This window comes from Vibrio galatheae (assembly GCF_000967545.1).
Classification (GTDB): domain Bacteria; phylum Pseudomonadota; class Gammaproteobacteria; order Enterobacterales; family Vibrionaceae; genus Vibrio; species Vibrio galatheae.
Window position 1 is genome coordinate 114,991 of sequence record NZ_JXXV01000005.1, and the last position, 40,860, is coordinate 155,850.

General features: G+C 45.6%; 34 protein-coding genes (1 of these 34 only partly in view). 22 read left to right on the forward strand and 12 right to left on the reverse strand.

Features of this window, described 5'->3' with window-relative positions:
* Positions 1–896 carry the 5' portion of an amino-acid N-acetyltransferase gene (argA, locus tag TW81_RS01790; protein WP_045954049.1) on the reverse strand. 442 nt of this gene lie to the left of the window's left edge, so 896 of the gene's 1,338 nt are visible here — the first part of the coding sequence; it begins with the start codon at positions 894–896; its stop codon lies off the left edge, out of view.
* A gap of 224 nt (positions 897–1,120) precedes the next feature.
* On the opposite strand from argA, the gene TW81_RS01795 reads away from it, so the two are divergent.
* From TW81_RS01795 to TW81_RS01855, 13 genes are all read left to right on the forward strand, one after another.
* Positions 1,121–1,513, forward strand: coding sequence for a DUF2850 domain-containing protein (locus TW81_RS01795; protein ID WP_239424267.1), 393 nt, complete (start codon positions 1,121–1,123; stop codon positions 1,511–1,513).
* Between the two features lie 90 nt (positions 1,514–1,603).
* The gene (gene mltA, locus TW81_RS01800; protein WP_045954011.1) at positions 1,604–2,707 is read left to right on the forward strand and encodes a murein transglycosylase A; all 1,104 of its coding nucleotides are present in this window, start codon (positions 1,604–1,606) and stop codon (positions 2,705–2,707) included.
* Between the two features lie 82 nt (positions 2,708–2,789).
* Positions 2,790–3,602, forward strand: coding sequence for a tRNA cyclic N6-threonylcarbamoyladenosine(37) synthase TcdA (tcdA, locus tag TW81_RS01805; RefSeq protein ID WP_045954012.1), 813 nt, complete (start codon positions 2,790–2,792; stop codon positions 3,600–3,602).
* Between the two features lie 13 nt (positions 3,603–3,615).
* Positions 3,616–4,047, forward strand: coding sequence for a cysteine desulfurase sulfur acceptor subunit CsdE (gene csdE, locus TW81_RS01810; RefSeq protein ID WP_045954013.1), 432 nt, complete (start codon positions 3,616–3,618; stop codon positions 4,045–4,047).
* Between the two features lie 168 nt (positions 4,048–4,215).
* Entirely contained in the window at positions 4,216–5,343 is a 1,128-nt protein-coding gene (gene rlmN / locus TW81_RS01815; RefSeq protein WP_045954014.1) for a dual-specificity RNA methyltransferase RlmN, read from the forward strand.
* A gap of 326 nt (positions 5,344–5,669) precedes the next feature.
* Positions 5,670–6,641, forward strand: coding sequence for a cytoskeleton protein RodZ (gene rodZ / locus TW81_RS01820; RefSeq protein ID WP_045954015.1), 972 nt, complete (start codon positions 5,670–5,672; stop codon positions 6,639–6,641).
* A gap of 8 nt (positions 6,642–6,649) precedes the next feature.
* Positions 6,650–7,768: a flavodoxin-dependent (E)-4-hydroxy-3-methylbut-2-enyl-diphosphate synthase gene (gene ispG, locus TW81_RS01825; RefSeq protein ID WP_045954016.1), complete on the forward strand. Its 1,119-nt coding sequence runs from the start codon at positions 6,650–6,652 to the stop codon at positions 7,766–7,768.
* Positions 7,769–7,813: 45 nt separating this feature from the next.
* Positions 7,814–9,082 carry a histidine--tRNA ligase gene (hisS, locus tag TW81_RS01830; protein WP_045954017.1) on the forward strand — a complete coding sequence of 423 codons (1,269 nt, stop codon included), beginning with the start codon at positions 7,814–7,816 and terminating at the stop codon, positions 9,080–9,082.
* A gap of 57 nt (positions 9,083–9,139) precedes the next feature.
* Complete coding sequence (locus TW81_RS01835) at positions 9,140–9,754, forward strand: YfgM family protein (RefSeq protein WP_045954018.1); 615 nt, start codon at positions 9,140–9,142, stop codon at positions 9,752–9,754.
* 9 nt (positions 9,755–9,763) lie between these two features.
* Positions 9,764–10,924 carry an outer membrane protein assembly factor BamB gene (bamB, locus tag TW81_RS01840; RefSeq protein ID WP_045954019.1) on the forward strand — a complete coding sequence of 387 codons (1,161 nt, stop codon included), beginning with the start codon at positions 9,764–9,766 and terminating at the stop codon, positions 10,922–10,924.
* Positions 10,925–11,091: 167 nt separating this feature from the next.
* The gene (gene der / locus TW81_RS01845; protein WP_045954020.1) at positions 11,092–12,579 is read left to right on the forward strand and encodes a ribosome biogenesis GTPase Der; all 1,488 of its coding nucleotides are present in this window, start codon (positions 11,092–11,094) and stop codon (positions 12,577–12,579) included.
* Between the two features lie 82 nt (positions 12,580–12,661).
* Positions 12,662–13,531, forward strand: coding sequence for an alanyl-tRNA editing protein (locus tag TW81_RS01850; protein WP_045954021.1), 870 nt, complete (start codon positions 12,662–12,664; stop codon positions 13,529–13,531).
* Between the two features lie 363 nt (positions 13,532–13,894).
* On the forward strand, positions 13,895–14,116 hold the full coding sequence (locus tag TW81_RS01855) for a zinc ribbon domain-containing protein (protein WP_045954022.1): 222 nt from the start codon (positions 13,895–13,897) through the stop codon (positions 14,114–14,116).
* 7 nt (positions 14,117–14,123) lie between these two features.
* On the opposite strand, the gene xseA is transcribed toward TW81_RS01855, so the two are convergent.
* Positions 14,124–15,455 (reverse strand): exodeoxyribonuclease VII large subunit, encoded by a 1,332-nt coding sequence (gene xseA / locus TW81_RS01860; protein ID WP_045954023.1) that lies wholly within the window; start codon positions 15,453–15,455, stop codon positions 14,124–14,126.
* Positions 15,456–15,687: 232 nt separating this feature from the next.
* On the opposite strand from xseA, the gene guaB reads away from it, so the two are divergent.
* From guaB to TW81_RS01880, 4 genes are all read left to right on the forward strand, one after another.
* On the forward strand, positions 15,688–17,151 hold the full coding sequence (guaB, locus tag TW81_RS01865) for an IMP dehydrogenase (RefSeq protein WP_045954024.1): 1,464 nt from the start codon (positions 15,688–15,690) through the stop codon (positions 17,149–17,151).
* A gap of 114 nt (positions 17,152–17,265) precedes the next feature.
* Positions 17,266–18,819, forward strand: coding sequence for a glutamine-hydrolyzing GMP synthase (gene guaA / locus TW81_RS01870; protein WP_045954025.1), 1,554 nt, complete (start codon positions 17,266–17,268; stop codon positions 18,817–18,819).
* A gap of 276 nt (positions 18,820–19,095) precedes the next feature.
* On the forward strand, positions 19,096–20,763 hold the full coding sequence (locus tag TW81_RS01875) for a chitinase (protein WP_045954026.1): 1,668 nt from the start codon (positions 19,096–19,098) through the stop codon (positions 20,761–20,763).
* 242 nt (positions 20,764–21,005) lie between these two features.
* Entirely contained in the window at positions 21,006–21,599 is a 594-nt protein-coding gene (locus TW81_RS01880) for an acetate uptake transporter (RefSeq protein WP_045954027.1), read from the forward strand.
* Between the two features lie 128 nt (positions 21,600–21,727).
* Here the strand turns inward: TW81_RS01880 and TW81_RS01885 are convergent, their stop codons facing one another.
* The gene (locus TW81_RS01885; RefSeq protein ID WP_045954028.1) at positions 21,728–23,266 is read right to left on the reverse strand and encodes an alanine/glycine:cation symporter family protein; all 1,539 of its coding nucleotides are present in this window, start codon (positions 23,264–23,266) and stop codon (positions 21,728–21,730) included.
* A gap of 323 nt (positions 23,267–23,589) precedes the next feature.
* Positions 23,590–24,840 (reverse strand): D-amino acid dehydrogenase, encoded by a 1,251-nt coding sequence (locus TW81_RS01890; protein WP_045954029.1) that lies wholly within the window; start codon positions 24,838–24,840, stop codon positions 23,590–23,592.
* 104 nt (positions 24,841–24,944) lie between these two features.
* Between TW81_RS01890 and TW81_RS01895 the strand changes: the two genes are divergently transcribed.
* Both TW81_RS01895 and TW81_RS01900 read left to right on the forward strand, forming a co-directional pair.
* Positions 24,945–25,835, forward strand: a complete 891-nt coding sequence (locus tag TW81_RS01895; RefSeq protein WP_045954030.1) for a LysR substrate-binding domain-containing protein — start codon at positions 24,945–24,947, stop codon at positions 25,833–25,835.
* Positions 25,836–25,932: 97 nt separating this feature from the next.
* Positions 25,933–26,910 carry an ion channel gene (locus TW81_RS01900; RefSeq protein WP_045954031.1) on the forward strand — a complete coding sequence of 326 codons (978 nt, stop codon included), beginning with the start codon at positions 25,933–25,935 and terminating at the stop codon, positions 26,908–26,910.
* Between the two features lie 9 nt (positions 26,911–26,919).
* On the opposite strand, the gene TW81_RS01905 is transcribed toward TW81_RS01900, so the two are convergent.
* The 5 genes from TW81_RS01905 to TW81_RS01925 all read right to left on the reverse strand — a co-directional run bounded on the left by TW81_RS01905 (position 26,920) and on the right by TW81_RS01925 (position 32,331).
* Positions 26,920–27,453 (reverse strand): hypothetical protein, encoded by a 534-nt coding sequence (locus tag TW81_RS01905; RefSeq protein ID WP_045954032.1) that lies wholly within the window; start codon positions 27,451–27,453, stop codon positions 26,920–26,922.
* Positions 27,454–27,596: 143 nt separating this feature from the next.
* On the reverse strand, positions 27,597–28,322 hold the full coding sequence (locus TW81_RS01910) for a DUF3581 domain-containing protein (RefSeq protein WP_045954033.1): 726 nt from the start codon (positions 28,320–28,322) through the stop codon (positions 27,597–27,599).
* A 276-nt stretch (positions 28,323–28,598) separates the two neighbouring features.
* On the reverse strand, positions 28,599–30,131 hold the full coding sequence (locus TW81_RS01915; protein ID WP_045954034.1) for a bifunctional GNAT family N-acetyltransferase/carbon-nitrogen hydrolase family protein: 1,533 nt from the start codon (positions 30,129–30,131) through the stop codon (positions 28,599–28,601).
* 196 nt (positions 30,132–30,327) lie between these two features.
* On the reverse strand, positions 30,328–31,098 hold the full coding sequence (locus tag TW81_RS01920; RefSeq protein ID WP_045954035.1) for a 1-acylglycerol-3-phosphate O-acyltransferase: 771 nt from the start codon (positions 31,096–31,098) through the stop codon (positions 30,328–30,330).
* Positions 31,099–31,347: 249 nt separating this feature from the next.
* The gene (locus tag TW81_RS01925) at positions 31,348–32,331 is read right to left on the reverse strand and encodes an L-threonylcarbamoyladenylate synthase (RefSeq protein WP_045954036.1); all 984 of its coding nucleotides are present in this window, start codon (positions 32,329–32,331) and stop codon (positions 31,348–31,350) included.
* A gap of 171 nt (positions 32,332–32,502) precedes the next feature.
* On the opposite strand from TW81_RS01925, the gene lhgO reads away from it, so the two are divergent.
* Together lhgO and TW81_RS01935 are read left to right on the forward strand one after the other, a co-directional pair.
* Positions 32,503–33,726 (forward strand): L-2-hydroxyglutarate oxidase, encoded by a 1,224-nt coding sequence (gene lhgO, locus TW81_RS01930; protein WP_045954037.1) that lies wholly within the window; start codon positions 32,503–32,505, stop codon positions 33,724–33,726.
* 334 nt (positions 33,727–34,060) lie between these two features.
* The gene (locus tag TW81_RS01935; RefSeq protein ID WP_239424268.1) at positions 34,061–36,379 is read left to right on the forward strand and encodes a S8 family serine peptidase; all 2,319 of its coding nucleotides are present in this window, start codon (positions 34,061–34,063) and stop codon (positions 36,377–36,379) included.
* Between the two features lie 60 nt (positions 36,380–36,439).
* Here TW81_RS01935 and TW81_RS01940 read toward each other — a convergent pair whose 3' ends face one another.
* The 3 genes from TW81_RS01940 to TW81_RS01950 all read right to left on the reverse strand — a co-directional run bounded on the left by TW81_RS01940 (position 36,440) and on the right by TW81_RS01950 (position 40,433).
* Positions 36,440–36,862, reverse strand: coding sequence for a VOC family protein (locus TW81_RS01940; protein ID WP_045954039.1), 423 nt, complete (start codon positions 36,860–36,862; stop codon positions 36,440–36,442).
* 132 nt (positions 36,863–36,994) lie between these two features.
* On the reverse strand, positions 36,995–38,599 hold the full coding sequence (locus TW81_RS01945) for a BCCT family transporter (RefSeq protein ID WP_045954040.1): 1,605 nt from the start codon (positions 38,597–38,599) through the stop codon (positions 36,995–36,997).
* A gap of 601 nt (positions 38,600–39,200) precedes the next feature.
* Complete coding sequence (locus TW81_RS01950) at positions 39,201–40,433, reverse strand: EAL and HDOD domain-containing protein (RefSeq protein WP_045954041.1); 1,233 nt, start codon at positions 40,431–40,433, stop codon at positions 39,201–39,203.
* 228 nt (positions 40,434–40,661) lie between these two features.
* Here TW81_RS01950 and TW81_RS19165 point away from each other — a divergent pair, with 228 nt between their 5' ends.
* Positions 40,662–40,838 (forward strand): hypothetical protein, encoded by a 177-nt coding sequence (locus TW81_RS19165; RefSeq protein WP_156980884.1) that lies wholly within the window; start codon positions 40,662–40,664, stop codon positions 40,836–40,838.
* Positions 40,839–40,860: the final 22 nt, after the last annotated feature.

Genomic DNA, 40,860 nt, shown 5'->3' on the forward strand with positions numbered 1-40,860 from the left:
TCAGCACTCGCCTGTACGACTTGAGTACCAATACCATCTAAAGAGAACAATTCTTGAATCAAGGCACCATCGACTTTGTAGCTGACCAAGTGGCTGCGAGGAACGCCTGCTCGGCATGCGGCGGTGGCCGCGCGCAAGAAACGCAATGTCCCTGAAGAGTTATCGCAGCCTTCTACTCGATCATTCTCTAAGCGCGACAAGATTCGTTCTGCATCTTTAGGGAAGAGTTCGGCGACAACATCGCCATTTTCATTGATGATCCCTTGCTCTGAACAAAATCCAATCAGTTTATCGGCATTGAGTTTAATCGCGACTTGGGTTGCTACCTCTTCTGATAGAAGGTTAAACGACTCCCCAGTGACGGAACTGGCGATGGGGCCGAGTAAAACAATCGAACCTTGAGCGAGCATTCGGTTGATACCCTCGGCATCGATGCGGCGAATCTTGCCACTATGGCAATAGTCAATGCCATCATCGACGCCAAGTGGTTGGGAGGTAATAAAGTTGCCACTGACAACATTAAGCTGAGTGCCCGCCATTGGGGTATTGCTGAGACTCATTGAAAGTTGTGCTGTGATGGTTAACTGCAGTTGTCCTGCTGCTTGCATGACGTAATTAAGTGAGGTTTCATCTGTTACACGAACGCCTTTGTGGTAGGGCGTCTGATATTGGTTTTGTTCTAGCAATTGGTTTATTTGTGGCCTTGCACCATGGACAAGAACAATTTTGACGCCAAGACTATGCAGCAATGCTAGATCACTGATAATATTTGAAAAATTTCCGTCAGCCACCGCCTCTCCGCCGAGCATGATAACCATGGTTTTATCTCGGTGGGCATTAACGTAGGGCGCGGACTGTCTAAACCCTTTGACGAGAGCAGTGCTTCTAAGCTTCACAATATCTACCATTAAATGAATTTATATACATTAATATTGCAATTTTATTCTTGGTCAGCAAGCGTTTTTTTCATGCGCTTAGCCTGGGTGTTCTCGGGGAACAGATTGGGCCGAGAGCGGCTTTAGCAATCAAAATGAGAATTTTCGTCAGCTCTGCTAGTGATGGAATTCGCAGTAATGAAATTTTTGGTTAACACTTAAGCTAGAAGAACAGTGTGACATTGATGAGAACGAACATGAATGGTGCAGGCAGCAAGAAAAAGTTTGTAGAACGAGCCATCGTCGTCGGCGCACTCTGCGCTGCCGTTGCTGCGATTCTTATGGCGAGTAGCTTGTATCAGTTTTATCTGGATAAAGTCTATCCAAAATCAAAGATTTACGGCACATGGGTCGAGCAGAACGTCGCCTCGTACGCCGCCGAGGAATTTGTCCTTAGTGCACGGGGGGTGGCAATCAATGGTGGCATTGTTGATACTCAATACAGTTGGGATGGCGCCCATCTTGAGTATCAAATGGGGGATAAAGTGCGTAAGTTCAAAGTGCTCAATGAAGAACTGACAGAGTTACAACTCGTCTCTGAGCCTAATTATCAACCCGTCTACCATTTGTCAGAATAAATCAAAAATAACATCCATTAACAACGACTCGATTGCGAATTCCGGGCAAGTTTGTCATGCTCTCTGCAACGCTTGAAAGGGATAAAATCAGTGCTCAAAAAATATCTTCCACTCGCCGCCGTCAGTTTGCTGTTTGGTTGTGCTCAACCCACCGATCGTGCCCAGCAATATGTTGATGATGAATTTACTTCCATTTTGAATAAATCTGCAGTCGTTGAATCCAGTAAGCCGCGCGACTTTACTGAGTTTCATCGTCAAGCAGAGCAAGTGGTGATTAACTCCCCGTCAATGGCAAAAATCTACCAGCCGCTCTATGACTCGTTGAATGAATGGGTTCTACAAAGTGGCGAACCTACCGAGCTAGCTAGCTTTGGCATTCAGGCCGCTCAACTGGGAGGTGGAGATAAACAAGGTAACGTTCTGTTTACGGGCTATTTCTCTCCGGTAATGGAACTGCGTCATCAAGCGAATGAAATCTTCAAATATCCTGTCTACGCCAAACCCGAATGTGAAAGTGACTGTCCGACTCGTGCTCAAATCTACGACGGTGCGCTAGAGGGTTTAGGTTTAGAGTTGGGTTATGCAGCTAACATGATCGATCCATTTTTAATGGAGGTACAGGGCAGCGGTTTTGTTCATTTCGAAGATGATGACACTTTAGAATACTTCGCCTATGGCGGAAAAAATAACAAAGCTTACGTGAGCATTGGTCGTGTATTGATTGAGCGCGATCTCGTGCCCCGCGAAAAGATGTCGATGAAGGCAATTAAAGAGTGGGTGCTCAATAATGATGAAGCGACGGTTCGTGAGTTGTTAGAACAGAATCCATCATTTGTGTTCTTTGAACCTCGCGCCGATGCACCAGTAACCGGATCAGCCGGTATTCCATTATTGGCAATGGCTTCAGTGGCTGGCGATCGCTCCATCTTCCCCATGGGAACGCCTATTTTAGCGGAAGTGCCGCTGCTTAATCCGGATGGTTCATGGAGCGGGGCGCACCAACTACGCTTATTAATCGTGCTAGATACGGGGGGAGCGGTGAAACAAAATCACCTCGACCTATATCACGGCATGGGGCCGCGTGCAGGTACGGAAGCGGGTCACTACAAGCATTTTGGCCGAGTGTGGAAGTTAGGCCTAGAAGGCAGCGCCACACAAGCCCCTTGGGCACTGCCGCCAGAAAAGCTACAATAGTCGCTTCAGCTGCATCTAGACTTTTTACTTAAGAGTGCGTATAAATCGCACTCTTTATTTTTGCACCAAGCGGACAATCAATATGCGTGAACTCGACACTCCAGCTTCTGACAACTACAACCAACGTTTTGGTGGCACACGCCGTCTTTACGGGAATAGTGAAGTTGAGATTCTACGTGCAGCGCATGTGTGCGTGATTGGCATTGGTGGTGTAGGCTCGTGGGCTGTTGAAGCATTAGCTCGCACCGGAATCGGTGAGCTCACTCTTATCGATATGGACGATGTTTGCGTGACCAATATTAATCGCCAGATTCACGCTATGTCGGGTTCGGTTGGTCAAAGTAAAATCGAAGTGATGGCCGAGCGAGTGAAGCTGATCAATCCTGAGTGTAAAGTGAACTTGATTGATGATTTTATTACCCCAGACAATCAACACGAGTATTTGTCCAAAGAGTATGACTATGTGCTTGATGCGATAGATAGTGTTAAAGCGAAGGCGGCTCTACTGGCTTATTGCCGCAGTAACAAAATCAAAGTGATTACCACTGGTGGGGCTGGTGGACAAGTTGACCCGACTCAAATCAAAGTGGCGGATTTAACTAAGACTATCCAAGATCCTTTGGCGAAGAAAATTAAAGACACTTTACGTCGCCACCACAATTTTCCAACCAATCCAGCGCGTAAGTTTGGTATTGATTGTGTGTTTTCTACCGAACAACTTAAATATCCTCAACCAGATGGCAGTGTTTGTGGTGTTAAATCAACGGCTGAAGGTCCGAAACGAATGGATTGTGCCAGTGGTTTTGGCGCAGCGACAGTGGTGACGGCAAGCTTTGGCTTTGTCGCCGTGTCACGTATCGTTGAAAAGCTTATTCAAAAGCACCGTCAGCAATAAAGTGGAGCACAAAATGTCACCTTTTCCTCACTCTCCATTCGGTCACGAAATTAGTGCTCAAGACATAGCTCAAACCATGCAAGCGTTTAATGGTTGGGAAGACCGCTATCGCCAGGTGATTCAATGGGGTAAAAAGCTTCCCCAGATGCCAGATGATCTTAAGTCTGAGCAAGTGACCGTTGCTGGCTGTGAAAGTACGGTGTGGTTGGTTAGTGATTGTGTGGATGGAATATGGTACTTCTGTGCAGATTCAGATGCTCGCATTGTCCGTGGCCTTATCGCATTGGTAATGGCGGCGTACGATGGTAAATCGGCCGAGCAAATCCAGTCTTTTGATATTGATAGCTACTTTGCATCGCTAGGCTTAATTGCTCATCTAAGTCCTTCGAGAGGCAATGGTTTGAAAGCCATTGTTGAGCAAATAAAGCAGGTTACCGCTGCATAATTTGCCATATTTATTGGCTGCAACATGACTAGTTATTGTACTGGTTAATAAATAATCACATCGATATTAACGCCTTAAAAAATACAGGGCTTTACAGGTCTTGTTGTCACTGCATAAAGCCTGTACAATTCGCGCCCTTAATTAATGTTCCGTCTTATGAGAGGCCACATGACCACTGAAAAAATCAATCTACTCGACTTTGATCGTCAAGGTATGCGCCAATTTTTTGCTGATGAACTCGGCGAAAAAGCATTCCGTGCAGATCAGGTAATGAAGTGGATCTACCATTTCGGTGTCGATAACTTCGACAATATGACCAACATTAATAAAAAGTTACGTGAAAAACTGCAACATCGCTGTGAAATTAAGGCGCCAACCGTGGCTGAGGCTCAGCACTCTGCTGATGGCACCATTAAATGGGCGATGAAAGTTGGCGATCAAGATGTTGAAACGGTATACATCCCAGAAGATGACCGTGCGACTTTATGTGTCTCTTCTCAGGTTGGCTGTGCGCTAGAGTGTAAATTCTGTTCAACGGCGCAACAGGGTTTTAACCGTAACCTGAAAGTGTCTGAAATTATTGGTCAGGTGTGGCGCGCTGCGCGTGAGGTTGGCCTAGAAAAAGAGACGGGTCGCCGCCCAATTACTAACGTCGTCATGATGGGGATGGGCGAACCACTGCTTAACATGAAAAACCTCATTCCTGCGCTTGAGATCATGTTGGATGATTTAGGTTTTGGCCTGTCTAAGCGTCGTGTCACTGTTTCTACTTCGGGCGTGGTCTCTGGTTTGGATCAGATGACGGGCAAGATTGACGTTGCTTTGGCAATCTCACTCCATGCTCCGAATGACAAACTGCGCAGCGAAATCATGCCTATTAATGATCGTTGGGATATCCAAGATTTCCTCGCGTCTGTACGTCGTTATATTGCTTCATCAAATGCCAACCGCGGCAAGGTCACTGTTGAGTATGTATTACTTGACCATGTCAATGATGATATGGATCACGCGCGTGAGTTAGCTGAGTTGATGAAAGATACGCCATGTAAAATCAACTTGATACCGTTTAACCCGTATCCAGGTTCGCCATATAAAAAGCCGAGTAACTCGCGCATTGACCGCTTCCAAAAAACTTTGATGCAATATGAACATACAGTGACAATTCGTAAAACGCGTGGTGATGATATTGATGCGGCTTGTGGTCAGTTAGTTGGCGATGTTATCGACCGTACCAAACGTACCGCAATGCTCAAAGCGGCTAAAGGTGACACGATTCAAGTCAAATCGGTTTCATAACAAAATAGCAAAATGTGTTACAGCCAGAGCCAAGCTCTGGCTTTTTTGTCACACTTGGTAGCGATCTCTCTGTCAAAATAACGAAAAACCTTGAGCTGCTTGTAAATTCTGCGTGTTGTTGGTGTTGTTTCATCTATGATATCTATTAGAATTGAATGTTAACGCTTTCGGGGAACTTTCCTCTGATTTTTGAGTGAAGCGTTAAATTTATACATTCGAGGGCAACCCTCAACCTAATTCAAAGTTTGGTTACTTTACGCATAACGAAGAACGAATAATTAGCGGTGATGTAGCGAAACTTAAACAAGAAGAGAATTTTTTTTATCATGACATCTGAACAACCACTTCAAGCGAGCGACGACAAGACAGAAGTAGAGAAGGTAGCAGCAGGGACTCTGCTTAAAAATAAACGAGAATCGCTTGGGCTTAGCCAGAAGCAAATTGCCGATCGTTTGCGTTTACGCCTTTCCATCATCGAAAACATCGAAAACAACAACTTTTCCTCTGATCAAGTGGCCACCTTCACCCGTGGTTATTTGCGTTCTTATGCCAGAGCCGTCGGTATTAAAGAGTCCGTCGTACTTTGCGCTCTTGATGGGTGTGAAGAAACGCAACCAGAAGAACAGGAGATGAAAAGCTTTTCGCGTAAAACGAAGCGTGAAGCACATGATAGCCGTATCATGACCCTCACTTGGGGGATTATCATTGTGGTTTTAGGCATTTCATCTGTCTGGTGGTGGCAAAATCAAGAAAAAGGCATGGAGTCGTTGACCAGCGAATCTGAGCAAGCGCAAATGTTGGAGTCGCAAGCTGAAAACCCAGCGCTGGACTTTACTACTCTCTCTGACGAGGCACCTGAAGTGAGTGTCAATGAAGATATCGCGCCCGAACCTGCAGCAGAGCCATTGGAGCCTCAGTTAGAAGAGGATCTCATTACACCTGAAACAGCAGAGACACTGGTTGTTGAAGAAATGCAAAACACGCAGCCAGAGTCTGTTGAAATGGTCGTAGAGGCAACACCCGAAGCGGAGGTTGCACAATCAGAACAACCGCTTGGCGCTGCAAACCTGCTAGCGATGTCATTTAGTGACGATTGTTGGATTCAGGTCAAAGATGCGTCAGGCAAAACTCTTTCTACCGGCGTGAAAAAAGCTGGTCAAACTCTGAATCTAAGTGGCGATTTGCCTTACAGTGTCATTTTAGGTGCGCCTGAAAACGTTTCAATGACATTAGCGAGTGAACCTGTCGACCTTTCTGGGTATACTTCAGGAAAAGTAGCAAGATTCAACTTACCTTAGAAAATACTATGCAATACGAATCTCCTATCAAACGTCGCCCATCGACTCGTATCTATGTGGGCGACGTACCTATTGGTGACGGTGCACCGATTGCCGTGCAGTCGATGACCAACACCCGCACAACAGACGTTGACGCGACCGTTGCGCAAATTAGAGCATTAGAAAATGTCGGTGCGGATATCGTTCGTGTATCAGTACCAACCATGGATGCGGCAGAAGCCTTTAAGCAGATCAAACAACAAGTGAAGATCCCACTGGTTGCGGATATTCACTTTGACTACCGTATCGCCCTCAAAGTGGCAGAGTACGGCGTCGATTGTTTACGTATCAACCCAGGCAATATCGGCAATGAAGATCGTATTCGTTCCGTTGTTGACTGCGCGCGAGATAAAAACATCCCGATCCGTATCGGGGTGAATGGTGGATCGCTAGAAAAAGACATCCAGATGAAATATGGCGAGCCAACACCAGAAGCTCTGGTTGAGTCGGCAATGCGCCACGTCGATATCCTTGATCGCCTTAACTTCGATCAGTTTAAGGTCAGTGTGAAGGCTTCGGATGTTTTCCTTGCCGTAGACTCCTATCGTTTATTGGCGCAGAAAATTGACCAGCCGTTGCACTTGGGTATTACCGAAGCAGGTGGTGCTCGCGCGGGTGCGGTTAAGTCGTCAGTCGGCTTGGGAATGCTTCTCGCTGAAGGTATTGGTGACACGCTGCGTATATCGCTGGCGGCTGATCCGGTAGAAGAGATCAAAGTTGGTTTCGATATCTTGAAGTCACTGCGTATTCGCTCTCGCGGTATTAACTTTATCGCTTGTCCAAGCTGCTCTCGCCAAGAGTTCGATGTTATCGGCACGGTCAACGCATTAGAACAGCGTTTGGAAGATGTGCTAACGCCTATGGATGTCTCCATTATCGGCTGTGTGGTTAACGGTCCGGGCGAAGCGGAAGTCTCACATTTGGGTTTAGCGGGCAGTAACAAGAAGAGCGCTTTTTACGAAGATGGTAAACGTCAGAAAGAGCGTTTTGACAACAATGACTTAGTTGACCAACTTGAAGCACGAATTCGTGCTAAAGCGTCCACGCTAGATCAAGCAAATCGAATCGACGTTAAACTACAAGATTAATCTCAACGTAACCCAATTACGGTAACTATTTTACGGTAGATAACTGTGGCAAAGAAAATCCAAGCAATTCGAGGCATGAACGACTGCCTTCCAACTCAATCACCACTGTGGCAGAAACTTGAAAACACAGTGAAGAACGTAATCAGTGCTTACGGTTATAACGAAGTGCGCATGCCAATCGTTGAGATGACTCATCTATTTAGCCGCGCTATCGGTGAAGTCACCGATGTAGTCGAGAAAGAGATGTACACCTTTGAAGACCGTAACGGTGATAGCTTAACCCTTCGTCCTGAAGGTACGGCAGGCTGTGTACGTTCTTGTATCGAGAACAGCCTTATCGATCGCTCGGAGCAACGCCTATGGTACATGGGCCCAATGTTCCGTCACGAACGCCCGCAAAAAGGTCGTTACCGCCAGTTCCACCAATGTGGTGTTGAAGTCTTTGGCCTCGACGGCCCTGACGTGGATGCTGAGCTTATCATGATGACTGCACGTTTATGGCGTGAGCTAGGCATTGATAACCACGTGCGTTTAGAGCTTAACTCTATTGGTTCATTAGATGACCGCGCCAACTATCGTACGGCATTGATCGCATTCCTAGAGCAGCACATTGATGTTCTAGATGACGATTGTAAGCGTCGCATGCACACTAACCCATTACGTGTTTTGGATTCTAAGAATCCTGATGTTCAAGCTATTTTAGCTGATGCGCCACGCTTGTCGGATTACCTAGGTGAAGAATCACAGCAACATTTTTCAGGTCTGTGTGAACTTCTTGATGCTGCGGGTATCGAATACACAGTTAATGAACGCCTAGTTCGTGGTTTGGATTACTACAACCGCACGGTATTTGAGTGGATTACCGAGAGCTTAGGAGCACAAGGTACGGTATGTGGCGGTGGTCGCTACGATGGTCTTGTTGAGCAACTAGGTGGCAAGTCTACACCAGCGGTAGGTTTTGCAATGGGCCTTGAGCGCTTAGTGCTTATGCTAGAAACGCTTGAACTGACAGACGTTCGTCGTAGTGTGGATGTCTACATGGTCACTGCTGGTGAAGGCACTATGTTAGCAGGAATGAAACTGGCCGAATCCCTACGTGAACAGGTTGCTGGTCTGCGCGTAATGAGCCACTTCGGTGGTGGCAACTTTAAGAAGCAGTTCAAGCGCGCCGACAAAGTAGGGGCGGCTGTGGCTCTGGTACTGGGTGAAAATGAAGTTGCTGACAACACAGTTGTGCTTAAAGACTTGATTGGTGGTACGCAAGAGACAATGAGCCAAGCAGACGTGATCACTAAACTGGCTGAGCTGGTTTAATTTGAATAATTTTTGAGTGGCAGTTTCGGCTGCCATTTTGATGTAAGAGGACAGGAAGTGGAACTCTACGATACTGAAGAACAACAAGTAGAAGCGATCAAAGATTGGTGGAAAGAGAACGGCAAAGCAGTCATTTTAGGCGCTGTTGTTGGTCTTGGCGGCTTATTTGGTTGGCGTTACTACCAAGACTCTGTGACTGCGGCTCAAGAAGCGGCGTCTGAAAGTTACACTAAAGCTGTGCAAGCACTGGCTGAAAACGGTGCGTCTGCTGAAGCGGATGTACAAGCGTTTATTGATGCAAATAAAGAGATTGAATACTCGGTTCTTGCGGCATTGCAACTGGCAAAAGCTCAAGTTGAAGCGGGTAATCTTGATGAAGCTTTAGCTCAGTTGGAGTGGGCGAAATCAGCGACAAAAGATGTTGCCGTGTCTGCGGTGCTCGACTACCGCCTCGCTCGCGTAAAAGCAGAACAGGGTGAGTTTGATGCAGCTGTAACTCAACTGGCAAACATTAGCGACGAAAGCTGGGGTGGTCGTGTCGCAGAACTAAAAGGTGACATCCTGCTGCGCAAAGGTGATACACAAGCGGCTTATGCGGCGTACACTGAAGCACAACAGTCTGGAGACGCAAGCCAGACATTACAGATGAAACTGGATGATCTAGCCAAGTAAGGGCGTCGCATGAAGAATATGCTGAAAAAAGCACTCACCACAGCGATGTTTGTTGGCGTTCTTGCTGGTTGTGCTAGCGAAGAAGATACCATCATCATGTCTCCTGTACCTCAGGTTGACAGCAAATTTACGCCAGCAAGCCAATGGAGTGCCTCTGTTGGTAATGGTGTTGGTGAATATTACTCAAAGCTGACACCTGAGTACGCTTACGGCAAAGTATTTGTTGCTAGCCGCGACGGTGTAGTCAAAGCATTCGATCCTGAAAACGGCAAAACCTTGTGGGAAGCTGAAGTTGAAGCGGATGTGACGGCTCGTTTGGCGGGTGGAATCACCGCTGGCTACAGCCAACTCTTTATTGGTAGCGAAAACGGTACGGTACTGGCTCTCGATGAAGAAACGGGTGAGCTAAACTGGCAAACGCAAATCGATGGTGAAGTACTGACAGCACCAGCGACAGATAACAACCTAGTTATTGTCCACACCAACGACGGTATGTTGATCGCGCTTGAGCAAGAAACGGGCAACATCAAGTGGACCATCAGCACTGAAGTGCCAAACTTAACTTTGCGTGGAAACAGTAAACCAGTTACCGCTTCCGGTGGTGTGTTTTGGGGTACGGCTAACGGCCGCTTGGCTGCGGCCATTGTTGAACGTGGTCAATTGATTTGGCAGCAGCCTATCGGTATGCCACAAGGGGCAACGGAAATTGACCGCCTAGTGGATGTCGATGCTGCACCGCTGATACTAGGTGGCTCACTATATATAGCAGGCTATAACGGACAGCTGACCGCGATTGACTTACGTTCTGGTAAGCCATCTTGGAAGCGTAGCTACTCATCATCGGCTGATCTGGCGAGTGATGGCAGCCGTTTGTTCTTAGTAACAGAGAAGGATCACTTAGTGGCGGTTGACGCACGCAGTGGTACAGAATTGTGGTCGAACGATCAGCTAGAGCACCGCTTGTTGACTGCGCCAGCCATGATTGATGATTATGTCGTCGTGGGTGATTCAGAAGGCTATTTGTACTGGCTTGACCGTGTTAGTGGTGAGTTTGTCTCTATGCAGCAAATTGACAGTTCAGGTCTCGCTGTTGCACCAATTACTGTGCCTGGTGGTTACGTGCTTGTGACTCGCGATGGCGATGTAAAGAAACTGACGATCAACGAGTAATCGTGTGATACAATTCACATTCGGCTCCTAGCTGGTAACAGTTGGGAGCCGTTTGTTTGTTTTAGAACCCATAGTTAGATGTGGTTATAGGTAAAGTGCTCTTAAAGTGAACTCTGCTGAGTTGTTACCTATAACTACATAAAGAAAAGTATATTGTAGAGGTTATTATGGTACCTGTTGTTGCTCTGGTAGGGCGTCCTAACGTAGGTAAATCAACGTTATTTAACCGATTGACTCGTACACGCGACGCATTGGTTGCGGATTTCCCTGGCTTAACTCGTGACCGTAAATATGGCCAAGCTAAGCTTGGTGAGCACGAATTTATCGTGATTGATACTGGTGGTATTGATGGCACCGAAGAAGGTGTCGAAACCAAAATGGCAGAGCAGTCTCTCGCGGCAATTGATGAAGCGGATGTTGTACTATTTATGGTTGATGGCCGTGCTGGTTTAACGCCTGCGGATATCGCTATTTCTAATCACCTACGTAAAATTGAAAAGCCATCAATGCTGGTGGTTAATAAAGTCGATGGCATCGATGCGGATGCGGCTTCGGCTGATTTCTGGCAGCTTGGTGTGGAGAATATGTACCAAATCGCTGCGGCACATGGCCGCGGTGTTGGGGCACTTATTGACCGTGCGCTAAATCCATTTGCAGAAAAAATGGAAGAGGAAGCCAGAGCTGAAATCGAAGACTTAACTGATTTCATCGATGAAGAAGAAGAGAAACTCGATTACAGCGAAGAAGAAGCGGAAGCAGAATTTAAACGCCTGCAAGATCAACCGATCAAACTGGCGATTATCGGTCGTCCAAACGTTGGTAAATCGACGCTGACCAACCGCATCCTTGGCGAAGAGCGCGTGGTTGTTTATGACATGCCAGGAACAACGCGTGATTCTATCTACATTCCGATGGAGCGTGATGGGCGCGAATATGTATTGATCGATACCGCAGGTGTAAGACGTCGCAAGCGTATTAATGAAACGGTAGAGAAATTCTCGGTAGTTAAAACGCTAAAAGCAGTCGAAGATGCAAACGTGGTATTACTTGTTATCGATGCGCGTGAAAACATTTCGGATCAAGATTTGAGTCTGTTGGGCTTCGCCCTCAATGCGGGTCGTTCGATCGTGATTGCGGTCAACAAGTGGGACGGTCTCGATATGGACGTAAAAGAGCACGTGAAGAAAGAGCTAGATCGCCGCTTAGGTTTCGTTGATTTTGCTCGTATCCACTTTATTTCTGCGCTGCATGGCACTGGTGTCGGCCACTTGTTTGAATCTGTGCAAGAAGCTTATAAGTCGGCAACAACACGTGTAGGTACTTCGGTACTGACTCGTATTATGAAGATGGCGACTGACGATCACCAACCACCTTTGGTACGTGGCCGTCGTGTTAAACTCAAATACGCGCACGCAGGCGGGTACAACCCACCGATCGTTGTTATTCATGGTAACCAAGTTAATGAATTGCCGGATTCGTACAAACGTTACCTGATGAACTACTACCGCAGGTCTTTGGAAATCATGGGTACCCCGATTCGTATTCAGTTCCAAAACAGCGAAAACCCATTTGAGGGTAAATCAAACAAGATGACATTATCTCAAGATCGCAAACGTAAGCGCTTAATGAGCATGATGAAAAATCGTAAGAAGTAACTCTTTCTCCAGACGGAAAGAGAAAACGAGTTTGTAAAAAGCGCCGAGTATGACTTAGGCGCTTTTTTTATAGGAAATGATGATGCAAGTTAGCCCAACTATTACCCGTTTTTGCCACAACACTTGGCAACTCGAAGCCAATATTCAGCTAATACAATTAGGTGAATTACATCTTTACGTTGTTACCGATTCGACTCCTTTTCACCCAGTGAGCCATATTTGGCCTGACCATCCCGCAGACAAAGGTACACTTAACCAGCATCAGGTCGTTGACTGCCAAGTAGGCGCAGTGGATCTCGCCAGCGGCGAGCTTTATGTAGGTAAAGATATTCCTGTAAAACGCGATCAACAAGGCTGGGCGTTTGTCGTGGTGCACTGTTTAGATATCAGTTGCCATGACTTGATGGTTGGCCAGAGTGTCACATTGGCTGTTGATGAGCAATATCAACGCTCGCTCAGTCGTGGACATAGTGCCGGGCATTTGTCTTACCTTGCTTTAAATAAAGTGCTGACTGAACAGGGGTACTGGCGTAAAGATGCGGACAGAAAAGATCCGCACGGTAACTATGACTTCAATAGCTACGCTCAGGTGACCAGCTTCGTCACCCCCGATAAATGCCTAGATACCTATCGATTGGGAAAAACGCTGCGCAAGAGAGGCCTCAATAGCGCAGATATGCTCACTGACTTAGCTGCGATTGAACATGCAGTTAATCGACAATTGATCCAATGGTTAACACTCCATTCTGACGTCACAATGGAGTGTCATGGCGAGACATTAACTGACTCACGCTATTGGCAATGTGATTTAAAAGAAGCCGCAAACGCAGTGATTCCGTGTGGTGGCACTCATATCAATTCGCTAACTGAGTATCATGCTATTGAGGTCATTTTATGCGCCATTGATGAACAAATAATTGAAATGCACACCCATGTTAAATCGTCAAACTAGATTCTGATCTTTTTATTAAATTCTGAATTATTGGTTATTTCAATTTAAGTTAGATTATTAATCTGTCTTAAATTGAAATGCAGTATATGTAACTTATGCTTTCGGTGTGTGGTTATATAAATGTTCTTTTAACGGCAGATCGCTGATCACATCGGCTTTTGCCGACGATCAGGATAGGATCTTTATTATCTTAACTTTGTTTGTCATGAAAAACAGTGACCCTCTATCCACATTGAGCTCAGATTAAGATAATAGCCACGCAATAAATGGAAGCAGGATCACTTCGCTTGTTATGATGGAGATCATGGTAAGTTATTTCTAGAATATTAGAGTTAACTCATGTAGAAAATGTTGAGTGTGTCTATGAACGAAAATATCTGCCCGGTTTGCGAAGAAGAACTGGAATGGACAGGAAAATACCATTGTTCGGCGTGTGATGAGAATTACATTAAAGTGGGTTTTTGTCCTGACTGTGATGCTGAGTTGGAAAAACTGCAAGCTTGCGGAGCGGCCAACTATTTCTGTAATAGTTGCAATGAACTAAAATCTAAGTCGCGTATTCGCTTCGAATTTCAGCCAGAGTAAAGCTAGGCTAAATCACCGTAGAGCGAACTTCGCCGTCAGATAAACGGGTGACTAAAGTGTCGCCTGTTTTTATTTGTTCGGTTTGAGTGACAACATGACCTTGCGCTGTCTGCGTGATGGAGTAACCCCTCTTCAGCGTTGCCAGCGGGCTCACGGTATCAAGTTTTTCCGCACCAATAGCTAACTGGTGGCGTGCGTTAAGAAGTTTCCTATCCATTGCATCAAGTAACTTCTGCTCTAGCCTTTGCATACGGGTCCGTTGCTCAGCAAACTGTTTAACTGGCGACTGGAGTTGGATCTTGTACTGCTGGCGTTCAATCTTTTGCCCGCGGAGGGCAATAAATTGACTCATGGCTCGATTCAGTCTTGATTCTAAATCATCAAGTTGCTGACTCTGGCGCTGAAGCTGATAGCTAGGGTGGTGACGTTCAATACGATGCAGTAAAGATACGCTGTGACTTTTCTGCTCGGCTAGGTAGTAACGCATAGCACTAGCCAGTTTATGTTGTCGAGCGATGAGAGCTTGCTCTTTATGACTATTGTCACGACTGACAAGTTCAGCTGCCGCTGATGGCGTGGGCGCGCGCATATCTGCGACAAAGTCAGCAATAGTGACATCCACTTCATGACCCACAGCGCTAATAATTGGGATCTGACTTGCCGCTATAGTACGGGCCAATATTTCGTTATTGAAACACCACAGATCTTCTAGTGAGCCACCGCCTCGACCGACAATTAACACATCACACTCATTACGACTATTCGCGCAGCCGATCGCTTGGGCAATCTGTATTGCGGCGCCTTCACCTTGAACCATAGTCGGGTAGATAACCACAGGAAGAGAAGGATCACGACGCTTCAGAACATCAAGAATATCGAACAGTGCCGCGCCAGTTTTAGAGGTGATAATACCGACGCATTTAGGATGCTCAGGCAGCGGTTTTTTATCGCTTTGGGAAAACAGTCCTTCACCAGCCAGCTTCATTTTCAGCTCGTCGAATTGTTGCTGCAACCGGCCATCTCCCTCTGGCTGCATGCTCTCAATGATCAGTTGATAATCACCACGAGGTTCATAGAGCGACAAACGGGCTTTGACTAACACTTGGTTGCCGTTTTGTGGCTTGAAAGTCACTCGGCGATTATTGCCACGGAACATGGCACATTTTACTTGCGCACGGGAATCTTTAAGAGTGAGGTACCAGTGTCCAGAAACCGGAGCGGAGAAATTGGAGATCTCGCCAATTAACCAAACAATGCCCATTTCATTTTCGAGTAACAGACGTACTTCAGCATTAAGACGAGAAACGGTGAAGATGTTTTGATTGGTCAGAGAAGACACTGCTAATTCCGGAGACGTGAGTATGGAAATTAGCGGCAATATAATACATATCAAGGGGGTAAATGCAACAAAAAAGTTAAAAAATTTGTGGTCAAGCGATTGCGTTGACCGTATAATCCCTCCGCAATATCTAATCCAAATGTAATTGGTTAGCTAAAACCATTTACCCTCATTATGCGAAACGATGAGATTGGATTGTTCTTTTTACTCCTCTAATTGTGAGATATTGCAAATGCTAAGAATTGCCAAAGAAGCGCTGACATTCGACGACGTACTGCTTGTGCCAGCACACTCCACCGTTCTCCCAAACACAGCTGATCTTCGCACTCAGCTTACCAAGAACATCACCCTAAACATCCCAATGATTTCGGCGTCTATGGACACCGTCACTGAAGCTCGTCTAGCGATTGCGCTAGCGCAAGAGGGTGGCATTGGCTTTATCCACAAAAACATGTCGATTGAGCAGCAAGCAGAAATGGTTCATCAGGTTAAAATTTACGAAGCTGGCGTGGTTTCACACCCAGTGACTGTGAATCCTGATGCCACGATCGCCGATGTCGTCGCATTGACGAAAAAGCACGGCTTTGCTGGTTTCCCTGTTGTTACCAAAAACAACGAGTTGGTTGGTATTATCACTGGGCGTGATGTCCGCTTTGTTACTGATCTTTCAAAGAAAGTTGATGCAGTCATGACTCCAAAAGAGCGTCTGGCCGCGGTCAAAGAAGGGGCAACACGCGAAGAAGTTCAAGAGAAAATGCACAGCGCTCGCGTTGAAAAAGTACTGGTTGTGAATGACGAGTTCCAACTTACCGGTATGATCACCGCCAAAGACTTCCACAAAGCAGAACGTAAACCAAATGCGTGTAAAGATGCTCAAGGTCGTTTACGTGTTGGTGCTGCAGTTGGTGCTGGTGCTGGCAACGAAGAGCGTGTTAAAGCGCTAGTTGAAGCAGGTGTTGACGTGCTACTTATCGACTCTTCACACGGCCACTCTGAAGGTGTGCTTAACCGCATTCGTGAAACGCGCGCTGCTTATCCAGATCTAGACATCATTGGTGGTAACGTCGCAACAGGTGCTGGTGCTAAAGCACTTATTGAAGCAGGCGTTAGCGCTGTAAAAGTTGGTATCGGCCCAGGTTCAATCTGTACCACTCGTATCGTAACGGGTGTTGGTGTTCCTCAAGTAACCGCTATTGCAGATGCCGCTGAAGTGGCGAATTCATACGGCATTCCGGTTATCGCTGACGGTGGTATCCGTTTTTCTGGTGATATCTGTAAAGCTATCGTGGCTGGTGCATCTTGTGTCATGGTTGGCTCTATGTTCGCGGGTACTGAAGAAGCACCTGGCGAAGTCATTCTATACAATGGCCGCTCTTACAAAGCTTACCGCGGAATGGGCTCTCTAGGCGCTATGTCTCAGGGTTCATCAGACCGCTATTTCCAATCTGACAACGCAGCAGACAAGCTAGTACCTGAAGGTATCGAAGGTCGTATCGCTTACAAAGGTCGTCTAAAAGAAATCGTTCATCAACAGATGGGTGGCTTGCGTTCAAGCATGGGTCTTACTGGCAGTGCAACAATTGAAGATATGCGTACTAAAGCTGAATTTGTGCGTATTTCTGGCGCTGGCATGAAAGAGTCTCATGTACATGACGTTCAAATTACCAAGGAAGCACCAAACTATCGTTTAGGTTAATCGAAACTGATTGATACAACCCTGACGAAAACGTTTGCTTTTCTCTTGAAGCATTAATAAGAGGCGAGTAAACTCGCCTCTGTTTTAATAACTTAGCTTATAAGACTGCTCAAAATGACTAAAAATATCCATGACCAACGAATTCTGATCTTAGACTTCGGTTCTCAGTACACTCAACTTGTTGCTCGCCGCGTCCGTGAAATCGGCGTTTACTGTGAACTTTGGAGCTGGGATGTAGAAGAATCGGATATTCGTGAATTCAATCCCGACGGCATCATTCTATCCGGTGGCCCTGAAAGTGTCACCGAAGTGAACTCTCCGCGTGCACCACAATATGTATTTGACTCAGGTGTTCCTGTACTGGGCGTATGTTACGGCATGCAGACCATGGCAGAACAGCTAGGTGGTAAAGTTGCAGGTTCTACTGAACGTGAGTTTGGCTATGCGCAAGTAAAAGTGTCTGGCGAATCTTCAATCTTTAAAGATCTTGAGGCGACTCAGGATGTTTGGATGAGTCACGGTGACAAAGTTGTTGAGATTCCACAAGGCTTTGAAAAAGTTGGTGAAACTGACACTTGTCCTTATGCGGCAATGGCGAATGAAGAGAAAAAATATTTCGGTGTTCAGTTCCACCCAGAAGTGACGCATACAAAGCAAGGCCTGCAAATGCTAGAGAATTTTGTTCTTGGCGTATGTGGTTGTGAGCGTTTGTGGACATCAGAATCGATCATCGAAGATGCAGTGGCGCGTATTAAAGAACAAGTGGGCGATGATGAAGTTATTCTTGGCCTATCTGGTGGTGTAGATTCATCTGTCGTTGCTATGTTGGTTCACCGTGCTATCGGTGACAAGCTAACGTGTGTATTTGTTGATAACGGTCTTCTTCGTCTTAACGAAGGTCAGCAAGTCATGGATATGTTTGGCGACAAGTTCGGCCTAAACATCATTAAGGTAGATGCTGAAGAGCGTTTCCTGAAAGCACTTGAAGGCAAATCTGATCCTGAAGAGAAGCGTAAGACGATCGGTCACGTATTCGTCGACGTCTTTGATGAAGAATCGAAGAAGCTGAAAAACGCGAAATGGCTCGCTCAAGGTACCATCTACCCTGATGTTATTGAATCTGCGGCTTCTAAGACGGGTAAAGCGCACGTGATCAAATCGCACCATAACGTTGGCGGCTTGCCAGATGATATGGAGATGGGACTCGTTGAGCCGCTACGTGAGCTGTTTAAAGACGAAGTACGTAAGATTGGTCTAGAGCTAGGCCTACCTTACAACATGCTTTACCGCCACCCGTTCCCAGGGCCTGGTCTAGGTGTTCGTGTTCTTGGTGAAATCAAGAAAGAGTACTGCGATCTATTACGTCGAGCAGATGCTATCTTCATTGAAGAACTGCACGCAGCCGATCTTTACAACAAGGTTTCTCAAGCGTTTACGGTGTTCTTGCCGGTTCGCTCTGTTGGTGTAATGGGCGATGGCCGCAAGTACGATTGGGTAGTTTCGCTACGCGCAGTTGAAACCATCGACTTTATGACCGCACATTGGGCGCACCTACCATATGACTTCCTAGGTAAGGTTTCTAACCGCATCATTAACGAAGTAGATGGTATTTCTCGCGTGGTTTACGATATTTCTGGTAAGCCACCTGCGACGATTGAGTGGGAATAATTTCCGTTTAGAATCGAACAGTAAGCCAGTCTTCGGACTGGCTTTTTCTTTATCCATCATATGCTTTACACATCGCAGCCTTTGTCGTTATCACGTAATTAATGAGTTTAGTGTTTTCTTGAATCTACTCGACACTTTTGACTAACTCCTTGATGAAGAATTACGTTGTAAGTTGAGAGTGGCTCGCAAACTAACCTTCTTACCTCATACGAGTCGTGAAGTTCGGTTAGGAGTTAACTAGTCTTGTCGTCAGCAATTCACACAAGGACTTGTTTGATGAAGAAAACACGCTATCTCGCCGCACTTGCACTCGTGTCTGCGGCATCGACATCTTGGGCTACGATGAACATTCAGCCCGACCCTCAAAACGCTAATGGTTACATCGTTTCACGCGCGGATATTGAAGCTGCTGAAAGTGAAAAGACGGCCGATCCTATGTACCAAATCTGGGCACAAGCACTGAGTACGGCCCCCAATACAGTCGTTGAAGCGATTGATTCTGGCTTAGTAACCAATCCAGATAACGTCAAACGTGCAGAGCGAGTCTTTCCGCAAGCCGAATGGGGCTTTCTCACCCACATGGCTGCGCCAGAATACACGTATACCCGCTTTCTACGTGCGATAGGTAAGTTTCCAGCATTCTGTGCTGAGTACACCGATGGTCGAGATTCAGATGCGATTTGTAAGCGTTCAATCGTAACCGCGTTTGCTCATTTCTCTCAGGAGACTGGTGGACATATTGCCAAGGATAATATTTCCGATAACCCATTGGCATTGGAAGAGTGGCAGCAAGCGCTTGTGCATGTTCGTGAAATGGGCTGGTCTGAAGGGCAGGAGGGTTACACCACGGGTTGTGGTCAAAATGACTGGCAAAATAAAAAATGGCCATGCGCGACAGGGCAAGGTTATTTTGGCCGTGGTGCCAAACAACTTTCTTACCACTTTAACTACGGCGCGTTCTCCGAAGCTATGTTTGATGGCGATGCCTCGGTGTTGCTCAATAACCCGGGCTTAGTGGCGGACTCTTGGCTTAACCTTGCGTCGGCAATCTGGTTCTTTCTCACCCCCCAAGCGCCAAAACCTGCGATGTTACATGTCATCGATAAAACATGGACACCATCACAGCGTGAAATCGATGCCGGTATTGGTTACGGTTTCGGTACCACAATTAACATCATCAACGGTGGTATTGAGTGCGGTGAACAAAATAAAGAAAAAGGTCAGCCGGTTAACCGCATTCGTTATTGGGAAGGATTGTCTGACCATTACCAGATCCCGCTTGACCCTGATGAAAAGAACACGTGTTGGCAACAAACGCCTTATGGCAGTTTAAATCTGAATGGGGCAACTGATGTGTTGTACACCAACTGGGATGGAAACTGGAAATACTATGCTGATAGACCCGGTGGTTATTCGTTTGAGTGTGAATTGGTGGGTTTCCAAACAGCCTATTCGGCACTGGTTCCTGGTGATTACGAAAAGTGTGTGACCAATTTTTATGGCTCACATGCGGGTTGGCCGCAAGTGCGTATTGTTGACACCTTAGAGCCAAGCGAACCAGATCAAGGTGAGGGAAGTGGATGGAGTGTAAGCAAGGTTTATAACACCGGCGATGAAGTAACGCATCAAGGCGCGACATACAGAGCGAAGTGGTGGACACAAGGTGACGATCCAAGTTTAGGTGGGCCGTGGGAACTGCTGTCAGAAACGCCGAACGAGCCCGTTCCTGAACCAACGCCTGATCCTGAACCTGCTCCGGAACCAGAACCGGCACCAACACCAGATCCTGATACGTTTATCGAGTGGCAACCTGGTTCAAGCCAAGTCGCTGATGGTGACAAAGTGACTTATTTGGGTAAGTGCTTTATCGCTAAAAATGGCCCCGGCGTGTGGGAATCTCCTACTCAGTCAAATTGGTTCTGGGATGAAATCTCCTGTCAGTAACATTCGTTTAAACACTAAATAATGTGAAACAGCCCTAAGTTATTTGCTAGGGCTGTTTTTTTTCTATTTAGCTATTGTGCGATGTTCATGTCATTTAGGCTGATAATTGAATCAAATGCGCTCAAAGTTTTCATTTGATGTTTTTTGCAACCTTAGATTTCGATTCCGCACGCTATCTTTTTAACTAAACATATCTAAAATCTGCGCGTAATTTTTATTAACTTTTTTTAAAGGTGCGCAAAATGTCAACAAAACTGGCAAACCCTGCTCCGTTAGGTCTAATGGGTTTCGGTATGACAACCATCCTGCTCAATATCCACAACGCAGGTTTTTTTCCTATTGACTCTATGATTTTGGCAATGGGTATTTTTTACGGTGGTCTAAGCCAAGTTCTAGTGGGCATGATGTGCTTTAAACGCGGTGATACATTCGGCACTACGGCATTTACGTCATACGGTCTATTTTGGCTGACACTGGTGGGTTTACTGGTTATGCCTTACATGGGATTACCTGCAAGTCCGGCAAACTTTATGGGCTGGTACTTAGCATTGTGGGGCGTGTTCACTGGCTTTATGTTTATTGGCTCGTTATGTTACCCAGTGGCAAAGCAAGTGGTGTTTGGTTCTTTAACTATCTTATTCTTCCTCCTAGCGGCACGTGATTTTACAGGTAGTGAGTTGATCGGCACGATTGCTGGTTTCGAAGGTATCTTCTGTGGTGCGAGCGCGATTTACTTTGCTATGGCTCAAGTGCTTAACAACGAATACGGCCGTACAATCTTACCAATCGGTGACAAGAAGTCAGCTCAAGTTAAGCTAGAGCAAGTGGCTGCTTAATCAAATTGAAAATTCAGCTGTCGAATCGTTTGAACTAGGGCAACTGAAAATGGGAACATAATGAAAGGGGTTAGCCATTGGCTAACCCCTTTTTCTTACCACTGCTTTTTATTTATAGCTTGTCGCTATTAGGTTGAAGGCTGCTCAACCTGTTTAGAATCTAGTTCTGATTCTGGCTCTTTACCTGTCTTACGACGGTATTTATCTTCCCAGTAGTCAGCGCCTTTGATACCCAGTTTTACCGGGTTAAACGTGTATTCTTCAACACCTTGTTTTTGCTGTTCTTCGTAGTCATTTAGTGCTTTCAATGCAGGCTTAGACATGAAGAATATGATCAAAATACCAACGATATTCAGCCACGCCATTAGGCCAACACCTACGTCACCCATTGCCCATGCAAGGTTAGCGGTCTTAACTGTACCGTAGAACACAACCGCGATGAGTGCCACTTTTAGTAAGAACATCAAGCCATTAACTTTGATGTGACGACGAATGTACGCGACGTTTGTTTCTGCGATGTAGTAGTAAGCAAGAATCGTAGTAAAGGCAAAGAAGAATAGCGCAATAGCGATGAATGGTTTGCCAATCCCAGGCAAGGCGCTTTCAATTGCCATCTGAGTGAATACAGGGCCGTTCGCCGCGATATCAGCCGCGACATTTTGCACTAGGAAACCTTCTGCGCCATGCACGTTGTATGCACCTGTAATGATGATCATAAACGCTGTTGCTGAACAGACTAACAAGGTATCGATGTAGATAGAGAATGATTGCACTAAACCTTGCTGAGCTGGGTGATCAACACTAGCCGCTGCGGCTGCGTGAGGTCCTGTACCTTGACCCGCTTCGTTAGAGTAAACACCACGTTTTACACCCCAACCGATAGCAGCACCAAGTCCAGCCATAGGAGTAAATGCATCACCGATGATCATTGAGAATACACGCGGTACTTCACCAATGTTAAGCAGAATGATAATGAAGGCGGTAACGATGTAAGCCAGTGCCATGAAAGGAACAACGATTTGAGTAAAGCTAGCAATACGTTTCACGCCACCGAAGATAATGAACGCCAGGATAACTGAGATCACCGTGCCAGTAAAAATCTTAGCAAAGCTGAAAGTACCGATGGCCGTTTCAATCATGTCACCAGAACCGAATGCCGCTTCAACCGCATTACCGATACTGTTTGATTGAACGCCTGGCAGTAGGAAACCACAAGCAAAAATGGTTGCAATAGCAAAGACCCAAGCATACCAAGTTTGACCCATTGCTTTTTCAATGTAGTAAGCCGGACCACCGCGGAATTCGCCGTTATCTTCTTCTTTATAGATCTGCGCCAAAGTTGATTCGGCATATGCCGTGGCCGCGCCGAAGAAGGCAACAACCCACATCCAGAATACAGCACCTGGACCACCAAAACCGATCGCTGCTGCGACACCTGCAATGTTACCTGTACCGACACGACCAGACAGTGAAACTGCTAGTGCTTGGAAGGATGAGATACCTTTAGTGGAGCTTTTCCCTGAAAGAAGTAAACGCCACATTTCAGTAAAGTGACGAACTTGAACAAATCGAGTCATGACTGAGTAGAACAGACCTGCGCCAAGGCAAAGATAAATCAATACCGGGCTCCAGATAATTCCATTCAGAAAATCAACAAATGACTGCATAAGTATTTTCCCTGTTTGTTTTAATGGTTGTTTTCTGAACAGGATATTACCCTTTTTGTAATGCATTTGTTAATTAATTTATTTGTCGGTGTTAATTAGCGTGAGATGAAACACAAAATGCTGAAAATTAATTAAAATTTAGCGTTTGATAATTTACTTATTTCTAATTCTTTAGGTGTATATTTTATTTGAGAGTCAATTTGGTGATTTGTATAGATGGAATGCACCCTATTTTCCTTAGTGTATATTTTGTTAGTAAGGAATAAATAAGGTGATTATTCTAGTGGAGTGGTCGGTGGGTGGCTGATCAGAGAAAAAACAATCTAAAGGTAGCGTTCAATACTTAGCTCAGGGAGTATGCGTTGACCACTGGCAGTCATAACTTCAGTTAATATATCTGCGGATCCGCACGCCATAGTCCAGCCTAGCGTTCCGTGCCCGGTATTGGTATACAGGTTATCTAGTTTGGTTCTACCTATGATTGGTGTCCCGTCGGGTGTCATAGGACGAAAGCCGGTCCAGTATTCTGCTTTTGTAAAATCAATGCCTTGTGGAAACAGGTTACTGACGACGTGATTGAGTGTCGCTAAGCGCTTGTCGGGTAGGGCAGGGTCAAATCCTGCTAGTTCAGCGGTTCCAGCCACTCGAATTCTTTGCGCAAAACGGGTGACGGCCACCTTATACGTTTCATCCATAACGGTTGAGGTTGGTGCGTGCTGTTCATCTATGACGGGCAAAGTTAGTGAGTAGCCTTTGACTGGATAGACCGGCATATTGATACCCAGTGGCTTAAGCAAAGCTTTAGAATAACTGCCTAATGCGACAACGTAGTGGTCTGCTTCGATCTCTCCTTGAGAGGTGTTTACCGCGACAACCTTACGGTCTTCTTCAACCAAATTCACTACATCCGTATTAAACAAGAACTTCACTCCTGCTTGCTCTGCCATATGCTGAAGTTGCTGACAGAATAGATAGCAATCGCCAGTCTCATCGTCAGGTAGGTAAAGTCCGCCAACCAGTTCTCCTTGCATGTTAGCCAGCCCAGGCTCTTGCACTAAACACTGACTTGGATCGAGTAATCTACACGAAGTACCGCTCTCTTCTAGTAGTGCAATATCCTTTTCCACCGCTTTCAATTGAGCGTGGTTACGAAATATTTGTAGCGTCCCTTGGCGTCGACCTTGATAGTTGAGTTCAAACTCTTGGTTTAGTTTGGCTAAACAATCACGGCTACGGTTGGCAATGGTCAACATACGTGATTTGTTGACGCGGTATTTATCGATCTGGCAGTTGCCTAGCATTTGTCCAGCCCAACGGATGAGCTCAGGATTGAGAGAGGGTTTCACTTTGAGCGGAGCATGTTGCTCAAACAGCCACTTTATTGCTTTGGTTGGGATACCAGGTGCGGCCCACGGCGACGAGTAACCGTAAGAGATCTGTCCTGCATTAGCAAAACTGGTTTCTTCAGCTGCTCTTGCTTGTCTATCAACGACGGTCACCTCGAATCCTGCTTGGGACAAATACCATGCGCTGGTTAGGCCGATAACGCCACTTCCTAAAACGACAACCTTCACGATCTCTACTCACAGTTTGAAATTTTGCTAAGAATGATGAGTTTACATCTGGTTAACAATCGATAAGAATTAATATCAGGCTTTAGATTTTCTAAAGGGTTGATATGAAATCGACACTACTTCATGGGATTAACTTAATTTGTATTATTGCTCGCCACCAAAGTTTAACCAGTGCTGCAAAGGAATTGAATTTAACTTTAGGTGCGGTGAGTCAGCAGCTTCAGCAGATAGAACAGCGTTTAGGTTTTAGTGTATTTGAACGTCACGCACGTGGCATTCGCCTGACTGAACAGGGGAAAAAACTGGTCGATGCAACCAGTCATCATCTGGCTGCGATCGAAGACAATGTGTTTCAACTGACTCAGGTGTCTGAGCGCAAACAGATCCGACTTAAACTAACCCCTTCGTTTGCCTTTAAGTGGCTGGTACCAAAGCTTGAAAACTTTCATAAGCACTATCCGGATATTCAAATTCACACCTTTGCCGAAGGCGCGCTGGTGGATAGTGACAACCGGAATTTTGATATTGCGATTGATTACGGCTCGATTCCTTACAAACATCCCGATGCCGAGTTATTGATGGAAGAGTCTTTGTTGCCTGTAATGAGCCGAGATTATTTTGCCCAGCACTTTGATAAAAGTAAGGGGGAGCTTGGTTGGCATAACGTCACTTTACTCCATGATGTAATGCCTTGGCAGGGGGCGGTAAAAGACTACGAATGGTTATTTTGGGCGTCTCATCAACAACTCGATTTTGATACCAATCGTGGCCACTTTTTTAATCGTGCCGATATGGCGATGTCAGCAGCCGAAGCTGGAGTGGGAATTGCTTTGGCCCGTGTCGCGCTGCTTGGTGATGAAGTTCAGCAGGGAAAATTGGTTGCACCGTATGCAGCAATTGCAGCGAATGCGGGTTATTTCGTGATCACGCATATCGATGATCCGAACACACGTCGGTTTAAAAATTGGCTGCGCGAACAAGTGGTTACCAATTAATCTATAAATAACAATGGCATGACCATATGCACCCACTACACTTATTATTGGACTGGCTTCTGCTTCTCAGAAGTCAGTGGTATTTGGGGCAGCGCATATGGAATCTCATCAAGGCCAATGCAGCTATCAAAACCCTGATGGCTGGAGCTGCGATCAACCGTGCGGAGACTCTGGTTTATGCTACTGGCATGATCCACAAGTCGATAAAAGCAATCACGACGTAAAAGATCAGGTTGAGCAATGGGCCGCAGCAGGTAAACCTTTAGACGGATTTCAGTTGGCAAAAACAGACCTTGAAGACATTGATTTGGTCAATCGAGGCAGTAAACAAGGATATCAATGTCGAGGCGTTGATTTCTATCGAGCGAACTTAACCGATGCTCATTTTTTCGGCTTAGATCTACGTGGCTCATCTTTGATGAAAGCCAGATTGATTGGTGCAAACTTACACTGTGCCAAACTGGACAATTGCAATTTACTGGGGGCAGAGCTTTCACGGGCCAAACTGGAAAATATTGAATGGGGTGGTTGCCTCAAGCAAGAATTTGACGCGAATAATGCACTGAAAAAACGCGATCGTAAAAAATCGATCATGTTGTGCCAAGAAGCAGAAGAAGTTTGTCGCAATATTCGTAAACAGTGTGAGAAGCAGGGGCTATTTGAAATGGCGGGCGATTTTTTTAAGCGCGAGATGCGCTACCGCCGTTATCAAATGCCTGTGCTTAGTTTGAAAAGAGTGATTTCAAAAGCGGTCGATCTGTTTTGTGGTTATGGCGAAGACCCGATAAGGGTGGTGGGCTTTTCGATCTTTTTGATCTTAGTTTGCGCGCTTGCTTACTTCTTCTTAGACACTACAGGTGCTCATCCGCTTTATGAAGATCTGACGGGATGGCAGTTTTATCTATTTGAGTTTCTCAATTCGCTCTATTTTAGTGTCGTGACCTTTACCACACTCGGCTATGGCGATATATCCCCGGTTGGCTTTGCTCGCTTTATCGCCGCCTGTGAAGCGTTTTTAGGCAGCTTTACTATGGCGCTGTTTGTGGTGGTGTTTGTAAAGAAAATGACCCGCTGATTGGGCTCCTTAGCGAGGCATTAACGCGCTTGAGATCCAATCACTAGCTATGATTTGATCATCTTTGTGCTGATTAGAGAAATGCTCGACCAAGGCGGATAAGTGCTCGCCATTGTCGCACATCGTATTGGCAATAAGATCCTCAGAGACGATGATCTCGCTGCTTTGAGGATACGCCTGAGTTGTCACTTGCACAGGAACGATAAATTTAGCCGCGCTGGCACTATGCTGCTGTTTGAGTCGCCTAGCTTGCTGGTGAATATACGCCTGTGATTCTGCTGTGTAATGATCATGGTTGAAATCAAACATCAATGGGAAAATCAAGCCACGATAAAGAACTACAGCATCAATATCGAGTTGTGACTGACGATGTGACAATGCCAAAACGATATCACCCGCCAAGTGGGGGAGTTGCTTGAATTGCTGCTTGAGCAGTTCAACTCTGCGTGGCCAATCCGACCCCGTGAGTTGTGAGCAAAGAATAGCGGAGTCTGTGGTGACAAAATCAAAAATTGAACTTGAGTATTGGGCGTGCAGTGTCATCGGCAGTGCGTCGTGTCAGTAAAACTGTGAGGCTAGCGAACAAATCAGGATGATGCTAGCACATTGCGTAGAGAGTTTGACGTGAGTATTGCCGGCAACAAAAAAAGGATTACCTAATGGCAATCCTTTTTTCTCTGTCATGCTTAAGCTGCGTTGGCAAACTCGGCGAGAAAGCACTCTTTGCGCGCATGAAAACGCTCAACTAAGTCATCCACAGCCTCTTGGTCGTATGGTTTCAAGCCACTTGCCACCATGCGCTTGATGCCTCTCCCGACCACTTCGCCATCTTCTTTAAAGGTAAAGTTTAATGTCACGAGGCCACGTTTACCTTCCACATCGAATGTCGCACCTGAGAACTCTACTTCTGGGTGAGTTAGGTCTAAGCGCGAGAATTCAACTTCCATGCTTTCGTAAATAACCAATGGGCGTTGACAGTTGATCATCATCTGCGCTTCTTCCATCAGCGGTACCATAATATGCGGGAAGTTCATGCCAGAGAACTGAACATAGCTGGTTACGACATGCTCGATAAATGCTGCATCTTGGCTAACTTCACCTTCGCGCGACATGTGTAAGTACTCTTTCGCGTTTTGGTCGACAACCGCACTCTCTTTATCACATTTGTTCTCAATCGAAAGCGAAATACCATCGTTGACCATTCCAGAGAAATCGAAACGCATTTTTTGGCTGATGCCTTCTTTAGTGAGTAGTACTGCGAAAAGCAGGTCACCAGGCACACAGAAGCGTTTGTTGTCTTCATCATGAATAGGGTTAAAGTCACCGGCCACTTTTTTAGCAAAATGACTTGCTTGCTGGCGAGTGAATTGGAATCGATTGTTATCTTGTGAAAAATACGGTGTTAGAAACATACTTTTATTCATGTGGCTATAACTGCCGCGCAGTATACATGAAGCGCAGTGATTAAATGGTCTATCCAGATCGTTTGTTTTTAATGTATTGATTTTAAATTAGTTGTGGCAAGTTTTAGTCTTAAATAGTTAACAGCTTAGCGTCGATTTTTGGATCGGATTTATGGACTAATAACTCAAGAGGTTGCGCGATGAAGTACTTTTCACCGCCAATGTAGCCGCAATGGGCTGAAAGGAAAATGAGATGAAAGGCGCTGAAACTCAGCGCCTTCACGATTAGTTCTGCGGTTTGATAAATGAGCCATAGATATCATGGCGACGGTGCTTAAGATTGGTCACAGAGCCTTCGGTATTCAATTGTTTTAACTTGGTTAAATCAACATCAGCAAAGATGATCATTTCTGTATTGGCATTGGCCTCAGTTAAGGTCGCATCATGGGGGAAGTAGATATCGGATGGAGAGAACACCGCAGATTGCGCGTATTGAATATCGACGTTGTCGACGCGCGGTAGGTTGCCAACGCTACCGCCTATCGCGACATAACATTCATTTTCAATGGCACGTGCTTGTGAGCAGATTCGCACACGTTGGTAACCGTTCTTGGTATCAGTCCAGAATGGAACAAAAATGATCTGCACTCCTTGTTCGGCCATCATGCGGCCCAGTTCTGGGAACTCACTGTCGTAACAGATTAAAATACCTATACGTCCCGCGTCGGTTTCAAACACTTTGACATTATCGCCGCCATCAATCACCCAATCTTTTTCTTCATGTGGTGTGATGTGAATTTTGTACTGAGCTTCGATGTGACCGTCACGTTGTAGTAAATATGAAACGTTGTAAAGTTTGTCGTCCTCAAGTACTGGCACACTACCTGCGATAATGTTGATGTTGTAAGTGACGGCCATTTGCGAGAAGCGATTTTTAATTTCTTCACTAAAGCTGGCTAAAAAGCGAATCGCTTCTACAGAGTTTTGCCCCTCTTGCAGTCCCATCAAGGGGGCGTTGAAAAACTCGGGAAACAACGCAAAGTCAGCTTTGTAGTTCGATAGTGAGGTAACGAAAAACTCCGCTTGATCCATTAAATCGTCCAAGTCACGCATGGCTCGCATTTGCCATTGGATAACACCAATTCGCACTAAGGTCTTTTCAATGTCGTGCACTGATTGAATATCTTCTTCGTAAAAGAAGTTATCCCACTCAAGTAGCGTCGCGTACCCTTGGGAAGCATCGTCTTCGGGTAGGTAGTTACGCATTAAACGTTTGACATCAAAGTCATTTGCTAACTGAAACGACAAGATGGGATCATGTAACTCGCGACGTTTAATTTTGTTGATGTATTCAGGGACAGACAGCTCATCGGCATGTTCCTGATAATTGGGAATGCGCCCACCAGTAAGAATGGCTTTGAAATTTTTGCTGCGGCATAATTCTTTACGTGCATCATACAGACGACGACCGAGTCGCAAGCCGCGATAGTCTGGGTGGACAAAGACATCCAAGCCATACATGGCATCCCCTTTGGGGTTGTTTTGAATGACGTTGTTTGCATCGATGATGTCGGTGTAGACATGAGGCAAAGAGAATCGGTTGTAATCCACTTTGATGGTCAGTGCCGCGCCAACGATTTTGCCGTTATCCTCGATACATACTTGCCCATCGGGGAATTGGCGGATTAAATCCATAATCGTGCTTCGCGGCCAAGCGCCTCCAACATCGGGAAAAACGAGATCCATCAACTCGGCAATTTCTGGATAGTCAGCTTGTTCGATTGTTCGCAGTGAGAGCTTCGGCGTCGTGTTGTCCATAACAGTGTTCCATTTTTACAGCGTTAACATCAGCTTAACACAATACGTCCTGAACCTTAATTGCTGTGCCAATACAATCGAATAACTCTCATACTCCTGAAACTATTTCTGTATACGCAACTTAAGCGATAAAGCTTACTAAGTAGAAACCGTTATGGAGATAATTAATTGCGCCATTGAGAATTGTGCGTATCAGTTACTGATTCGCGCTGTTGTTTTCTACCAAGCTATTGCGTTTTTGCTGCTCTTCTAATTGGATGACTTCTTCATCCAACTCAGCAATTTTAGCTTTCATTAATTGATGACAATGCTCAGCAAGGGCGCGTGCGTCTTTTAGGTTGTAATGGGAAGTGTCGATTGGTGCGAGCATCTCGGTGATCACTATGCCGTTGTTGCGACGGTTAAGATGGATTTTGTTGTGTGTGGTGCTGACCACCATAGGTGTGATTGGCACGCCAGCTTCGATGGCCATACGAAAAGCGCCACTCTTAAATGGCAACAAGCCTCGTCCTTTACTGCGAGTGCCTTCTGGATACGCCCAAACGGAAAGGTTGCGCTGGTGAATCGCTTCGGCAACTTGTTTTATGGTGTCGCGTGCTTTGGACTTGTCTTCGCGGTTAATCAGAATATTACCGGTAATCCAGTAAAGTTGACCAAAGAAGGGCACCCACAATAGTTCTTTCTTACCCAATGACACAGTACGCGGCCTGAGCATTCCTGGAGCAGTGACAAAATCGAAGACACTCTGATGATTGGAAATATAGACGCTGTTGTTTGGTGTCGGTGCATGTTCTAGTCCACGTTGAATGATCTTCAGGCCGATCAGTTTGTGTAGTTGGCTAAACCAACGACAAAAGAAGTAGACGTGTTTGGGATTTCTTGGACTGAATAGACAGTAGATCAGCGCAAATAGCGTCATAAAAATAATATAAACGGCGGCGGCTACAAGGCGGGCAATAGCTAACACAACAGGCTCCTTTCTTTTCAAATCCACACACATGGCGAGTTGATAAAGTTAGAGTTTTCATTCTATTTAACCAAATTGCAACAATTTGTTTTTCATTCTCGAAGCGAGCGTTGTTTTTCTGTTTTTATCTAAACGTGTTGCCACTACTGAATCACATTGCGATGAGGTGAATTGGAGAAGGTGTCTATTGGCAATGATAGCCGCAAGCAAAAACGCCAGCGCATGAGCGACTGGCGTTTTTATCACAGTCTACAGTTTAGACTGTGCTCGGTTTAAGCGATCATGGACGGCAAGCCAGTCGTCGCTGATTGGTGGACGCTCGACCCAAATCTCATTGCAGCCCCATTGATCAGCTTCGTCGAGCGCGCGATAGAGATCATGTGAATAGCGGGACACATCATTTGGCATCCGCTTTGATTTAAAGTTTCGCGTATCAATCTCTGACATGTGTAAGCAGGCGATATTTGTTTCTTGTACCCGTTCAATATCAGACAAATCAACCAAGCGGACTTTAGTGTTGGGTTGATAGTGACTGGTGACATTGCCAGGGACGGCAACCGTATGTGCTTTCGGGGACAGTACTTCTTCGCCTAAGGTTGCAGCAAGTTGCGCAGCGGTAACTGGGCCACTACGCAAAATGCGAAACGGTTTTTGAGTCAGATCGATAATGGTGGACTCTAAGCCGTGAGCGCAGTCACCACCGTCAAGTACTGCCGCAATTTTACCACCTAGTGATTTAATCACATGCTGCGCAGACGTTGGGCTGAGCTTTTTGTATGGGTTGGCTGATGGCGCTGCGACAGCCATTCCTGATGATTTTATCAGCGTGGCGAAAACATCATGTGCCGGCATACGAATACCTATGGTGTCCAATCCGCCCGTGACTACTGGCGTAGCTTGATCTGCTTTATCGAGTAATAAAGTGACCGGACCTGGCCAGAATGCGTCGGCAATTGTGTAGGCTTGCTGAGGGATGTTTTTTGCCCAGTCAGACAGTTGTTCTACATCACCAATATGAACGATCAATGGATGATCGGCAGGGCGTCCTTTCGCGGCAAAGATTTTTTTTACCGCTTCTGGGTTTGACGCATCCGCAGCAAGTCCGTAAACCGTTTCGGTCGGGATAGCAACAAGTTCGCCAGACGCGAGAATCGTTTTCGCTTGTTCGATATCGTTGTTGTCACTTGCCAAAAGGTGTTGCGTTTTCAATGTCTCTTCCTCAATCAACCACATAGGTTAAAAAACTAGCCGGCTATTTTAACCATGTTTCACAAAGTTTCGACGTTTATTTGAGAATGAAATGTATCTATCGATAATATTTTTCTTTATAAGTCGATCTTTCAATCGCTTATTGGCAATAATAACCAGAGTACTAGTAGAGAGCAGAGAGACAGGAGGCGTAGCGTGAGATTGGAATACGATTACATCGTTGTCGGAGGTGGAATCGTCGGTGTATCGACCGCGTGGCAATTGCAAATGCGCCATCCTCATCGTTCTATTCTACTGCTCGAAAAAGAGTCTCAATTGGCGTGTCACCAGACCGGGCATAACAGTGGGGTAATTCATGCGGGCGTTTATTATGCGCCTGGCAGTCTCAAAGCGCAGTTGTGTAAAGCTGGGGTCGAGGCAACGGTTAATTTTTGTCATCAACATGGCATTAAAGTCGATAATTGTGGAAAGCTGTTAGTGGCAACAACGCCACTTGAAGTCGAGCGCATGCAAGCGCTCTATACTCGTTGTGAACAAAATGGCCTAGCTGTTGAACTGATCGATCAGCAAGAGCTGAAAAAACGCGAGCCAAATATCGTGGGTTTAGGGGCCATCGCTGTCGCTGAAACCAGTATTGTCGACTACCGCCAAGTAACGAAGGCAATGGCCGATGAATTTCGCTTATTGGGCGGCCAAGTTCTGCTCGAATCTGAGGTGGAGGCGTTAAAAGAAACGCTTGATGGCGTTGAAGTGTCCGTGGCTAACGGACAGGTTAAGCGCCTATTTCATGCTCAGTTACTGCTGGTATGTTCTGGTTTAATGGCAGACCGTTTGACTCGTATGATGGGAATAGAGACCGATTTTCAGATCATTCCCTACCGAGGTGAGTATTACCGACTCCCGGCAGAGCACAACGATATCGTCAATCATTTGATTTATCCGATTCCAGATCCCGAACTGCCATTTCTTGGTGTTCACCTTACTCGAATGATTGACGGCAGTGTGACGGTAGGGCCAAATGCGGTTCAGGGCTGGAAGCGTGAAGGTTATGGGCGTGTTAATTTCAGTTTCGGTGATGTGGCCGAGATGCTTGCTTTCAGCGGTTTTTGGAAAGTCACCGCCAAACACTTTAAAACGGGATTGCTTGAAGCGAAAAACTCTTGGTTTAAGTCCGGCTATCTCAAGTTGGTCAATAAATACTGCCCTAAAGTGCAGCTTGAAGATCTTACGCCTTATCCGGCTGGAATTCGTGCTCAGGCGGTGCTGAAAGATGGTACGCTGGTTCACGACTTTTTATTTGCTGAGAGTCCACGCAGTTTGCATGTTTGCAATGCGCCATCGCCCGCCGCAACTTCTGCAATTCCAATCGGCAACTACATTTGCGATAAGATTGAAACAAAATTAGCCAAAAAAGTATGAGTTAGTTTCAGTTGTCATAAAAACTTCACATTTCTATTTTGAATGGAGAGTTGAGATGACTCGACGACCTAAGGTTATGATATTCCCCCATTCATACTTTCGTACTAACCCTAGACCTAAACTTTTGAACTAAACCTCAATGATCCGCGCCAGCCTCTTTCAAACGCAGTTCAAGCATCTGAGCTTGTGATTTTTTAATCCTAATCAACAGCCTAGCTCAGCTCGAACTCGGCCTGCTCCCAAAGCCCCCATGTTTTGTTACTCCTTAGCTGAAATTTACATACCACCCACTATTGACCAAACTGTTAGTAGTGGGGTTTCAGGACTGGAGGCCATGATGCTAGACAGAAAAAACATTAGCGTGCAATTGAAATGGGCTGTTTGGGGTTGCGTACTTTCGTTGCCATGGCAAGCTTTAGCACAAGATTTGACCACTGACACGGTCAGGCCGGGAACTGTAATTTATAAGATCAGTGCCAATGCTACGCAGAGTGATTTAAAAGGACTCAATGCCCTGCTCAAAAGCCACGGCTTGGTTTCGGAGCGAACACTCGACGGCAGCCAGATTGTTATTGCAACGTTCGAGCATCATGGGCGCGAAAAAGCAATCGCGAAGATTTTGGACAAGAGTGGTTATGTTGAATTTGCAGAGCCCGATTTTGCTCTTGAGCCCACTCTCGCGCCCGACGATCCTCTCTTGAGCTATCAGTGGCACCATAATAGTGTCAACAGTCGTCAGGCTTGGGATCTTACTACCGGAAACAGCTCGGTATTGGTAGCAGTGTGTGATACTGGATTTGATGTGAATCATCCTGATTTAGAGCCAAACTTGCGCATAGATCTCGCGTTTAACGCTCAGGATGGAACAGATTATATCTTTGACGCGAATGGTCACGGTACTGGTAGTGCTGGTACTTTAGGGGCTGTTGGTAATAATAGTATCGGTGTGGTTGGTGCAAACTGGGATGTGGATATAATCCCAGTACGAATTGCGATTAGCGACCAAAATAGTTCCGCTTATATTTCGACAATGGCAACTTGTATTGAATATGCCGCTAACAACGGTGCTCGGGTGGTTAACCTCAGCTACGGAGGCATTCAATATTCAACGATAGATGCTGCTGCTCAGTACTTAAGAGCAAGAAATGGCTTGTTGTTCATGTCTGCGGGGAATAGTGGTGAAGAGCACGCGGGTTATCCTGACTACGTTAGCTTGGTAGGGGTTGGAGCGACGGATCGTAATGATGCCAAAGCCAGTTTTTCAAGTTGGGGGGCCTATGTTGATGTGACTGCTCCTGGGGTTGATATCGCAACGACTTACCCAGATAACCAATACGTTTACTATAGCGGTACGTCATTTTCTTCCCCGTTAACAGCGGGTATTGCGGCACTCATGGTGGCGGCAAACCCTACAATAACCCCAGATGAAATTGAAAATGGATTGTTTTCCACTGCGGTTGATATTGGCGCAGTAGGTGATGACAACGTATTTGGACATGGGTTAGTTGATGCGTTTGCAGCGGTTAGCTACGCTCAGAACTTAGGTAACTTTTCCCCTCCTGTTGCAAATCTGGTTGTTAGTAGTAATTCGGTATCATTTGGCACCGTGATAAGTTTTGACGCAACTGGCTCAAGTGACTCTGATGGCAGTATCACTTCGTACCATTGGAATTTTGGCGATGGCAGTTCGTCAAACAACTCAATGGAGAGCCACACCTACTCCGCTGCGGGCAGTTATCAGGTGAGTTTAACGGTTACGGATAACGACGGATTATCAGACTCAGAAACAACGACAATTCAAGTGACTAATGCGCTGCCGACACCGGTAATCAGCATCACTGGTTCGCAAAGCAGCTACGCCGTGAACGAACTTGTCTCTTTTGTTGGAGCAGGTTCTTCAGACTCTGATGGGTATATTACTAGCTATGAGTGGGACTTTGGCAATGGTGATGGTAGTGATTTAATCGATGTGGACTACTCCTATCCTTCTGCTGGGAACTATATTGTCACGCTCACCGTGACCGACAATGCTGGAGCATCAAACAGTAGCAATGTTACAGTTTCAGTTATTGACCCTTATGTACTTGTTGCACCCAGCAATTTAGCTGCGACGGTGGATGGTTTGCAAGTGACACTCACATGGCAAGATAATAGCTTGAGCGAAACAAACTATATTGTCGAGCGTGGTGGGAAACGGAGAGGTAAGGTCACGTTTGAGCCAATTGCGACACTTGATATGAATACGACGAGTTACGCTGAAACGGTTGAGCCAGGGGACTACACTTACCGAGTTACGGTTATCAATGTCTCACAACAGCTAAGTTCTGACACATTGAAAGTTACGGTGGACTCTGCGGCAAATCCAGACCCAGGTTCGGTAGCGGCACCGAGCAATTTGCAACTATCCAGTTCTGGAAACCAAGTCACTCTCACTTGGACAGATAACGCCAACGCAGAGCGTTTTGAGGTTGAGCGTGGCGTAAAAGCTAAAGGGCAGTTTGATTTTGCAAAGATTGCTGATGCGGCTAGCTCTACTTATATAGACTCCAGTTTTGGCGATTTGCAGAGTGGCAACTATGGCTACCGAGTAAAAGCCTTCAAGGGAACTGGAGAATCGAACTACAGTAATATCGTTGAAATTCGTAAGAAATAGACAGGGAAAGTAATGAAAGAGCTGACCGTAGGGCTGGCTCTTTTGTTTCTAGTGCGGCATTCATTTAATCGGTTCTACAAAAGGCTTCAATTCCACTACATTCCCTTCAGGGTCTTCAATATAGAGGGACCGACCGTATCCCTGTGCTCCGTATCGCTCTGCAAACTCGGATGTTTTTATCTGGTATTTCTCCAAATAGGCAATGAGTTGAGGTTCATCAAAAGCGCTTACTTGCAGACAGAAGTGATCAAGGTTGCGGCCATTTTGTTGCGGGGCTTTTCCGCCGAGTTTTCCTAACTCACTCTCAACGGTCACGATATCAATCAAAGCGTTACCCGCTCTAAGTTGAGTTAAGCCAAGCTCTTGTTTTTCACGTTCAATGGAGCAGCCCAATATATCGCGATAAAATTGCAGCATCTTATCGAGTTGACTGGTGCGCAGTACCACATGATCAAGCGCAACGATCTTAATTGGGTTTTCCATAAAATAACTCTCCCTTACTCTTTCTAGTTAGTATACGCAGTTGTGCTTTTTACGATCCTATTTCCCCCTAATTTAATAAACAAAATGGGCGCTTAAATAAGCGCCCATTGGGTGTGATTTCTGTTGTTAAACCTAAACCGAGGCTTGTTTTGCCGATGTTTGGTAAACGGGAAGCTCAGTCCGTAATCCTTTGATTAAGCTGACACACATGACGAGCAGAACCAAAGTGAAGGGTAGACCTGTTGCGACTACTCCTGACTGCAATGCTTGCAGCGCTTCTTTACCACCGATCCAAAGCATGACTGCCGCAATGGAACCTTCAATGCATGCCCAGAAAATTCGCTGCGGGATTGGAGCGTCGATCTTACCGCCGGATGTGATGCTGTCTATGACTAATGAGCCAGAGTCAGATGAGGTAATAAAGAAGATCAAGACCAATCCAATCGACAACACCGAGACAATCGAGCTATACGGTAACGCGTCGTAAACATGGAAAAGGGTCAATGAGATGTCTGTTAGACCATTTGCTCCTAGCTCTCCAACTTTATTGACCACTTGATCGATAGCGATACCACCAAATACTGACATCCAGATTAATGTCACAAGCGTTGGAATAGCAATAACGGCAATGATGAACTCGCGAACTGTGCGACCTTTAGATACGCGCGCTATAAACATACCGACGAATGGTGACCAAGACACCCACCATGCCCAGTAAAAGACTGTCCAGCCGTGCATCCAAGCGGAGTCTTCACGTCCATGTGGGTTGCTGAGTGGAATGATGTGCTGTGCATAAGCGATCATGCTATCCACAATAGAAGGCAATGCAATGTCGTAGCTGATGAAAACAATAAATGTGAGCAGAACAAAAGCCGCTGCCATATTGACGTTACTGAGTAGCTTAACGCCACCGTCGATACCACGAATAACTGACAGGATGGCAATAAAGGTCACAAACGCGATCACACCCATTTGCATACCTGCGCCGCCGTCTAAACCAAATACATGGTTGATACCGCTGGTGGCTTGCTGGGCACCGAGGCCCAGTGAGGTCGCCAAACCGAATAGCGTCGAGAGTACAGCTAGAATATCAATAATGTGTCCCGTCCAGCCCCAAGCGCGATCACCGATGATAGGGTAAAAAGCAGAACGCAGAGAAAGTGGTAAGCCTTTGTTGAAAGCGAAAAAGGCCAAAGAGAGAGCGACGATGGCGTAAATCGCCCAGCCATGAATGCCCCAGTGGAACATGGTGGCTCCCATCGCTAGCGATTTTGCTTGTTCAGTATACGGCTCTACATTCAGCGGGGTTCCCCACCAATCGGTATAGTAAGCGGTCGGCTCGGCAACACTCCAGAACAACAAACCAATTCCCATACCAGCAGCGAACAGCATTGAAAGCCAAGACAGGGTTGAATGCTCGGCTCGCGCATCTTTGCCACCAATGCGAATTTTACCTAAAGGTGATAGCAGCAGGCCGAGTGCAAAAACAATAAAAAAGTTGGCTGACCACATAAAGAAGAGGTCAAAATCAGCCATGATACTGTTTCGTAAACCGTTTAGCGCATCGCGAGCGGTGGCTGGATCAACGAGAAGGAGTGAAAGAAGGCAAAGTATTATAAGTCCAGCACTAATCCCAAATACGGGATTGTGGATATCGAAGCCCCACTTTTGTACGTTGTCTTGCCCAACTTGATAATCTGTGGTGTCGATACTGTATTTTTTTAACGCATTATCCATAAATACAAAGTTTACGCTTTTATAATGTGCTTATCTTTTTCAAGAAAAACACTAAAACCGCCCTCCATTTTGTTTGAGTTCAAATTAATATTTCCGGGCAATTTAAAGTATTTTGTGACTTAAATCAAATTTATTGGGGTTTTGTTACTTTTGTGATTGGATTTATTGTTTGTTCATTAATGTTTTGAGTTCGAAATTATATGTGGCAGAGAAGAAAAATAAACCTCCCTTTAAGTATGATTTTTAGCTTGGGAACGACTTTCATAAAGCGCACATCGCGCTAACGTTTTACTGACATTGTTGACAACGTGTCGGCTTTATTCCATCCGGTGGTTAAGCGATTGCCTATACTTGCAGCGCTGAAACGATGACCCTATTCAATACGCTCAGATACAAATTGCTAACCCGATGGAACAAGTGGCAGAAATTACACTTGAGCCAACAAGTGAGTATCAGCACAACGTTATCTAATTAGAAATGTTGAAAACAACAGTGGCCTAGTCGCAAGGTAGTAAACTCGCACTAAGCCACGCGTCTGTTTGTTACTTGTTGCTGCTAGAAATAGTGATGGATTTGGGCAGCATCAGGTATTTAGCGTCAACTAGGCCGCTAATTCGCTCACCCAAGCGTTCGACTTGGTTAAGCACTCCATTATGGTTTCTTCTGATAACGACACTTTTGCTTTCATCTTATCTAATAAAACCCAATTGGACGCTTCAATGGCTTCGGCTATAGAAAGCAAGTTGCCTAATGTTCCTTCTCTATCAACTAGCGCATGGGTGATGATATCAGACAGTGGTAGTGATGAAAGTACGTCTGTCAGTGCCATATCTAATAGACCATCCACTAGCGATAGCATGCCACATAAGTAAGCAGAGTCAGATAATGTCGGTTCATCGAGATGTGAAGCCAAGCACTCGATGAATTTGGCTCGATTGAGCAAGTTTCTCAGAATAATGTTGGGTTTATTTGGAGACAGTGCAGCAAGCGTGGTGTAAGTGACATATTTTCTTATCCTATCATCGCCTAGGTAAGCGAGCGCTTGACGAGTGCTCTCGATGGTTTTGCTGACTCGGGAATCACTGTTGACAAAGTTCAGAAGCTGCACCGAAAGTACAGGGTTTCTTTCAATGATTTGATTGACTTTATTCAAATCGACATCTCTTTTCGCCACTAATGTCGATAACTTGAATATGTCTAAAGCAGACGCAGATAGCTTGTGTGTCTTAATGATTTCCGGTTTCTGAAAGAAGTAGCCTTGAAACAAAGAAAAACCACACGCTTGCGCCTTTAGAAACTCTTCATGGTTTTCGACTTTTTCTGCGACGAACTGAATATCTGTGCTGTCTAAGCTGTGAATGATTCTCTTACACTCAACAAAGGAGAGCTCTCTGACATCTAATTTTATAAAGTCCACCAATGGGCAAAATCGATCCCACTCAGAAGAGGGTTGGAAATCGTCCAATGCAACCAGATAATTTTTCTCTTTCAACTCGACAATTGAGTTAAACAATTCATCTGTGGGTGAGCAGGTTTCCAGTATTTCAACAACGATATCGTTTGGTGAAAAATCAAAAGGAACACCGTTGACAATGTCACTATGTTCAAAGTTAACGAACCCCGGCTTACCATCTAGATTTCTTTTCTGAAAGGTTAAAAATTGCTCTGAAAGCAAGCGAAGGGTCGATCTGCTGGATGATGTTGGGAAAGCGTTTGCTTCCCCTTCTCGATACAACAGTTCGAAAGCAAATAGATCCTTGTTTTTATCTAGAATAGGTTGCCTGGCTACAATGGATAACTTGTTGGTTTGTTCTTGGCTGGTTGTACTTAGCATATAAATCCCTGACGTCGTCTTATAAATTTTTTAGGAAATGTAACTTATTGTCGTAAAGGGAAGTGTAGTACAAGCAAACGGACTTAGAATTGAATTGGTTTTAACTATTTAATTTTAAAGTGAAGGGCTAGCCATGAATACAACTGCTGAGTCTATTTGTTTGGGTATTGCCACAGTCAAAAGGCACTGGAACAAGTGATGGCATTCTGCGAGTAGGGCAAAGTTACAGTGACGAGTCAAATTGCCAATAACACTCCTGAGCAAGCCATGCTGGGGGATTTTTCTAGTGCGCTTGACGATGCGATTTTAAATAGTCATGAAGCTCATCAAGAGCAAATGATGCAATTGCTGTCTGATCCGAATCGAAATAAGCAATGTGGGCATGCAGACATCTCGAGTTGTTGAAATTTGTAACGGTAGACTTAAA

Bases quoted from the DNA above. Each gene is read 5' to 3' on its own strand.
- TW81_RS01795 (WP_239424267.1), top strand. From the start codon at position 1,121: ATGAGAACGAACATGAATGGTGCAGGCAGCAAGAAAAAGTTTGTAGAA.
- tcdA (WP_045954012.1), top strand. From the start codon at position 2,790: ATGCGTGAACTCGACACTCCAGCTTCTGACAACTACAACCAACGTTTT.
- csdE (WP_045954013.1), top strand. From the start codon at position 3,616: ATGTCACCTTTTCCTCACTCTCCATTCGGTCACGAAATTAGTGCTCAA.
- rlmN (WP_045954014.1), top strand. From the start codon at position 4,216: ATGACCACTGAAAAAATCAATCTACTCGACTTTGATCGTCAAGGTATG.
- rodZ (WP_045954015.1), top strand. From the start codon at position 5,670: ATGACATCTGAACAACCACTTCAAGCGAGCGACGACAAGACAGAAGTA.
- ispG (WP_045954016.1), top strand. From the start codon at position 6,650: ATGCAATACGAATCTCCTATCAAACGTCGCCCATCGACTCGTATCTAT.
- bamB (WP_045954019.1), top strand. From the start codon at position 9,764: ATGAAGAATATGCTGAAAAAAGCACTCACCACAGCGATGTTTGTTGGC.
- der (WP_045954020.1), top strand. From the start codon at position 11,092: ATGGTACCTGTTGTTGCTCTGGTAGGGCGTCCTAACGTAGGTAAATCA.
- TW81_RS01850 (WP_045954021.1), top strand. From the start codon at position 12,662: ATGCAAGTTAGCCCAACTATTACCCGTTTTTGCCACAACACTTGGCAA.
- TW81_RS01855 (WP_045954022.1), top strand. From the start codon at position 13,895: ATGAACGAAAATATCTGCCCGGTTTGCGAAGAAGAACTGGAATGGACA.
- guaB (WP_045954024.1), top strand. From the start codon at position 15,688: ATGCTAAGAATTGCCAAAGAAGCGCTGACATTCGACGACGTACTGCTT.
- guaA (WP_045954025.1), top strand. From the start codon at position 17,266: ATGACTAAAAATATCCATGACCAACGAATTCTGATCTTAGACTTCGGT.
- TW81_RS01875 (WP_045954026.1), top strand. From the start codon at position 19,096: ATGAAGAAAACACGCTATCTCGCCGCACTTGCACTCGTGTCTGCGGCA.
- TW81_RS01880 (WP_045954027.1), top strand. From the start codon at position 21,006: ATGTCAACAAAACTGGCAAACCCTGCTCCGTTAGGTCTAATGGGTTTC.
- TW81_RS01885 (WP_045954028.1), bottom strand. From the start codon at position 23,266: ATGCAGTCATTTGTTGATTTTCTGAATGGAATTATCTGGAGCCCGGTA.
- TW81_RS01895 (WP_045954030.1), top strand. From the start codon at position 24,945: ATGAAATCGACACTACTTCATGGGATTAACTTAATTTGTATTATTGCT.
- TW81_RS01900 (WP_045954031.1), top strand. From the start codon at position 25,933: ATGGAATCTCATCAAGGCCAATGCAGCTATCAAAACCCTGATGGCTGG.
- TW81_RS01905 (WP_045954032.1), bottom strand. From the start codon at position 27,453: ATGACACTGCACGCCCAATACTCAAGTTCAATTTTTGATTTTGTCACC.
- TW81_RS01910 (WP_045954033.1), bottom strand. From the start codon at position 28,322: ATGTTTCTAACACCGTATTTTTCACAAGATAACAATCGATTCCAATTC.
- TW81_RS01915 (WP_045954034.1), bottom strand. From the start codon at position 30,131: ATGGACAACACGACGCCGAAGCTCTCACTGCGAACAATCGAACAAGCT.
- TW81_RS01925 (WP_045954036.1), bottom strand. From the start codon at position 32,331: ATGTGGTTGATTGAGGAAGAGACATTGAAAACGCAACACCTTTTGGCA.
- TW81_RS01935 (WP_239424268.1), top strand. From the start codon at position 34,061: ATGATGCTAGACAGAAAAAACATTAGCGTGCAATTGAAATGGGCTGTT.
- TW81_RS01940 (WP_045954039.1), bottom strand. From the start codon at position 36,862: ATGGAAAACCCAATTAAGATCGTTGCGCTTGATCATGTGGTACTGCGC.
- TW81_RS01945 (WP_045954040.1), bottom strand. From the start codon at position 38,599: ATGGATAATGCGTTAAAAAAATACAGTATCGACACCACAGATTATCAA.
- TW81_RS01950 (WP_045954041.1), bottom strand. From the start codon at position 40,433: ATGCTAAGTACAACCAGCCAAGAACAAACCAACAAGTTATCCATTGTA.